Annotated in this window: 35 protein-coding genes and 1 pseudogene; 17 read left to right on the top strand and 19 right to left on the bottom strand. The window is 67.5% G+C overall.

Going from position 1 to position 44,152, the window contains the following annotated elements; all coding sequences use genetic code 11:
• Both GM672_RS16945 and GM672_RS16950 read right to left on the bottom strand, forming a co-directional pair.
• Window positions 1-428 (bottom strand): annotated as a pseudogene (locus GM672_RS16945) (DUF3108 domain-containing protein); the annotation flags it as partial.
• 73 nt (window positions 429-501) lie between these two features.
• Window positions 502-1,635 (bottom strand): sensor histidine kinase, encoded by a 1,134-nt coding sequence (locus GM672_RS16950; protein WP_308807446.1) that lies wholly within the window; start codon window positions 1,633-1,635, stop codon window positions 502-504.
• Window positions 1,636-2,120: 485 nt separating this feature from the next.
• Here GM672_RS16950 and GM672_RS16955 point away from each other — a divergent pair, with 485 nt between their 5' ends.
• On the top strand, window positions 2,121-2,840 hold the full coding sequence (locus tag GM672_RS16955; RefSeq protein ID WP_155471720.1) for a PhaM family polyhydroxyalkanoate granule multifunctional regulatory protein: 720 nt from the start codon (window positions 2,121-2,123) through the stop codon (window positions 2,838-2,840).
• A gap of 32 nt (window positions 2,841-2,872) precedes the next feature.
• Complete coding sequence (locus GM672_RS16960; RefSeq protein WP_155471721.1) at window positions 2,873-3,532, top strand: glutathione S-transferase family protein; 660 nt, start codon at window positions 2,873-2,875, stop codon at window positions 3,530-3,532.
• A 25-nt stretch (window positions 3,533-3,557) separates the two neighbouring features.
• Here the strand turns inward: GM672_RS16960 and GM672_RS16965 are convergent, their stop codons facing one another.
• Window positions 3,558-3,980: a cupin domain-containing protein gene (locus tag GM672_RS16965; protein WP_155471722.1), complete on the bottom strand. Its 423-nt coding sequence runs from the start codon at window positions 3,978-3,980 to the stop codon at window positions 3,558-3,560.
• 131 nt (window positions 3,981-4,111) lie between these two features.
• On the opposite strand from GM672_RS16965, the gene GM672_RS29975 reads away from it, so the two are divergent.
• Window positions 4,112-4,756 carry a response regulator transcription factor gene (locus GM672_RS29975; protein WP_229427723.1) on the top strand — a complete coding sequence of 215 codons (645 nt, stop codon included), beginning with the start codon at window positions 4,112-4,114 and terminating at the stop codon, window positions 4,754-4,756.
• Window positions 4,757-4,771: 15 nt separating this feature from the next.
• Here GM672_RS29975 and GM672_RS16975 read toward each other — a convergent pair whose 3' ends face one another.
• From GM672_RS16975 to GM672_RS17000, 6 genes are all read right to left on the bottom strand, one after another.
• Window positions 4,772-5,722 (bottom strand): alpha/beta fold hydrolase, encoded by a 951-nt coding sequence (locus tag GM672_RS16975; RefSeq protein ID WP_155471723.1) that lies wholly within the window; start codon window positions 5,720-5,722, stop codon window positions 4,772-4,774.
• Between the two features lie 124 nt (window positions 5,723-5,846).
• Window positions 5,847-8,909 (bottom strand): sensor histidine kinase, encoded by a 3,063-nt coding sequence (locus GM672_RS16980; protein ID WP_155471724.1) that lies wholly within the window; start codon window positions 8,907-8,909, stop codon window positions 5,847-5,849.
• 137 nt (window positions 8,910-9,046) lie between these two features.
• The gene (locus GM672_RS16985; protein WP_155471725.1) at window positions 9,047-10,771 is read right to left on the bottom strand and encodes a tetratricopeptide repeat-containing response regulator; all 1,725 of its coding nucleotides are present in this window, start codon (window positions 10,769-10,771) and stop codon (window positions 9,047-9,049) included.
• A complete protein-coding gene (locus tag GM672_RS16990) occupies window positions 10,768-11,469 on the bottom strand; it encodes a sensor histidine kinase (protein WP_155471726.1) in 702 nt (233 codons plus the stop codon). The genes GM672_RS16985 and GM672_RS16990 overlap by 4 nt, the downstream gene beginning before the upstream one ends.
• Before the next feature lie 91 nt (window positions 11,470-11,560).
• A complete protein-coding gene (gene mnmC1, locus GM672_RS16995; RefSeq protein ID WP_229417788.1) occupies window positions 11,561-13,255 on the bottom strand; it encodes an FAD-dependent 5-carboxymethylaminomethyl-2-thiouridine(34) oxidoreductase MnmC1 in 1,695 nt (564 codons plus the stop codon).
• Window positions 13,248-13,841: a DNA-3-methyladenine glycosylase I gene (locus GM672_RS17000; protein WP_155471728.1), complete on the bottom strand. Its 594-nt coding sequence runs from the start codon at window positions 13,839-13,841 to the stop codon at window positions 13,248-13,250. Before GM672_RS17000 ends, mnmC1 begins: the two co-directional genes overlap by 8 nt.
• Before the next feature lie 87 nt (window positions 13,842-13,928).
• Here GM672_RS17000 and GM672_RS17005 point away from each other — a divergent pair, with 87 nt between their 5' ends.
• The 4 genes from GM672_RS17005 (at window position 13,929) to GM672_RS17020 (ending at window position 16,544) form a co-directional block, all read left to right on the top strand.
• Window positions 13,929-14,576, top strand: a complete 648-nt coding sequence (locus GM672_RS17005; protein ID WP_211517380.1) for a hypothetical protein — start codon at window positions 13,929-13,931, stop codon at window positions 14,574-14,576.
• Between the two features lie 84 nt (window positions 14,577-14,660).
• Window positions 14,661-14,978: a hypothetical protein gene (locus GM672_RS17010; protein WP_155471729.1), complete on the top strand. Its 318-nt coding sequence runs from the start codon at window positions 14,661-14,663 to the stop codon at window positions 14,976-14,978.
• 66 nt (window positions 14,979-15,044) lie between these two features.
• Window positions 15,045-15,926: a protein phosphatase 2C domain-containing protein gene (locus GM672_RS17015; RefSeq protein ID WP_155471730.1), complete on the top strand. Its 882-nt coding sequence runs from the start codon at window positions 15,045-15,047 to the stop codon at window positions 15,924-15,926.
• Between the two features lie 114 nt (window positions 15,927-16,040).
• Entirely contained in the window at window positions 16,041-16,544 is a 504-nt protein-coding gene (locus tag GM672_RS17020) for an OsmC family protein (RefSeq protein ID WP_155471731.1), read from the top strand.
• 82 nt (window positions 16,545-16,626) lie between these two features.
• On the opposite strand, the gene GM672_RS17025 is transcribed toward GM672_RS17020, so the two are convergent.
• On the bottom strand, window positions 16,627-17,307 hold the full coding sequence (locus GM672_RS17025) for a DUF4142 domain-containing protein (protein ID WP_155471732.1): 681 nt from the start codon (window positions 17,305-17,307) through the stop codon (window positions 16,627-16,629).
• Window positions 17,308-17,520: 213 nt separating this feature from the next.
• The gene (locus tag GM672_RS17030) at window positions 17,521-18,012 is read right to left on the bottom strand and encodes a winged helix-turn-helix transcriptional regulator (RefSeq protein WP_155471733.1); all 492 of its coding nucleotides are present in this window, start codon (window positions 18,010-18,012) and stop codon (window positions 17,521-17,523) included.
• Between the two features lie 250 nt (window positions 18,013-18,262).
• Here GM672_RS17030 and GM672_RS17035 point away from each other — a divergent pair, with 250 nt between their 5' ends.
• From GM672_RS17035 to GM672_RS17050, 4 genes are all read left to right on the top strand, one after another.
• Window positions 18,263-19,036, top strand: coding sequence for a response regulator transcription factor (locus GM672_RS17035; protein WP_155471734.1), 774 nt, complete (start codon window positions 18,263-18,265; stop codon window positions 19,034-19,036).
• Between the two features lie 111 nt (window positions 19,037-19,147).
• Window positions 19,148-19,540, top strand: a complete 393-nt coding sequence (locus GM672_RS17040; RefSeq protein ID WP_155471735.1) for a BlaI/MecI/CopY family transcriptional regulator — start codon at window positions 19,148-19,150, stop codon at window positions 19,538-19,540.
• An 18-nt stretch (window positions 19,541-19,558) separates the two neighbouring features.
• Entirely contained in the window at window positions 19,559-20,821 is a 1,263-nt protein-coding gene (locus GM672_RS17045) for a M56 family metallopeptidase (protein ID WP_155471736.1), read from the top strand.
• Window positions 20,818-21,549, top strand: a complete 732-nt coding sequence (locus GM672_RS17050) for an SIMPL domain-containing protein (RefSeq protein ID WP_155471737.1) — start codon at window positions 20,818-20,820, stop codon at window positions 21,547-21,549. The genes GM672_RS17045 and GM672_RS17050 overlap by 4 nt, the downstream gene beginning before the upstream one ends.
• Before the next feature lie 15 nt (window positions 21,550-21,564).
• Here the strand turns inward: GM672_RS17050 and pnuC are convergent, their stop codons facing one another.
• Complete coding sequence (gene pnuC / locus GM672_RS17055; RefSeq protein ID WP_170300104.1) at window positions 21,565-22,125, bottom strand: nicotinamide riboside transporter PnuC; 561 nt, start codon at window positions 22,123-22,125, stop codon at window positions 21,565-21,567.
• Between the two features lie 130 nt (window positions 22,126-22,255).
• Between pnuC and GM672_RS17060 the strand changes: the two genes are divergently transcribed.
• The gene (locus tag GM672_RS17060) at window positions 22,256-23,857 is read left to right on the top strand and encodes a glycoside hydrolase family 43 protein (RefSeq protein WP_155471738.1); all 1,602 of its coding nucleotides are present in this window, start codon (window positions 22,256-22,258) and stop codon (window positions 23,855-23,857) included.
• A gap of 2 nt (window positions 23,858-23,859) precedes the next feature.
• On the opposite strand, the gene GM672_RS17065 is transcribed toward GM672_RS17060, so the two are convergent.
• Window positions 23,860-25,278, bottom strand: a complete 1,419-nt coding sequence (locus GM672_RS17065) for a tetratricopeptide repeat protein (RefSeq protein ID WP_155471739.1) — start codon at window positions 25,276-25,278, stop codon at window positions 23,860-23,862.
• 345 nt (window positions 25,279-25,623) lie between these two features.
• Here GM672_RS17065 and GM672_RS17070 point away from each other — a divergent pair, with 345 nt between their 5' ends.
• Window positions 25,624-26,802 carry a S8 family peptidase gene (locus tag GM672_RS17070; protein ID WP_155471740.1) on the top strand — a complete coding sequence of 393 codons (1,179 nt, stop codon included), beginning with the start codon at window positions 25,624-25,626 and terminating at the stop codon, window positions 26,800-26,802.
• 10 nt (window positions 26,803-26,812) lie between these two features.
• Here the strand turns inward: GM672_RS17070 and GM672_RS17075 are convergent, their stop codons facing one another.
• Window positions 26,813-27,583, bottom strand: coding sequence for a UTRA domain-containing protein (locus GM672_RS17075; RefSeq protein ID WP_155471741.1), 771 nt, complete (start codon window positions 27,581-27,583; stop codon window positions 26,813-26,815).
• A 224-nt stretch (window positions 27,584-27,807) separates the two neighbouring features.
• On the opposite strand from GM672_RS17075, the gene GM672_RS17080 reads away from it, so the two are divergent.
• Complete coding sequence (locus GM672_RS17080) at window positions 27,808-28,692, top strand: RMD1 family protein (RefSeq protein ID WP_170300105.1); 885 nt, start codon at window positions 27,808-27,810, stop codon at window positions 28,690-28,692.
• A 157-nt stretch (window positions 28,693-28,849) separates the two neighbouring features.
• Window positions 28,850-30,490: a DUF4394 domain-containing protein gene (locus GM672_RS17085; protein WP_155471743.1), complete on the top strand. Its 1,641-nt coding sequence runs from the start codon at window positions 28,850-28,852 to the stop codon at window positions 30,488-30,490.
• A gap of 9 nt (window positions 30,491-30,499) precedes the next feature.
• Here GM672_RS17085 and GM672_RS17090 read toward each other — a convergent pair whose 3' ends face one another.
• The 3 genes from GM672_RS17090 to GM672_RS17100 all read right to left on the bottom strand — a co-directional run bounded on the left by GM672_RS17090 (window position 30,500) and on the right by GM672_RS17100 (window position 38,652).
• Entirely contained in the window at window positions 30,500-31,189 is a 690-nt protein-coding gene (locus GM672_RS17090) for an anti-sigma factor (protein WP_155471744.1), read from the bottom strand.
• Entirely contained in the window at window positions 31,186-31,746 is a 561-nt protein-coding gene (locus GM672_RS17095; RefSeq protein ID WP_170300106.1) for a sigma-70 family RNA polymerase sigma factor, read from the bottom strand. The genes GM672_RS17090 and GM672_RS17095 overlap by 4 nt, the downstream gene beginning before the upstream one ends.
• 72 nt (window positions 31,747-31,818) lie before the next feature.
• Window positions 31,819-38,652 carry a porin gene (locus GM672_RS17100; RefSeq protein WP_155471745.1) on the bottom strand — a complete coding sequence of 2,278 codons (6,834 nt, stop codon included), beginning with the start codon at window positions 38,650-38,652 and terminating at the stop codon, window positions 31,819-31,821.
• A 94-nt stretch (window positions 38,653-38,746) separates the two neighbouring features.
• Here GM672_RS17100 and GM672_RS17105 point away from each other — a divergent pair, with 94 nt between their 5' ends.
• The gene (locus tag GM672_RS17105; protein WP_155471746.1) at window positions 38,747-39,247 is read left to right on the top strand and encodes a hypothetical protein; all 501 of its coding nucleotides are present in this window, start codon (window positions 38,747-38,749) and stop codon (window positions 39,245-39,247) included.
• Window positions 39,248-39,345: 98 nt separating this feature from the next.
• Complete coding sequence (locus tag GM672_RS17110; protein ID WP_155471747.1) at window positions 39,346-41,343, top strand: GAF domain-containing sensor histidine kinase; 1,998 nt, start codon at window positions 39,346-39,348, stop codon at window positions 41,341-41,343.
• Window positions 41,344-41,471: 128 nt separating this feature from the next.
• Here GM672_RS17110 and GM672_RS17115 read toward each other — a convergent pair whose 3' ends face one another.
• Both GM672_RS17115 and GM672_RS17120 read right to left on the bottom strand, forming a co-directional pair.
• Window positions 41,472-42,980, bottom strand: a complete 1,509-nt coding sequence (locus tag GM672_RS17115) for an HD domain-containing phosphohydrolase (protein WP_155471748.1) — start codon at window positions 42,978-42,980, stop codon at window positions 41,472-41,474.
• Between the two features lie 149 nt (window positions 42,981-43,129).
• The coding region (locus GM672_RS17120) for a DNA-formamidopyrimidine glycosylase family protein (RefSeq protein ID WP_308807447.1) at window positions 43,130-44,152 on the bottom strand (1,023 nt) is incomplete at its 5' end.

Here is a 44,152-nt window from a genome sequence, read left to right on the forward strand (position 1 = left end):
GGCACGGGCGGCGCAGCCGGGGGCGGCTCGGGCGATTGTAGCGCAGGGGCCGGTTCGGCCGCGCCGCCTTGCTCAGCAGCATCGCCATCGGCCGGGGGCATGGTGCCGCCGGATTCGGCCGGCGCGGCTGCCTGGTCGGACGACGCAGATGCCGGTTCGGGAGCGCTTTTCTTGCGCGGCGGCGGCACCGGTTCGCTCGCCCGCTCGGGCACGGGTTCAGGCTCCGCCTTGGGCGCCGGGGCCGGCACCTCGATGCGCTGGGGCAGCGCCAGCCGCAACTGCGCGCTGACGGTGGCGGGCGCCTGCGGCGCATCGAAGCGCATGCCGATGCGCGCCGCCAGCCAGTCGATCGTCAGGTAATGCAGGGCCACGGTGGCCGCGCCCAGCACCAGGACGCGGCGATAGCGGGACAGGAAGGAAGACGTCATGCTGCTAGTGTAACGTCTGTTGCCCCAGACTGCGCTCGCAGCCCGGGCTGGTGTGCCTGCTACCCGGCCAGGCTCAAGGCAGCAGGCGGCGTGGCAGGTCGATGGTAAACGCGCAGCCCACGCCCGGGAAGTTCTCGACGGTAAGGCGGCCGTCGTCGGCGCTGATGCTCTGCCGGGCAATTGCCAGTCCCAGGCCCAATCCCGACTTGTCCTCGCCGCGCTGGGTGAACGGCGAGAACATCTTCTCCGCATTGCCGCTTGGGAGCCCGCCGCAATGGTCCCGCACTTCGATCAGGATGCGCTCACCTGCTACACGGGTCGTCAACGAAACCCGCGTGTGCGGACGGGTGAACTTCAAGGCATTGTTCAACACGTTTGCCAGTGCGGCAAGCAGCGCGTCGCGGTTCCCTTCCAGGCCCAGTGCCGGGTCGACCGGTGGCACCGCCAGTTCATTGCCGCGCCGGTCTGCTTCCAGTTGCGCCGCTTCACGCGCTTCGTCGATAAAGGCCGCCAATGAGAATATCCGGTCCGGATCCTGCAACGTCCCCCTGCTGCGCACTTCGTCGAGCGAATCGGCGATGAGCCGCTTCATGGCCTCGTGGCTGCGTTTCAGCACGGCGCCGGTCGCGCCCGTCATTGACAGCGCGCCTGCTTCCATCGCCTTTGCCGCCATCATCGCGACGCTCAGCGAATTGCGCAGTTCATGCATCGTGAAGCCGAGGCGTTCGTTCACATCCGCCGACTGTTGCTTCGCGATAAACGCGTCGCGCTGGGCGCTGAATTCCGTGACGGCATCGGCGATGGCATCGTCCAGGCAACGGTTCAAGGTGCGGAATTCGTCAACGGTGAACGGCGCGTCCCGCTCGACCGCAAGGTCGGTGATGGCCTGGCAGAGATCGCCATAATCGTGTACCACCTGATCGACCGTGTAGTGCAGGGCCAGCAGTGCACTGCCATGAGCGGCCGCACTGACTCCCATTTCCGACAATTTGGCATGATCGCCTCCGGAGGCGCCGGATATCGCCACGCCCGCGCCGGACCCCGCATCCTGTTCCGCTTCCAGTGTCCGGGTCAGTTGAGAAAGAAACATCGGGATGCCATTGCGCAACTGGCTTTCGGTGGCATTGCGCCGGGGTCGTTTTGCCACTTTGGCGGTACAACGTTTGATCAGCTCATCGGCATTATTTGCCAAGAAGTCGTGCATCATAGGGAGCCTCACAAGAAGGTAATCAGGAACCAGGCTAACGAGATGGAGACGCGACGATGGCTTGCCACGACGGAAAGGGGCATCAGCCATACAGGGCGGCATCGGGCGCACCCGGAACCACGGTGCGCTTCCTTGCCGCATCCGTCAACCGGTATCGGCGGGCTGGTGCGGCGGTTGCCCCACCGCCAGGCCAGGCCGATGGCGGGCACAGCCCTAAAGGTGCCCGGCGACGGCCCGAAACTCCCCACGGTTCGGCAAGCCCGACACGCCGGTTGCGGTCCCGGTCAGGGGACAAGGCACTCAGGGCAACAAATGTTGCGTCGAGTGGCGGAATCCTGATGTTCCATGACAACGAACCATCGGTGAGGAACCGGGCCGTTCGCTGCACCTTGAACGAACTGACAACTTTTTCGCAGTGACGCCCGGAATCTGCTACGCTAAGCGTCGCCCCACCGCCTATCCCAGCGGGACGTTAGGAGACAATGATGAGCACACCGCAAATGCCGAATATCCCCGGCGCCGCCGCCATGACGGACACGCTGGACTTCGTGAAAAACCTGTGGGGCAGCATGGGCGTGCCCGGCATGTCGCTGCCCGGCCTGGCCACGCCCACGCTGTCCGTGGACGACCTGGACAAGAAGATCAGCGACCTGAAGGCCGTCGAATCGTGGCTGAACCTGAACGCGGCCATGCTGCGCAGCAGTATCCAGGCGCTGGAAGTGCAGCGCCACACGATCGCCACCTTGAAGACGATGGGCCAGACCATGGCCGAGGCGATGCAGCAGTCGGCGCGCCAGGACAAGTCCCTGTTCGAAGCCAATCCCTACGCCGCCGCCTTCTTCCCTCAATCCGACCCCAAGGCTGCCAAGCCGGAGGCGGCGAAAACGCCGGCACCGGCACCGAAGCCGGCCGAGGACGCGAAAGCCGCCAAGCCCGACGCGGCCGCCGCCGCCGCGGCCCAGATGGCCAACCCGGCCGCGTGGTGGAATATGCTGCAGGAGCAGTTCAAGCAGGCCGTGACGTCGGCCATGGTGGCCGACCCGGCCGGCAAGGTGTCGCCGACAGCGCCGGTGCCCACGAGCCAGGACAACACGGCCGGCCAGGCCGGCGGCACGCCGGACGCCGCACTCGATGGCGACAAGGGCATCGGCGCGGCACGCCGGGCTGCGGCGGCCAAGAAGGCCGGGCCGAAGCCGAAGGAATAAACCGCAACAGACACTCGCACGGGAGGTTCGCCATGGCGCTGCTGCTGTACGGCCATCCATTTTCCTCGTACACGCAGAAGGTGCTGGTCGCGCTGTACGAAAACGCCACGCCTCACGAATTTCGCAGCCTGGCACCGGAGTATCCGCAGCATGGGGCCGAATGGCTGCAACGCTGGCCGCTGCGCACGTTTCCCCTGCTGGTGGACGGCGGGCGCGATGTGGTGGAAGCGTCCATCATCATCGAATACCTGCAACTGACGGCGCCGGGCCCCGTGCGCCTGCTGCCGGCCGACCCGATGGCGGCACTCGACGTGCGTTTTCTCGACCGCTTCTTCGACCTGCACGTCATGGCGCCGATGCAGGAGGCGGTGGCCGGTGCGCTGACGCGCGATGCGGACAAGCAGCGCGAGGCCATGGCCTGCGCCGTCGAGAAACTGGACCGGGCCTACGCGTGGATCGACGGCCACCTGGCCGGGCGCGAATGGGCTGCCGGCGACGCTTTCACCCTGGCCGATTGTGCCGCCGCGCCGGCGCTGTTCTACGCCGACTGGACTCATCCCATCGCCGAACGGCATGCCGCCTTGCGCACCTACCGCGCCCGGCTGCTGGCAAGGCCGTCGTTCGCCCGCGCGGTCGATGAAGCACGGCCCTACCGCGAGCTGTTCCCGCTGGGGGCGCCCGACCGGGATTGACCGGGCGCGCGCTTACGACACCGGCTTACTTGTCGAGAATGACGATCGGCTGGTTCTTCTCCACCACGTAGGTTGCCAGTTCGGAGCAGACCTCCGCGCCCGTATTCTTCGCCGAGTGCACGGCACCGGCGGGAATGTAGAGCGATTCGCCGGCCTTCAGGCGGATGATCTTGCCGTCCATTTCATAGTCGATCGAACCATTGAGCACATAGGCGATTTCCGCGCCCGGGTGCGAGTGCTTCGGGAACGAGGCGCCCGGCTTGAAGTCGACGCGCACCTGGATGGCTTCGCGCTTGCTGTCGAATTCGCTGCGCACGGTTTCCGTGCGGGCGATGCCTTTCGCGTCGAATTTCGCGCGCGGCAAGGTGGCGGCCGATTGCGCCATGACGGGCACGGCGACGAATGCCAGCGACAGCGCGGCGGCGGTGATGCGAAGAGTGGATTTCATTGGTTTCTCCTGTGTTGGTGGCTCGATGCCAAAAGTCCTGCAAATATCGATAACGGACAACCGGTAGTGTCGATTGCGCCGCTTACTTCGTTTACACTGCGCGTTTTGCGTCCTACCCCGGAGTCCATGCCGTGAGCAGCACCGAACCGCCAAGCAGCAAGCCCATTCGCCTCCTCCTCGTCGACGACCATCCGATGATCCTGGCGGGCCTGGCCGATACCATTGCCAGCCAGCCCGGCATGGAGGTGGTTGGCGAGCTCGAAGACGGCGCCGGCGTTGCCGAAGCCTTTCGCACGCTGCGTCCGGACATCACGATCATGGACATCGCCATGCCCGTCGTGGACGGGCTGCAGGCGCTGGCGGCCCTGCGCCGGCTGGACGGCGAAGCGCGCGTGGTCATGCTGACGACCCTGCAGGGCGACCACCAGATGCGGCGCGCCATCGAACTGGGCGCGGCCGGCTTCCTGATGAAGCACAGCCTGCGCAAGGACCTGATCGATGCCATCCTCGCCGTGCATGCGGGGCGGCGATGGATTCCCGCCGACGTGGCCCGCACCCTGGTCGAGCACCTGGGCCAGCCCAGGCTGAGCGAGCGCGAGGTGGAGGTGCTGCGCAGCGCCGCCGCCGGCAACGGCAACAAGCAGATCGGCGTCCACCTGGGTATCGCCGAGGACACCGTCAAGGCCCATATCCGCACGATCCTGGCCAAGCTCGATGCCCAGGACCGCACCCACGCCGTTGCCATCGCGGCGAAGCGGGGCATCATCACGCTGTAACGCCGGCGGGCCGGATCAGCCCTTCAGGAACGCCAGCAGGTCGCTGTTGACGCGGTCCTTGTGGGTGTCCGTCAGGCCGTGCGGCGCGCCCGGATACACCAGCAGCCTGGCATGCTTGACGATGGCCGCGGCGGCGCGTCCGGAAGCGTCGATCGGCACGATCTGGTCGTCGTCGCCGTGGATGATCAGGGTCGGCTTGTCGAACTTCTTCAGGTCGGCGCGGAAGTCCGTTTCGGAAAACGCCTTGATCGAGTCGTAGGTGTTCTTGTGGCCGGCCATCATGCCCTGCATCCACCAGCCGTCGATCAGGCCCTGCGACACTTTCGCGCCGGGGCGGTTGAAACCGAAGAACGGGCCGGCCGCGATGTCCTTGTAGAGCTGCGAGCGGTTGGCGATCGAACCGGCGCGGATGCCGTCGAACACCTCGCGCGGCAGGCCGCCCGGGTTGTCCGCCGTCTTGAGCATCAGCGGCGGCACGGCCGACACCAGCACCAGGCCGGCCGTGCGTTTCGTGCCGTGGCGGCCGACATAGCGCGCCACTTCACCGCCGCCGGTGGAAAAGCCCACCAGGACCGCGTTCTTCAGGTCCAGCGCTTCGATCAGCTGGGCCAGATCGTCGGCGTAGTGGTCCATGTCGTTGCCGTCCCAGGGCTGGCTGGAGCGGCCATGGCCACGGCGGTCGTGGGCGATGCAGCGGTAGCCTTGGTCGGCCAGGAAGATCATCTGCGATTCCCAGCTGTCCGAATTCAGGGGCCAGCCATGGCTGAAGACGACCGGCTTGCCGTCGCGCGGCCCCCAGTCCTTGTAGTACAGGGTGACGCCGTCGCGCGTCGTCAGGTTGGCGATCGGACGTGCCGGGCGCGCTGACGCGGCGCCGGCGCCGAGCGGCACGGCGGCGGCGGCCACGGTGGCGGCGCCCAGCAGTACATTGCGGCGGCGCTGGTCCGGATTGCTGGCTTGGGTCATGCTTTCCTCGTCTAGGGTCAATGGCGTTCGTGTTGAACAGGTGGGCCACAGCGTAACGGGGAACGCCGTGGCCGCCATCGTCACGAGGAGTGCGGCGGTGCTAGCTCGTTCGAGCTAGGGGAAGCTATGCCGCTTCGGCATGGGGCCGGCGGCGCTGGCGCAGCCGCAGGAACAGGGCCGCCGTGCGGCGGCCGGGATAGGCCCGCTCGGCCGGAATATCGAGCTGCATGACCGTGCCCTGGCCGGGTGTCGAGAGCAGGGTGCAGGTCGCGCCGATGGCCCTGGCGCGCTCGCCGATGCCGACGATGCCGTAGTGCTTGCGCTGCTGTGCCTTGTCGCCGGCGGCCGCCATGCCGCAGCCGTCGTCGCGCACCAGCACGGCCAGGCCGTCGGGGCGGTAGTCGATCACCAGTTCCACCCGGCCCGCCCGCGCATGGCGCGCGGCGTTGAACAGCGCTTCGCGCGCGATGACCCGCACTTCGTCGCGCACGCGGGGGCACAGCAGGCGCGGCTTGCCGTTCACGGTGGCCGTGAAGCGCTGCTGCAGCAGCACGCTGCCGAACTGGCTGAGCGCCTCGCTCAGTTCCTCGGGCTCCTGGGCGGTGCGCAGGTCGGCGATGCAGTCGCGCCCTTCGGCCATCAGTTCGTCGGCCAGTTCCAGGGTCTGCTCGATCCTGTCCCGTTCCTCGGCACCGAGCGGCAGGCGGCGGGCCTGCTGCTCGAACAGCATGATCAGGCCCTGCACGCTTTGCAGCAGCGTGTCGTGCAGGCCGCGGGCGATGCGTTCGCGCTCGGCCAAGCGCTCCTTCATCCGGTCGCGCATATGCGCCGTCAGCCGCCGCACGCGCAGCAGGTACAGCGCGGCCAGCAGCACGCCACCGAGCAGCACGGCCAGGGCCGTGAACCATCCCGTCTCGACGAAACGCGGCGGCACCTCCAGCGCCATCGTGGCGCCCGATTCGTTCCACACGCCGTCCTCGTTGGCGGCGATGACGCGGAAGCGATAGGCGCCTGGAGGCAGGTTGGTGTACACCGCCTCGCGGCGCGTGCCGGCTTCCTGCCAGCGCTGGTCGAAGCCCTCAAGCCGGTAGCGAAAGCGCACTCGTTCGGGAATGGCCAGGCCGAGTGCCGTATAGGCGATACGCAGGTCGCGCTCGCCGATGGGCAGGCGCACGCTGGCCTGGGCGGGAAAATCGAGCTCGCCCGCATGCAGCGAAAGCACCTGCACGGGCGGCGCCAGGGCATTGCGCGACAAGGCAGCCGGATCGAGGCTGGCCACTTCGCTGGCGGTGGCGAACCACAAGCGCCCGTCGCTTCCCTGCGCCATCGACGGCAAGGGGCGCAACTGCTCGGCGCTGCCCACCAGGCCATCGAGAGCATCGAAGCGTTCCAGCGGCAGCTGCCATCCGGGCTCGCGCAGCAGGCGTTCGACATGCGCTGCATCGATGCGGCTGATGCCGTCTGAGCCGTACAGCCACAGCTCGCCCGTGCGGGTGCGGACCAGGCCGGAGATGCCGCGCAGGCGCTGCCCACCGGCCGCGCCGACGCCGTGCCAGCGGGCGCCGTCGTACCAGGCCAGCCCGTCCTGGCCACCGGCCCACAGGCGCGCGCCGTCCACCAGCAGTACCTGCACGTTGCCCAGGCGCAGACCGTCGGCCTCGCCGAAGACCCGTACGCGCCCGTCCCCGATCATGGCGATCCGGTTGCGATCGAAACCGCCCCACACCCGCCCGGCCGCATCCGTCGTCAGCGACAAGGCCAGGCCGTCCGGCATGCCGGGCAGGCCGCCATCCTTGTGCCACGTGCCATCCTCGATCCGGAACAAGCCGCGGCGCGAGATCGACGCCCACATGCGGCCCTTGCCGTCGATCGTCATGGCCTGCGCGGCATTGCCGGCCAGCTCCGGTGGGTGCGGCAGCCGGGTTACCCTGCCAGCTGCATTGCGGTGCCAGCGTTCGGTGGCGCCGGCCAGCCACAGGCCGCCGTCGGCGGCGCGGCAGGCGGCCGTGAGGTCCAGTCGACCCAGCGTCTGCCGCAGGCCTGCGCTATCGTATCTTCCCAGGGGCCGGCGCTGGTCGCCGATGATGACGCCTTCGTGGCCGTCGACCACGATACCGGGCCGGTCGAACGCGGTATCGACGGGCACCGCCTGCAGGCGCGTACGCCGCAGGCGGTCCAGGCCGGCCGACGTGCCGATCCACAGGTTGCCCTCGCGGTCCTCGAATGCCGTCTGCGGCAAGGGCCCGCTCATGCCGTGCGCCCGGGTCAGCTGCTGCGCGTTCGCGGCGCTGCCGGTGTACGGGGCCTGGCGGCGTTCCAGCGCGTCCAGCTTCAGGACCCACATGGTGCCGGTGCGATCGAACAGGGCGCCGTTGCCGCCCAGTTCCGCGCGCGGACGTGGGTTGCCGGCTGGCGCGGCGGGGAGCACACGGTATTGCTTGTCGATGCCGTCCGAGCCCCACAGCGTGCCATCCGGCGCTTCGGCCATCGCCATCAGGTCGATATGGGGCCAGGCACGCCGGTAGCGGGCCTGGCCGGGATCGCGAAAGTAGATGCCGCCCTGGACCGACACCCACTGGCGGCCGTCGCGGCCGAACAGGATCTGCCGCGTCGCCGTTTCCGGCAGCCCTTCGGCCTTGCCGATGCGGCGGAAGACCGTCGCGCCGGGGGCCAGGTAACCCAGGCCGGTACTGGTGGCCACCCACACGCCGCCGTCCGGCCCTTCCGTCATCGTCATCACGGAGCCCCGCGGCAGGCCGTCCGCTTCCGTGAACAGCTGCCTGCGCCCGGCCGAGAAGACACTGATGCCGCCGAAGCGCCCGCCCACCCACAGGCGCCCGTCGCGCGTGGTCAGCAGTCCCAGGGTATTGTTCGCGTGGAGGCGGTGGCCCTGCACGCTGTCCATGCGCTGAAAGTCGACGCCGTCGAAGCGGAACAGGCCGTGGGGAGAGCTGATCCACAGCCAGCCGTCCCGGGTTTGCGTGAACTGGACGACGTCGGCGGGCGCGCCGCGCTGGCCGTTCCACGAAGTATGGGCATAGCCGGACAGCGCGGGGGTGCCGGCAAGGGCCGTGAACGACAGCACCAGCATGAGCAGGGCGGCGCCGTGTCGCAGCAAGGCGGTTCCGCCGCCGGCGCAGCGGCGGCGCAGCGGCGCCGCGTGGTCTTGGTCGATTCTGGTGTCCATGAGACGTGCTTGGGCATCCGGCATGCCGGTGGTGCTTGCCCTGGGTTGGTGAAGGCGGCCATGGCTGGCGCCTGGCCCGTGGGGCGTGAGCTATTGCCAAGTATACATGAGCCCGGCATGGACGGGCAGGGATTGCCCTAGGCGTCCGCCTGTGCCGCCCCTTCGTCCACCGGTTCCACTGCTTCAGCCTCGCCTTCGGCCGGCACCCGCCCGGGAATCAGCACCTGCAGCTGCTCGACCAGCTGGGCGAAGCGCTGCTGCCCGGCGGCCAGTTCGTCCACGTGCATCAGTACCCCGTTTGCCTCGATCATCAGCGCTTCGTCGTAGCCGTGCAGCTGCATGTGGTTGATCAGCATCTGGGCGGAGTTGAACAGGATACGCATATTGTCCGGCAGCCGTTCGCGCGCCTCGCGCATCCATTCGACGGCTTCGGCCAGCTTGCCCGTCTTCCACAGCAGCACGCCCTTGTTCATCATCTCGGCGGCCTCGCGGCGCGCTTCGGCGATCAGCGCCATGCCTTCCTCGCCCATGCGCGCCTTGTCGAAGATCTTCTGCACTTCGTCCAGCAGCACGGGGTTGTCGTGGTTATTGCGGATAACGTGGCACAACAGCTCCACGGGTGCGTCCTTGACGCCGACGGCGAACAGCAGGGTCGCCATCTCGATGCAGGTCGCCGTCTGCGGGCGCTTGCGTTCCTTTTCCAGCATGGCTTCCAGTTCGTCGCCGGACTTGCGGGCGCGCCGGAAGTCACCACTCTCGTGGTACACCAGGCCTTCTGTGATCTTGCTGCGCAGGGCCACCAGCTCGCCGGGGAAGTCGCGCTGGGCCGTCGCCAGCAGGCGCAGGGCTTCCTTGATGTCGCCCTTCTGGCCGCACACGCGCGCCATGCCCAGGTAGGCGTCGACAGTGCGGTTGATGGAGTACTCGCCGATGGCGATGCACTTGCGGAAGGCGTGTTCGGCCTGGGGGATGTTCCCGATGCGCAGCGCCGTGTTGCCCAGGCTGCGCTGGCGCTGCACGGAGTTGGGCGACAGCTTGGCCGCCTTGGCCAGCACCTCGCAGGCATCTTCATGGCGGCCCAGCAGCCCGAGTGCGCCGGCCAGCTGGTCGTAGGCGTCGATGTAGTAGCGGTTTTCGCCGATCACGCCCTGGAACATCTGGCGTGCCGCCTCGTGGTCGCCATTGGCCAGGCGGATCTTGCCCAGGCCCGTGCGGGCCCAGTTGTATTCGCGCTCTTCCAGCAGCCGCTCGTAGACGGTGCGCGCCTTGTCCGGCTCACCGGCCTTCAGCAGCAACGTCGCCTTCATGCGCATCAGGTCGATCTCGTGCACCTTGTGGCGCGCCACCTGGGCGTCGCACAGCCGCGCCGCGCGCAGGTAGTCCTTCTCGATATAGGCCGCGTCGATCTCGCGGAACACCTGCTTCTTGTGCCACACGCGGTTCAGCCGCGTCAGCAGCACGCCTTCCGTGATGGGCTTGATGATGTAGGCGTCGGGCTGGTGCTCGGCCGCGCCCATGACGGATTCGACGCTTTTTTCCGCCGACACCATCAGCCAAACGCTGCTGGGGATCATCAGGTTGCGCACGCGCGCTTCCTCCAGCACCTGCTGGCCGTTCTTGCCTTCGCCCAGGTTGAAGTCGCACAGCACCACGTCGTAGTGGGTACGCAGCAGCAGGGTCATGGCTTCGCCGCCGGACGAGGCCTGATCGATATGGCGGGCGCCGATATTGCGCAGCGACTCGCGCAGCAGCTGGCGGATGCCGACGAAGTCGTCGACGATCAGGTAGCGCTTCTCGCCCCAGTCGACGTCGGCGATTTCCGCCGTCGGTGCGCCGCTGGCGGTGATGTAGGTGGTCGTCATGGCAGGGTCAGGACGAAGCGCCCGCCGCCCAGCGGGCCGCCGTTTTCCAGCCGGATGGTGCCGCCCACCTGCCGGCGCTTGTGCATGCGCGCCACTTCGCTGGCGAAGAACAGGCCCAGGCCACTGCTGTTGGTGAGGAAGTTGACGCCCTGCCCCACCAGTGCGCCCGCCTCCAGCATCGACGGCGGAAAGCCCATGCCGTTGTCGGCCACGGACAGTTCCAGCATGCCGTCACGCTCGGCGATGGCAAGGCGGATGCGGTCGCGCGTGTAGCGCACGGCGTTGTTGACGGCATGGGCCAGCACGCCGATGACGAGGTCCTCATCGAAGGTCCACAGCAGTTCGGGCGGTGCTTCCACCTCCAGCGTGATCTGCTTCGATTCAAGCAGGATGCGCACCTGGCTGACCACCTGCTGCACCAGGTCGCGCACGGGTACCGTGTTCGGCTCGAACGGGTAGGTGGGCTTGCCCACTTCCTTGTACAGCGCCAGCAGCTGCATCAGGTTGTCCGACAGGCGCCGGGTCTGGTACAGCATGTGCGCCATCTGCGGGTAGGCCGGGTCGGCCTGCTGTTCCGGCCTGGCCTGGTCGAGCAGGTTCTCCAGCGTGCCGCCCAGGACGCTGATGGAGTTCTTCATGTCATGGACGGTCGAAGCCAGAAACATGAACAGCTCGGGGGAGCCGGTGTGATCGTCCATCCTGGAATTCTCCAACGCGGTTTCAGTGGAGCAGATTATATTAGATGCCGTACGGCAACAACCGACTGAATGCCGTCTACCCCCTGCAAAATCAAGGTTTTGGCAGGATTGCGACAGTCTGGGCGCGATTTCGTTTGCGCTCTTTCAACAAAAACCGGGCCGGGTCCAGGGCCGCCACCAGGCTCGCTTCCAGGGGTGGCGCTTCGTCTTCCAGCTGGCAGGCCAGCAATTCGGCCGCCAGCGGCGCCCAGATCAGCCCGCGCGACGCATACCCCAGCAGCGCGTGCAGGTTCGGCTGGCGATCGACGTCGCGCAGCCGTTCCGGCTGACCGGCCGCGTCGAAGTCCGGCAAGGGCCCTACCAGCGGCAGCCGGTCCGGCGCCATGCAGCGCAGACCGACGCGCCCTTCCAGCGGCAGGCCGGCCGGCACCCGCGCCTCGCCCAGGATTTCCACTGCCCGCGCCAGGTTTTCCTGCTGGCTGGCGGCGCGCAGGGCACGGTCGGCATCCTTGTCGTAGGTGGCGCCGACGCTGACGATGCCGTCCACCGGCGGCGTCATGTAGGCCTCGCGGCAGACCACCAGCGGCAGCGCCGCGAAGCGCTGCGCCGCCACGTGGGTGACCTGGCCGCGCATCGTGTACAGGGGCAGCGGCGCCGTCTGCGGCAGGTGCAGCGCGCCGGCGCCGTTGGCGACGATGACACGGGCCGCGCTGGCCAAGGTGCGCCCGTTCGCATCGAGCGCATGCCAGGCGTCGCCGCGTCGCTCCAGCCGCAGCGCCTCGGCATGGAACACACGGTGCAGCCGGGTACCGCAGGCGTCCAGCGAGGCGCGGCAGATCGAGGCCGGATTGGCCCAGCCGCCCTGCCCGAACAGCCAGGCGCCGTGCGGCGTGCTGGAACCCAGCAGGTTCGCGGCGGCTGCGGCGTCGATCCAGCGCACGAACTCCTCGGGATAGCGCCACTGGGCCGCCACCTCCTGCTGCAAGGCGGCGTGTTCGGCATCGCGCGCCAGTTGCAGCACGCCGCACTGCGCGCCCAGCATCGGCACGCCACCCGGCGACAGCCCGCCCAAGCGCTGCCAATGGCGCAGCGCGTACAGGTACGCCGCGCGGGTCAGCCGCGTGGGAATATTGTCGTCGCGCGACAGCAGCGGCATGAAGATGCCGGCGCGGTTGCCGGAAGCCTCCGAGGCCGCTTCGGCGTGCCGCTCGATCACCGTCACTTGCCAACCCCGCGCGCACAGGCGCTCGCAGGCCGCGCTGCCGGCCAGGCCGGCGCCGATGACGATGGCGCTGCGCACGGGTGGCGCGGGACGGGGCGGCTGCGGCTTGCGGCTGGTGTAGCGGGCCTGCAGCCAGCCATTTTGCGCCGCCGTGTCGTCCCACGAAAAGCCGGCGGCGCGCAGGGCCCGGCGCCAGGCATCGTCGCCATCCACGGCCGTCAGCCGCGCATCGGGCACGGCCAGCCTGGCCAGCGCGCGCAGCGACGATACCGGCGCCGGCACGAAGAAGGCGTCGACCCGCGCCGCCAGCTCGCCGATGCCCGCATCGACGTCGCCCAGCAGGATGTCGAACGTGGTGCGCCCGCCATCGAGCACGAGGCGGTGCAGGCCCGGCACGGCCGTCGGCCACGCAGCGCGCAGGCCGGCGTCCTCGATGGCTTCGGCCGGCGGCAAGGTCGCCAGCACGGCGATGTAATGCAAGGTGCGGCCCCCGGCACGCGCCGCGGCCAGGCGCTCGCCGCGACCGAAACCGGTGTCGAGGATGACGTGACGCGAATCAGGCAAGGCGCGCGCACTCCTGCTGGCGGAAGCACGCGGCATCGTGGTCGTTGACCAGGCCGACGCCCTGCATGTAGGCGTAGATGATGGTGGAGCCGACGAACTTGAAGCCCCGCCTGGCCAGGTCCTTCGACAGCCGGTCCGACAGGGCGGTCCTGGCCGGCCGGTCGCCCGGCGCGGCGATATGGTTGCACAGGGGCTTGCCGTCCACATAGGCCCACAGGAAGCTGTCCAGGGTCTGGCCTTCGCCCCTCAGGCGCAGGTAGGCCTGGGCATTGGTGATGGCGGCCGCCACCTTCAGGCGATTGCGCACGATGCCGGGATCGGCCAGCAGCGCGGCCACCTTGTCCGGGCCGTAGGCGGCGATTGTCCCCGCATCCCAGCGGTCGAAGGCGGCGCGGTAGGTCTCACGCTTGTTCAGGACGGTCTCCCAAGAAAGGCCGGCCTGGGCGCCTTCCAGGTTCAACATCTCGAACAGGCGCAGCTCGTCGTGGCAGGGCACGCCCCATTCCTCGTCGTGGTAGGCGATATAGCGGGGATTGGCCGGATTGGCCCAGCTGCAGCGGCAAGGTGGCGAGGGCGTGGTGGGCATGGTCGTGCGCGGCGTTCGGGAATTTCGCAGTATAAGTGAAGCCACGGCGTGCGGCCATCGCGACGCCGAAAACCGGAGCACAAGCGCATGACCAACCCCGATTTCCCTGACAACGGCACCGACACGCCCTGCACGCCCGAGGCGCCTGACCACGCGCCCGCCACACGCGAGCCCAGCGGCGCCGCGTGGGTGCACCGCATCCCCGGCAGCCGCGCCACCCAGGACCTGGCGCCGTCGTTTCGCACGGCCGTGGAAGCCTTCCTGGCCGCGATGGCGGCCGCCACCATCCGCGTGCGCATCGCCGCCACCCTGCGCTCCCGCGAGCGCGCCTACCTGATGCACTGGAGCTGGAAGATCGCCCGCGGCAAGGTCGAGCCGGAAGACGTGCCGCCGATGACAGGCGTGCCGATCGACTGGGTCCATCCGGCGCCGAAAGACAGCATCCGGGCGGCGCAGGCAATGGTGGCGGCCTTCGGCATGAGCGGCCTGCGCGCCGCGCCGTCGCTGGACTCGCTGCACCAGGACGGCCGTGCCATCGACATGACGATCTCGTGGCGCGGCGTCGCCACCATCCGCGACGCGGCCGGCAAGGAAGTCGTGCTGGACCGCCTGCCCCGCACGGGCATGAACCCGCAACTGATCGGCGTCGGGGCCACCTACGGCGTCATCAAGTCCGTCGGGGGCAGCAACGACAAACTCCATTGGTCGGCGACGGGGCGCAAGACGCGGGGGTGAGGCCGGGCTGACCCCGTCCGACATGGTTCGATATTCACAGGTCGAAACTGTCGAGCCGCCGGCTGAGCAGCTTGGGAGCGTAATATGAGGCATCTGCTTGCACTACTCGCTTCGACCTTCATGACGACCACCGCGCTGGCTGCGCCGCCGCTGCCCCGCGAGGTGCGTGACTTCATCAAGCATGCCGATCTCTGCGAGCGCCTTGCGGGCAAGTGGGACAGTTCCCTGCCGCCGGAGCGCCGGCGCTCCATCGAACGGGGTGTCGACCGCCATTGCGCGACCGCACAGCGCCAGCATGGAAAGCTGGCGCGCAAGTATGCCGGTAACGCGCGCGTACGAAAAATCATCGAGCAGCACGCATACGATGCTGTCCGCCACTTCGACCCCGATCCCGTGCGCTGACAGGTCAGTTTTTACCCATGGACGAGTGCTAGAATCGGCCGGTCAGCAACCCGCCGCCGGCTCCCCATGACCACCCCACCCCGCCCCCTCGCCATCGACCATATCTCCGCCGGCGCCGACGCCTTTCACAACGAAGACATGATCGCCGTCTTCGAGCACGATGGCGTGACCGATATCGTGGTGCTCGATGGTGCCACCTCGGTTGCGGAGCACAACTATATCGATGCGGCGGCTGGCGACGTGGTGTGGTTTGTCAGGCAGTTCTGCCGCCGGCTGGAACCGCTGCTGCACCGCGAGCGCAGCCAGGCCGACAGCGTCAAGGCGGCACTGGCCGACCTGCGACGGGCTTTCGTGGAGCGCACCGGCGGCGGCGACGTTCCCCTCCATGCCTGGCCCATCGCCGCAATGAGCTGGCTGCGCATCGTCGCCACCGGCCCCGCGCTTGCCTTGCAGGCCTACTGTGTGGGCGACTGCAAGACACTGCTGTACCGCGAAGGCAGCGGCGTGGTGGACCTGGACCCGTACGTGAATCCCCAGGAAGGCATCCTGCTGGCCGAAATCGAGCGCCTGACGCAGGCTGGCGTGGACGCCACCGCGCGCAAGGCCCACCTGCTGCCGATGCTGCGCGCGCGCCGCGAGCAGCAGAACACGATGGTGGCGCCGGCCATCCTGTGCCTCGACCCGCGCGGTGACCTGGCTGCGCGCACGTTCGCGCTGGCGCTGGGCCCAGGCGATGTCGTCCTCGGCATGACGGACGGTTTCTACCGCATCGTCGATCCCTACCGCTTGCAGTCGGCCGGTGCCATGGCGCGGCGCTGCATCACCGAAGGCGTGGCCGCCGTGCTGGCCGACCTGCGCCATTTCGAGGCGGACCGGCAGCGTGCCGACAGCGGCGCCGTCAAGCGGGCCGACGATGCGTCGGCCGTGGTGTGCAAGGTATTGGGCTGAGCAGCAGCTGAGCAGCAGCAGCGCAGTTGGTGAGCAGAATTTGGGCGGAAGCGCGCAGGCCGCGCGGCGCCAGTTGCGCTACCATGGACGTCCCCACTTCGCAGGAGAGCTCCCATGCAATTCGAAGCAAAACTGGAATGGCAGCGTAATGGCCAGGCCTTCCTCGACCAGAAATACAGCCGCGCCCACGAATGGATCTTCGATGGCGGCCTGCGCGTGCCGGCATCGTCGTCGCCGCTGTCGGTGCCGCTGCCGATGTCGGTGGCCGACAATATCGATCCGGAAGAAGCGCTGGTAGCGGCCGCATCGAGCTGCCATATGCTGTTTTTCCTGTCGCTGGCGGCAAAACGGGGCCATACGGTGGAAAGCTATTCCGACAGTGCAGTCGGCCTGCTGGGCAAGAATGCCGACGGGCGCATGGCGTTGACCAATATCACGCTGCGTCCGCAGATCGTCTTCGGTGGCGAGCGTTGGCCGGACGAGGACGAAATCGCCGCCATCCACCACGAGGCGCACGAGAAGTGCTACGTCGCCAATTCGCTGAAGACGGAAATCACGATCGAACCGGCCATCGAACCGGACGGCAGCGAGGAATTGCCGGAGCAATCGCTAGGCTGACGAAGAGAAAAAGCGGGCGACGAAAAAAAGCCGGGCAAGGTGCCCGGCGAGGTCGTCGATGGCTTGCGCCGTGGCGCCAGCCTTATTTGACCGGTTTATTGGCCGGATTGGCCGGATCGCTCGGCGCGTCCGTATTGCCGCTGGTTTCCTGGGCCTTCTTCACCTTGTCCTTCGATTCCGGCATCATGGCGCTGCTGCCGGTCTTGCCCGTGCTGCTGGCGCCGGCTGCCGTCGTGCCGCCTTTCAGGCTCGCTTCCAGTTGCTGCACATGGCCCATGTGCTGGTCGATGGTCGGCTGCAGTTTCGCGGCCAGGCCCTTGACGTCCGCGTCCTTCGCATTCGACTGCGCCTTCGTTACGATGGTCTTGGCTTCCTTGTGGCTTTTCACGCCGGCCTGCTGCAGGTACGCCATATCGAATTTCTCACCGGACATACCTTCCAGCTTCTTCGCCATGGCCTTGTGCTTCGCGTCCAGCTCAGCCGGCAGTGCCACGCCCTTGGCCTGTGCCACGGCCTTCACTTCGTCCAGGCCCTTGGTGTGATCGTCGACCATTTGCTGCGCGAAGGTCTTGACCTGGGCATTCTGCGATTTTTGCAATGCCAGCTTGCCCGCTTCGACTTCGGCCATATTGGCCATCGCCATGTCCTTCAACGATTTCTCATCGGCTTTCGCCAGCGACTGTGCATGAGCCGAACCGATGCTCATCAGGACCGCCAGCAGCGGCACGCCCAGAAAACTCTTCCACATCTTTGCCTTGTTCATCTGATTCTCCTGTGGGTTATCTACCGAAAAGGCCGCTTTCAGGAACCGTTATTTTGTTTTCATGGTTGGAAATGCATTTTACGTTGTATACAACGTAAGAGACGCACTCCACGCGCACGCGGCGGCAGGATTGCAACAGGCACCGGGTGGCACCATGAAAAACGGCCCCCGGCCAGCCTTGGCGGCTGTCCGGGGGCCGTAGCGGCGACACACTTACAGCTGCTTGCCGGCCTGCGCCAGGCGCATGCGCATGACGTCGTTGGCGGCCGGGCCCGGCGCGAACATATAGTCCTCGTCGCTGATGGCACGGCCACTGTTGGCATCGATCAGGATCTGCGTGGCCGGCTCGCCCGTTTCACGGTTCACCACCAGCAGGCTGGCACCTTCCGGCGCCAGGTGTTCATTACCCCAGGCTATAAATGCCAGCAGCACCGGCTTGAAGGCGCGGCCTTCCGCCGTCAGCAGGTATTCATAGCGGGGTGGCCGTGCGCTGTACTGGCGCTTTTCCATCAGGCCACTGGCCACCAGCCCCGCCAGGCGCCGGGTCAGCATATTCGGCGCAATCTTCAGGCTCTTCTCGAACTCGTCGAAACGGGTCAGACCATAGAATGCGTCGCGCAGGATCAGGATGCTCCACCATTCGCCAACCTTGCCGAGGCTGCGCGCGATCGGGCAAGGCATCAGGCCAAAATCGGTATGTTTCATTCTTCCTCCTGTTGTTGCATATCAGTAAATCAGGTAGCTGACAATAAAGTCAGGTTATAACCTGAAAAGAGTCGTCGAAAACTCTCGAATAGTCACGATTCGATTGGATTGCATCGTGTCTGTATTATGTTGCAGTGCCAGATCGCGTGCTTTTGCCGGAGGCGACAGGGGTTTTGCCGGAGGCGAAAATAGATAAATATTTTTAAATGCGGGCATAATAGACAGCAAATTCATATGCAGCCGTACCGCCATGTACCTGACCAGCGACGCAACCGTGCGCAATATCCTGATCGTCGACGACTCTGCATTCGAGCAGCGCATGCTGGTCGACCTGCTGAGCGAACTGCCGTATCGCGTATCGGTGGCGTTCAACGGCGAGCAGGGCTACCAGCTGGCACTGTCGCAGCGCCCCGACCTGATCCTGCTGGACGTGCGCATGCCGAATATGGACGGCTATGCCTGCTGCCGCCTGCTCAAGGCCAATCCGGCCACGCGCGACATTCCCATCATCTTCGTCAGCGGCATCGACTCGGCCGAGGACCGCATCACGGGCCTGTCCATCGGCGGCGTCGACTTCGTCTCCAAGCCGTTCACGCCGGGCGAACTGGCAGCACGCATCCACGTGCACCTGAACCTGATGCGGCGCGACCCGGCGCCATCCATCGATGCGGCCGGGCCGGCCGATCCGGAACTGGTCACCGTGCAGGCAGCCATGCGCCTGATCGCCGATAACCTGGGCGCCCTGCCCACCCTGGCCGAAATCGCCCGCAGCGTCGGCACGTACCGCGAAAAACTGAGCCAGCTGTTCCGCGCCCATACGGGCAAGACCGTGTTCGCCTTCATCCGCGAGGAGCGCATCGCGCGCGGCCTGCAGCTGCTGCGCGAAACGGAGATGGATATCCAGGACATCGCCCTGCTGCTGGGCTTCAAGAGCGCCGGTAACTTCGCCACGGCGTTTCGTGAAAAAATGGGCATCACGCCCAGTGCCTACCGCCATTCGCAGCCGGAAGACAGTAATTCATAGACCTTCAGGTCTAGAAAAAATCGCCGCAGATAAAGGCCACGGCCACTTGTTTCGAAAATAAGTATACATCTTGGTCTAGTTTGCTTATGCTGTCCAAAACACGAGGACAGCATGAGCAATCGAACCGACACGCCAAAACCGACCAGCGCCGAGCTGGAACTGCTGCAGGCCCTGTGGCCGCTGGGTGCCGCCACGGCGCGCCAGCTGCACGAAACCCTGCGCGAAACCCGGCCCGACCTGGCCTACGGCGCCGTGCTGCGCCTGATGCAGGTCATGCACGGCAAGGGCCTGTTGATCCGCGACGACAGTCAGCGCTCCCACATCTATGCACCGGCCCATCCGCGAGACGCGCTGCAGACCAACCTCCTGCAGGACCTGCTGCACCGCGCTTTCGCCGGCTCGGCCAAGGCGCTCGTGCTGGCGGCGCTGAAGACGGGCATCTCGCGCAAGGAGCGCGAGGAAATCGAGCGGATGCTCAGGGAGAGCGACGATGACCGGCACTAAACGGCGGGAGGCACGGGCATGAACGCATGGGTCGAAGCGGTGGGCTGGACACTGGTGCACTTCCTGTGGCAGGGCGCCCTGGTCGGGGCCGTCACGGCCGCCGTGCTGCAGTCGATGCGGGGCGCGCGGCCGCGGCAGCGTTACCTGGTGGCCTGTGCCGGCCTGCTGGTGTGCGCCCTGTGGCCGGCGCTGCAATTGTTCGAGCGGATGCACGAACTGGGACCCGTGTATGCCACGCCAAGCGCGGCGGCACTCCGGGAGGCGCCCATGTCGCACGCGCTGGCACTGGGACAGTACCTGGACTGGATCGTCGCCGCATGGCTGCTGGGCGCCGCCGCCCTGGCCCTGCGCACCGTGACCGGCCTTGCCTGGATCAGCCGGGCCGCGCGCGATGGCCGGCGCGATGCCGCCTGGCAGGCGCGCCTGGAGGAACTGGCGCGGGCGATGGGCATCGTGCGCACGGTGCGGCTGCGCATCGTCGACGGCATCGCCGGCCCGGTCACGGCACTGTGGTGGCGACCCGTCGTGCTGGTTCCGGCCGCGCTGGTGTCGGGCATGCCGCCGGATCTGCTGCAAGCGCTGCTGGCGCACGAACTGGCCCATATCCGGCGGCACGACTATCTCGTCAACCTGCTGCAGGCCACCGTCGAGACGCTGCTGTTCTACCACCCGGCCGTGTGGTGGATTTCACGCCGCATCCGCCACGAACGCGAGCTGATCGCCGACGATATCGCCGCGCACCACGCGGGCGGCCCGCGCCGGCTGGCACGCGCCCTTTCCGAGCTGGAGAAACGCCAGTTCACCCACCCCGAACCGGCCCTTGCGGCCAATGGAGGAGACACGATGGAACGCATTACCCGACTGCTGCGCCCCACCCCTCGCCCTGGCCTGCGCGCCAGCCTTGCCGCGGCACTGCCCGCCCTGGCCCTGGCCGGCGCCTGCCTGGCCGGGCTGGCCCACGCGAATGGCGCCGCGCCCAACCTCGACGGGGCGGTGGAAAAGCCGGACAAGCGCGCCGTGGTCGACTTCGGCTCCTGCAAGAAGCCGGTCTGGCCCCAAGCCTCGCTGGCGGCGCAGAACACGGGCACCGTCACCCTGCGCTTCCTGGTCGACAAGGACGGTGCCGTGGCCGATTCGCGCGTGCACAAGTCGAGCGGCCATCCGGCGCTGGACGAGGCAGCCCGCGAAGGCATCGCCAAGTGCCACTTCAAGCCCGCCGTGGCGAAGAATCAGCCCGTCAAGTCCTGGGTCATGATGCAGTACGTCTGGATGCTCGAATGAAGCGCGGACCGCTGTTGCTGACCAATGCCCTGCTCTCCGTGCTGGCGCTGCTGGGCGCCGCCACGGCCCACGCGGCGGACCTGCCGGCCTACCCCTTCGTTTCCACGTCCGGCAAGGCGCAGGCCTGGCTGCCGCCCGATATCGGCGAGCTGCGCTTCGAGACGGGCGCCCAGCACACGGATGCCGGCGTGGCCGGCGCCACGCTGGCCGAGCTGTCGGCCGCCATTGCGCAGGTACTGGCGGAACACGGCATCCCGGACGCGGACATCGACAGTTCCGACCTGGCCATGAAGACGGTGGAGCTGAGCAAGCCAGCCGCGGACGGCGCCATCCGTGCCCACGCGGTGGCGCGCCACTACGCGGTGCGGGTGCGCGACCTGGCCCGCTGGCCCGGCCTCGTGGCGGCGATGCTGGCGCGCGATCACGTCGACAGCATCAGCGCCTCGTTCGACCGCACCAACAGCGCCCAGCTGGACCGCGACCTGATGGCGCAGGCGGCGCAGGATGCCCGCGCCAACGGCGCCTTGCTGGCGCAGTCGTTCGGGCGCCAGCTGGGACCGGCCACGGCGATCGCGCGCGGTCCGCTGGAGCGGGTATCGGCACCCTTCGTGGCAACACAGCCCGGCCATTCGCGCTCAGCCCAGGCCGCACCGGCAGCGGGCAGCTATGCGGTGCCGCCCTCGATTCCGTTCGCCCAGTCGGTGACTGCGATCTTCCGGCTGCAGTAGGTCACCGCAGCTTCTTCAGGCGGCGGCGCGCATCTGCCGCCCCCACCACCACCACGACACCACGGCATTGACCCAATACGCCGCATACAGCACGGCCGTCAGGTGCAGCCCCCGGCTGGCATACAGCGGCACCGAAATCGTATTCACCAGCAGCCAGACCGGCCACGTCTCGATGCGCCGCGCCATCAGCAGGAACTGGGCGATGACGGAAAAGGCCAGTACGGCCGAGTCGATGAACGGGGCGTAGGCGTCCGTGAACTGGCGCAGCATCAGGCCGTAGGCGACGGTGGCAGCAATGCCGGCGGCGGCCATCGCCAGCAGCGAGCGCACGCTGGCCGACGTGATCGGCAGCGGCTTGCCACCGGCGCCGCGCAGCCACTGCACCCAGCCGGTGATGCAGGTGAGGATGAAGAAGACCTGCAGGGCGACGTCCGCATACAGGCGCACTTCGTAGAACAGCACGGCGAACAGGGCGCAGCCGATGATGCCGAGCCACCAGGAGTGGACGTTGTTGCGCCCCGCAAGCACGATCGACACGGCCATGATGGCGTTGGCGGCAATTTCCAGTGGCGTCACGGGGGCGTCCTAGTGAGGTGGGACCGCCATTGTCACGGATGGGCGGGCAACTGGCAATCAAGTGGATGATTGCGCGATCATTTATGCGAATGCCAATGGTATAGTGGATTTTTCACGTCCGCGACCTGCCATGTCCCTGCGCCTCCCGTTGTCCATTCTCGCGCTGGCCGCCTTGTCAGGCTGCCAGGTCGCTCCCCAGGCACCGTGGCAGCCCGACCGGGGCGACGGCAGCTACCGCAATCCCATCCTGCATGCGGATTACTCCGACCCCGATGCGATCCGCGTGGGCGAGCGTTACTACATGACGGCGTCGAGCTTCAATTACGTGCCCGGCCTGCCGCTGCTGGAGTCGACCGACATGGTCAACTGGAAGCTGGTCGGCCATGCCCTGCCGCGGCTCGTGCCCGAGGCGGCGTTCGCAGCGCCCGAGTACGGCAAGGGCGTGTGGGCGCCCTGCCTGCGCTGGCACGACGGCAAATTCTGGATCTTCTATCCCGACCCGGACCACGGTGTCTACGTCATCACGGCCGAAAAATTCGCCGGTCCGTGGAGCGTACCGCACCTGCTTTTGCCCGGCAAGGGCATCATCGACCCGACCCCGCTGTGGGACGACGACGGCAATGCGTATCTGCTGCACGCGTGGGCAAAGAGCCGGGCCGGCATCAACAATATCCTCACCCTGCGCAAGATGGCCCCAAGCGGGGGCACCCTGCTCGACACGAAGGGCACGGACATCATCGACGGCAACCGCCTGCCCGGCTACAGGACCCTGGAAGGGCCGAAGTTTTACAAGTCCAATGGCTGGTACTACGTGTTCGCGCCCGCCGGCGGCGTGGCCGAGGGCTGGCAGAGCGTGTTCCGATCCCGCGCGATCACGGGGCCGTACGAGGAACGCATCGTGATGGACCAGGGCGGCAGCGCCGTCAACGGCCCGCACCAGGGCGCGTGGGTGCAGGCGCCGGACGGCAAGGACTGGTTCTTCCACTTCCAGGACAAGAAGGCCTATGGGCGCATCGTCCACCTGCAGCCGATGCGCTGGACCGACGGCTGGCCCGTCATCGGTGCCGACGGCGTCCGCCCCGGCGTCGGCCAGCCGGTCGCGTCGCATGCGAAGCCGGTCGCGGGCGGCACCATTGCCGCGCCACCGGCGGGCGACGAATTCGACGCCCTCACCCTCGGCCTGCAGTGGCAATGGAATGTCAATCCGAAGCCGGAATGGGCGTCGCTGGCGGCGCGCCCCGGCGTGCTGCGGCTGGCGACGCAGGCCGTGCCCGCCGCGCGCGACTATGTGCGGGCGGCACCCATCCTGTCGCAGAAAGTGCCGGCGCCCGCGTTCACGGTACAGACCCACGTCGCCCTGGACGGGGCCCGGGACGGCGACCGTGCCGGCCTGATCGTCGACGGCATGCAGTATGCGTGGCTTGGCCTGCGCAAAAGCGGGACGGCGATGCAACTGGTCTACACGGAGTGCGCGCCGTTCGTGATGCGCTGCACCGAATCGGGCGAGGTGCTGCTGGCCGACAGCCCGTCGGCCATGCACCTGCGGCTGGACTGGAAGGATGGCGCGGCCGTGCAGTTTTCGTACAGCGTGGACGGCAGGACGTTCACGCCGGCGCCGCGCGTATTTCAAGCGACGCAAGGACGCTGGGTGGGGGCCACGCTTGGCTTGTTCAGCGTCGGGGAACGCGCCGGCGGCTACGCCGATATCGACTACTTCCGAATTACGCCCTAGGGTTACGCCGTAGGCGCCAGGCACTGCAGCACCGCCAGCAACCCGCCGATATCGGCGCCGCTGTCCTGTCGCAAGGTGCACGGTGCCAGCTCCCGTACCGCGAAGTCATGCCGCACCGCCAGCGCGCGCACGTAAGCGGGCGTGTGCGCATAGCGTCCCGACTCGCGCAGCGCGAATCCGGTCGATCCCTCCTTCAGCGCCTCCACCGAAAACACGAACAGCCCGCCAGCGCGCAAGGCGTCGCGGGCGGCACCGAACACGCCATCGAGTTCGCCCACATACACCAGCACGTCGGCCGCCGCCAGCACATCCCATTGCGCGCGCGCCGGTTGCAGGAAGGCCGTCAGCTCGGCGCAATGGAGCTCATCGTAGACACCCGGCTCGCGCGCCTGCGCCAGCATCGCGGCCGACAGGTCGACGCCTTCCAGCCGCCGCGCCAGGGGCCGCAGCAGCGGTCCACACAGGCCCGTGCCGCAGCCCAGGTCGAGGATGTCGAGCGCGGCGTCGCCGGCCGGGAGGTGCCGCGCCAGCGCGTCCACCAGCAGCGCCGGCGTGCGGTACCGCAGCACGTCGACCAGGTGGCGGTCGAACTTGTGCGCGTACTGGTCGAACAGCGCTGCGACATAACCAGGCGGGGACGCCTGCGGGGCCGGCGCGGCACCGAGCGCGGCCAGCATATAGTCCACCGTCTCCCCATCCGCACCGAACTCGCGCGCCAACCGGTAAGCGTGCACGGCTTCTTCCTTGCGGCCCAGGGCGCGCAAGGTGTTCGCCATGCCCAGCTGGGCGCGGGCGTAGCCGGGACGGGCCGCCAGCGCCCGGTCGTAGCTGGCCACTGCCGCGTCGAACTCGCGCAGCCGCAGCAGCAGGCCGCCACGGCCGCACCACGCTTCGGCATGGCCTGGCTTCAGGCGCACGGTACGCTCGAACGCCTCCAGCGCGTCGTCGACCTGGCCCAGCGCCTGCAATGCCAGCGCCGCGCCATACAGGGCTTCCGGGTAAGCCGGTACCAGCGCCAGCGCGCGACCGTAGCTGTCCAGCGCATCGGCGGGCCGATCGAGCCGGCGCAGCGCATTGCCCCGGTTGCACCAGGCCATGGCGTAGTCCGGCTGCAGCGCCAGCGCCCGTTCATAGCTGGCCAGCGCATCCGTTTCCCGGCCCAGGTCCTGCAGCACCGCGCCCAGGTTGCAGTGGGCGATGGCCTTGCCGGGGTCGACGGCGATGGCGCGCCCGATCAGGTCGAGCGCGGCCTTGGGCGCCTTGCCCTGGCGCGCCGCCACGCCGGACAGGTGCAGCGCATCGAAATTGACGGGGTCCAGCCGCAGCACGGCGGCGTACAGCGCATCGGCCTGGGCCAGCTCGCCGCGCTGGTGGTGCGCGACGGCCTGCCGCAACAGGCCGGGAATATCGGGAACGGTCATGGCGCGTATTGGATCACATATCTGTCACATGCTGGTAAACGGCCTGTCATATTGGATGGGCACAATACGTCTCGCTCAGTGGAGAGGGCAACACCTGGCGGCGCAAGCTGCCACTACCGGCGCCGGCGGTCGGGAAATATACCGGCACCAAATTCCCCTTCTTATCGTCGCGTGCGCTGCCGGATTTGTAACGGCAGGCGCACAGGCGGCGACAATTCGTGACTTTTACCCTGATACGCGGTGCTAAACTTTACGAAGCATCAAACACGTGCGCCGGGCCAATGGCGCTCTTTTGTGTAATCCGGCTTGCTCATTCGCGTAGCGGATCGATGAAGGAGGAAAACCATGAAGAATTATGTTGTCCTGAGAAGCAGCCCCGACGCCAGCCGTGGCGTCCAGCCCGGCCACGCCGGCACGAGATTGCTGGAAACCCTGCGACCGGCGGCCAAGCCGGAAATCACGGTCGAACGCATGTCCGAGCGCGAGCTGGCCGAAGTGCGGGCCGAGCCGGAAGTTCGCCTCGTCGCGCCGGCGATGCCGACCCGCCTGATCCAGCCCTTCGACAGCAGCGCCGGCCCGGCTGCGGCGGACAGCTGGGGCGTGTCCGCCGTCGGCGCCGACAGGAGCCGTTTCAGCGGCGCGGGCGTGACGGTCTGCGTGCTCGACACGGGCATCGACGCCACCCATGCCGCCTTCAACGGCATGAACCTGGTGACACAGGACTTCAGCGGCGACGGCATCGACGACGTCGTCGGCCACGGCACCCACTGCGCCGGCACCATCTTCGGGCGCGACGTGGGCCAGCGCATCGGCATCGCGCGTGGCGTGCAGAAGGCACTGATCGGCAAGGTGCTGGGCAATGACGGCAGCGGCAGTTCCGACATGCTCTTCAACGGCATGACGTGGGCCCTGCAGCAGAAGGCCGACATCATCTCGATGTCGCTGGGCTTCGATTTCCCCGGCATGGTCGAACAGCTGGTGGGCGGCGGCATGCCCGTCGCGCTGGCGACGTCGCAGGCGCTGGAAGCCTACCGGGGCAACCTGCGCATGTTCGACGCCATCATGGCAATGCTGGACGCGCAGGGCGCCATGGGCATCGAGCCGCTGGTGGTGGCGGCGGCCGGCAACGAAAGCCGGCGCGACGAAAACCCGGACTTCCGCATCGCCGTCTCGCTGCCGGCGGCGGCCAACGACGTCGTCTCCGTTGCCGCCATCGGCCGCAGGAACAACAAGCTGTTCGTGGCCGACTTTTCCAACAATATGGCCCGCATCAGCGCCCCGGGCGTGGATATCACGTCGGCCTTCCCCGGCGGCGGCCTGCGCACCTGGAGCGGCACCAGCATGGCCTGCCCGCACGTGGCCGGCGTGGCGGCCCTTTGGTGGGAAGCGCTGCAGAGCGAAGGCCAGCAGGCCGACGCACGCACCGTGGCGGCACGCCTGTCGGCCAGCGCGCGCCGCGACGTGTTCGGCCCGGACATCGAGGCCATCGATATCGGCGACGGCTTCCTGACGTCGCCGGAATAGCCGGTATCGGTCAGGCCAGGGCGGCGTCCATTCCAGTGGGCGCCGCCAGTCCCGCCTGCAGTACGAACGGATAGATGCCGCGCCGGTGGCCGTCGTCGAAGCCCAGGCTGACGGCGTAATGGCCGACCGGCTCGATTGCCGTCAGCCGCGTCGTGGTGGCGGCGGCCACATCGCCTCCCGACCGCCGCAACGCCCCGCAGCCGGCGCTGATGGCGCCGATCTGCACGTCGGCGTGGCCCAGCGTGATGCCGTAGTCGCTCTCCAGGATCAGGAAGGTGTCACGCCCGGCCAGGTCCTCGCCGCGCAGGCGCTCGCCCACCTGGGGCGGCAGGTAGGTCACTTCGAACGATACGGGCGCGTTGTCGAGGTAGCGCACGCGCCGGATCTCGCTGACCTGGGCGCCCGCCTCTAGGCCCAGCCGCTCGGCTACCTGGGCCGCGGCAGGCAGCAGCACGTGGCTGACGACCTGGTTGACGATGCGGTGGCCGCCCCGCGCCATCGCTTCGCCGAAGCCCTCCAGCCGCGCCAGCTCCTGGCTGGGCCGGGCGCCGGCGACGAACGTGCCCTTGCCCGCCACCTTGACGATCAGGCCCTCGTTGCGCAGATCATCCAGCGCCTGGCGCACGGTGATGCGGCTGACGGCGAAGATGGCGCCGATCTCGCTTTCGGCCGGCAGCCGCGCCGCCGGGGCGTAGGTGCCGTCATTGATGCGCTCGCGCAGGCGTTCGCGCACCTGGGAGTACAGCGGTATTGCAGAGTGTTCGAGGGCGCGGAAGGTCATGTGGTGTCCTGGCATGTCCTGTCATGACAAGCCATGACGTTGCAAGGATGGTATCGACGCGGCCCCGGCCTTGGAACGAATGGTTTTGTGCCTGCTGATGCGCGCGGCACCTGATGCGGCGCGCGCATATCGATATGCGCGAAGGAGAAAACGCCGGCGGGGCGGCTTCGTTTATGATGGCGTCCTCGCAGCTCCGGCCCGAACGCCACGCAAACGGAAATACCATGGAAAGCCACACCGACAGGAAGAAAATACGCTGGACCCCGCGGCCCCGCGCCCGCCCGGGCTTGCACGTGAAGACGGAGAAGCTGCCGTTCCAGCGTCCCGTCATCCCCCACGCCGAATTCACGGCCAGCGCCATCATGGCGGCCGAGCGCATCGACGTGCGGGCCATCTCGGCCTTCGAGATCATCGCCAAGTCGCCGTTCACGGTAAAGCTGGGCCAGGGCGGCATCGCCGCCATCTTCCGCTACGGCGCCGTGGTGCTGTTCAACGCCTCGCCGCAGGAAAAGGCCCGGCTGCTCGACACCCTCGCCGCCCATGCCTCGGGCGCGGGCGATATCAATGCCGAGGAAGTGTCGACGATCCAGGTCAGCCCGGACGAGGAAGAAGGACCGTCCGGCCCGTGCATCAAGATCAAGAACGCCGACCGCCTGCGCCTGCAGCTGATCGCCGAGGTGATGGCGAAAGCCACCATGCTGTCGTTCCAGGAACGGCGCGCCGCGCGCGACTTCGACCTGAGCGAACCGCTGGCGCGCGACCTGGCCGAAGACGGCCGCTTTTCCGCCAAGCCGGCCGAGCTGCTCAAGGCGGTGGGCAATATGCTGCTGGCGGAGAACCGCTTGAATGGCCGTGCCGGCGTGCTCGATCGCCCCGACCTGCTGTGGGATAACCCCGGCCTGTCCGGCCTGTACGCCCGCCTGGAAGGCGATTACGAACTGCACGACCGCGCCGCGGCGCTGGACCGCAAGCTGACCACGCTGTCGCACACGTCGGAAACCCTGGTGGAGACGATGCGCTACCACAGTTCCCATCGGCTGGAAGTGGCCATCCTGCTGCTGATCTTTACTGAGCTGTGCCTCGGCCTGTACGGCCACTTCGGGCACTGACTCGTCACTGAGCCGCCACTGCAGGGCGGTGTCGAAAATATATTTTTCGTCTGCTGCATCCAAAGCCGGTGCCCCGGCGTAGTGATCGTATCAACGTTGCGCCGGCAGCATCGGCGCCGCTGTTGAGCAATCACTCAACCATTCAGGAGGCACCACCATGACCGTTTCCAAGCTGATCCTTTCCCTGCCCGTCACCCTGGCACTGGCCGCCTGCGGCGGTAGCAACAACCACCATGACGATATCGTGCAGGTGCCGACGCCGGTACCCACCACGCCGGCCGTCACGCCGGGCGACGTGTTCGTGCTGACGGCCGGCGGCAAGCTGGTGTCCTTCGACCGCGCCACGCCGGGCACCCTGCGCACCAGCGTCGCCATCACGGGACTGCAGGGCGGCGACAGCCTGGTGGGCATCGATTTCCGCCCGGCCGACGGCATGCTGTACGGCGTGGGCAGCGGCGGGCGGCTCTACACGATCGACATGACGACGGGCGCGGCGACGTTGAAATCGACCCTGACGGCCGACACGGCCGACACCACCCAGCCCTTCACGGCGCTGGCCGGCACGGACTTCGGCGTCGACTTCAACCCCGTGGCGGACCGGCTGCGCATCGTCGGCAACACGGGCCAGAGCCTGCGCATCAACGTCGACACGGGCCTGGTGACCACGGACGGCGCCATCAACGGCGGTGCCGCCAACAGCGCCATCACGGCGTCGGCCTATACCAACTCCTTCGCCGGCACGGGCAGCACGACCCTGTACGGCATCGATACCGTCAATGACACGCTGTATACCCAGAACCCGCCGAACAACGGCACGCTGGCCACGCCGGTGGCGCTGGGCATCGATGCCGGCAGCGCCAACGGCTTCGATATCGACGGCCGCAGCAATGCCGCCTACCTGCTGGCGACCGCTGGCGGCGTGCGCAATCTCTACACGGTGAACCTGGCGGCGACATCTGGCGCGGCCACCCTGGTCGGCGCCCTGGGCGTGACGGAGGACGTGCGCGGCCTGGCCCTGCGCCCCGGCGCGGCGCCGATGGTGTATGGCCTGACGGACGACGCCCGCCTGGTCGCGTTCAAGGCGACGACGCCGAACACCCTGGCCAGCACGGTCGCCATCACGGGCCTGAACAGCGGCGAGACACTGCTGGGCATCGACTTCCGGCCGAAGGACGGGATGATGTATGGCCTGACGTCGGCCGCACGGATCGTCACGATCGACGCCGCCACCGGCGCGGCCACGGCCAAGGCGACCTTGATGGCCGATGCGGCCGATACCAGCGCGCCTTACACGGCCATTACCGGCACGGCATTTGCCGTCGATTTCAACCCCGTGGCGGACCGCCTGCGCGTGATCGGCAACATGGGCCAGAGCCTGCGCATCAATGTCGACACGGGTGCGACGACGACGGACGGCGCCATCAACCGTGCCGGCGGCACCGCGCCGATGGTGGCGGCCGCGGCCTACACCAACAGCGTGACGGGTGCGACGGCGACGATGCTGTTCGACCTGGATAGTGCGTCGGATGTGCTGGCCCTGCAGAATCCGCCGAACGACGGCACCTTGACCAACGTGGGCGCCCTGGGCCTGGACAGCGCCGGCGATGGCGGCTTCGATATCGCGGGCGGCGCCAACGGCTTGGTGCTGGCGGCCCTGCGCACGGCCGCGGGCGGTGCCAGCACCCTGTACCGGATCGACCTGGCCACGGGCGCGGCGACGCCGGTCAACGGCGCGGCCGACCCGAAACTGTCGGCCATCGGCAGCGGCACCGCGCTGCGCGACATCGCCATCAAGTAAGCAGGCAAGCTAAATTGTCTTGACGGCCCGGCCGATGAACAGGATCGGGCCCGTCGGCCGGCCGATCGGCGAACCCTGTTCGGGCTCCAAGGTGATCTCGAACAGCTGGTTCGGCTGCAGCGGCGGCAGCTTGTCCAGCTTCACCTCGAACGGCCGGCCCGGCGTGACGAGGCCCAGCGACACGGGCCCCTTCCAGCCGTCCGCCTTGGTCCACAGCTGCAGGGCCTTTTGCGGCGGCACGGCCGTCTGCACCAGCTGCTCCAGGCGCAGGGTACGGCTGTCGCTGACCTTGACGATCCAGCCCGGCGCCATGCTTTGCGGCTGGGCCAGCACCACCATATAGGTAGGCGGCGCATCCACGCGCACGCCTATCACCACGGCCATGATGGCGGCGGCGGTCAGGCCGCCGGCAGCCAGGGCGCGCCACAAATTCAGTCCATTCCACCACGGCGTCGCCGGGCGCGCGGGCGGTGCCGTGCTGCGTTCGATGCGGGCCCACAGCGCCGCCGAAGGCGTCACGGGTTCGGCCAGGCCGGCCAGCGGCAGCAGCCGTTCTTCCCAATAGCGCACGGCGGCGCGCAGCGCCTCGTCGTGCACCAGGGCCTGTTCGACTTCGCGGCGGCGCGCGGCGGACAGGGTGCCCAACACATACTCGCCGGCCAGTTCGTGGGGATCGTGGGGATCGCGGATCGGGTTCATACCATGCACTCCCGCAGCGCCGTCAGGCCCCGCTTGATCCAGGCCTTGACGGTGCCCAGCGGCGACTTCAGGCGCTCGGCGATTTCGGAATGGCTGCAGCCGTCGACATAGGCATACAGGATGCTGTTGCGCTTGGCCGCGTCGAGCTGGGTCAGGCAGTCATGCAGCCGGCCCAGGTTGTCGCGCAGCTCGAAGGCGTCCGCCATTGGCTGCTGCAGCGCCGCTTCGGCGTCGATGGCGTCCAGTGCATCCTCGCTGGCATGGACCTGGCGCGCGCCATTGCGGACCGCGTCGAGGGCGCCATGCCGCACGATGCTGTAGATCCAGCCGCGGCCTGCGCCGCGCGCGGCGTCAAAACTGCCGGCGCGGGTCCAGATGTTGACGAAGGCATCATGCACCACGTCCTCGGCGGCCTGCCGCTCGCGCACGATGCGCAGCGCCACGCCCAGCAAACGCGGGCTTTCCTGCAGATACAGCGACTGCAGGGCATGCCGGTCGCCGCGCGCACAGGCGCGCAGCGCGGCTTCGTAGTCGAATGGGTCGGTAGCAGTCGTCACGGGCAGCGCGTTGGGTGGAGGGCCGGTACCATGTCCCGGGCGTGCCACCGATTATATAGACCAATCGCCTTCCTAGGACGTCACCGTGTAATTGACGATCACCAGCAGCTCGCGCAGTGCCGGCGCCAGGGCCGTGCCGAGAGTGACCGGCGTATCGAGCGCGAAGCCGGCCGCCGTGGAAGCGAGCAGGCCGGCCAGCTCCGGTTCGGCGGCGGGATTGAGCGTCACCGGCGTGCCGGCCACCGTGATCACGTGGTTCGCTGGAGCGCCGTCGACCTTGGCGATCAGGCGCACCGCGCTCAAGGCCAGCGCATGGCCGGCCGTGAAGTACGGCAGGTCCTGGGCCGACAGGGTCAGGTCGGCGCTGCCCACCGTTGTCAGGCGATGCCACACGTCGGGGCGGTCGCGCCGCAGGTCGAAGGCCTGGAACAGGCCGGTGCGCCCCGTCTTCAGGGCCAGCGTGTTCAGGCGAACGCGCAAGGTATTCGCCGCCAGCGTGCGCAGGCTTCCGCCGCCGTCGCGCGCCGTGTACTGGAAGCCCAGCACGACGTCGGAGATGGTGCCGTAGTCGAACGGACGCAAGGTCGGGGGCAGTTCCAGCACGTATGTGCCGATCACGCCGCTGCCCTCGAACGGCAGGTAGCGGTCGTCGTCGAAGTTGAGCCCGAACAGGCCACTGTCCTCCTGGCCCCGGCTGGTGGCGATCGACTGGATGGCGCCCACGTTATAGCGGAATCGGCTGTCACCGGCCGGGTCTTCCGAATAGGCCGTGACGTCGTCCGCCGCGCCCGCACGCCGGCCCGTCTCGACGCGGATGCGGTTCGACGTCTGCGTCACTTTCAGCGGCACGCCCGTGTACGGCCCGGCCACGCAAGGCACCGTGACCTGCAGCGCCTTGATGCGGCGGAAGTAGTGGCCAGGATGCTCCAGGTCGAACACGGCTTCCGGCACCTGGATGGTGCAGCGTCCCGACATGCGCAACTCCGTCAGCGCGGTGGGATCGAGCCGCGCCAGCGACAACTGCGAGACCAGTTCCCGTTCGCGTACATTGCGCGCCAGCCAGGCGGCGCTCATGCGCCGCAGGTCGGCATTGAGCTGGTCCGCAGCCAGCAGCCCCTGGCGCGCATCGTTCCACTGGCCGGGGCGGATGAACACATCGATGCTTCCCAGCTCGAACTGGAAGCAGCGCTCGGCCGCGCGCGCCGCCTCGAAGGCCAGGTTGTACATCTGCCTGGACAGGCCGCGCAACTGGCCGGCACTCCAGTCGAACAGTTCGCGGCTGGTGAACTTGGCGCGCAGGTAGGCTTCCTCGGCGGCGCCTTGCTGGCGGCGCACGCCATGCACCCGCAGTTGTTCGACGGCGATGTCGCGGCGGATATTGGCCAGCCTGATTTCGATGTCGGCCCGCTCCATTTCACGCTGGGCCGCGCGCGCCGAATTCTGCCAGTCCTCGTGGCGCACCTGGTAGCTGCCCTGGTGGTCCAGCATGGCGCCGGCCTTTTCCAGTGTCGCGCCCAGCGCGCCCACCGCGCCGACGACGAAGTCGCGCGCGCTGGACGAATAATCGCGTCCGCCCGTCTGCGCGTTGACGGTGGGCGAGCCGCCGAAACCGGCCGCCCCCAGCATGAAGCTGGGCACCAGCGACAGGCCGCCAGCCGCGGCGTAACCGATCGCCACCACGGCCTGCAGTGCCGTGGCAATGCCGTACGAGACCACCGCCGCCGTTTCCCAGCCGTTCATGTACGGACGGCCAAAGTAGAAGGCCTGGTTCTCCGCATGGCCCTGGCGCGCCTTCTGCGCGCTGGCGATGGTCTCGATTGCCGCATCGCGTTCCAGCTCCAGCGCGCGTACCTGTTCGGCCAGCAGCCGGCCTTCGTGTTCCGCCTTCAGCCGCTGCAGCCCCTCGTTGTCGCGCGCCGCCAGGGCCTGCTCCAGCCGGCCCGCGAACGACGCCGCCACGTCGGCCAGCTCGATGGCCTGGCGCAGCATGACGCGGAAGCGATACGGCGGACGCGGCGCGCTCAGCGCATCCAGGATGGCCGAGATCGACAGGCCGGAGGCAGCCGCCTGCAGCAGCGCTTCCACCGACAGCGGTGGTGCGAACAGCGACAGCTCCCGCTCGACGCCGTCGATATTGCGGCTGTTGCGCAGGTTGAACTGGCGCTCCGCCAGCGTGTCCCACAGTTCGAACAGCTTGTCGCTGGGGGGAATGCAGAAGTACAGGCTTTCCAGGCTGAGCGGCAGCGGCGGCAGTTCGGCGCCGCCGTGCGGCAGCACGGACGGATCGGGCAGCAGGTTTTCCAGCTTCGCCAGGGCATTGCCGAACAGGTCGAGCCGTTCCGCCAGCTGGTTGTAATTCTCGGGCGGCACGGGGACGGCCGGCGGCACCACGCGGGGCCGGGCTCCCAGCAGCCGTTCCGCGCGCGAATAGTCGAGCGAGGCCATGACCAGGTCTTCCAGCTGGTCGCGCCGGAAGTAGGCGTCGCCACGGCGGATGAACAGGCGTGCCGTCAGCTCGACGATGGCCTGCTGGAACGCCACGGTGCGCGAGCGCGCCACAAGGTAGGGCTTGAACGGCGCACGCCGCCATTCCAGTACCGCATTGGCCAGTTCCGTTTCGATGACGCCGTTCGGATCGTGGGCAATCCGGCCAAGGATGGTATCGATCAGCTGCAGGCCGTACTCCGCGGCGCCGCGCTGGAAGAAGGGCTTGGTGTTCCAGTAGCGCTGCGGGGCCGGATCGTTCGACGAACCGCGTGGATCGAAGATATAGCGCAGCCACGTCTCGGCGGCGTCGTAGCCTTCCACGTCGTCGGCCTCCATCATGCGCGTTGCGATCAGGTGCGGCGCATGATAGGTCAGCTCCCAGTTGATGTCCGAGTATGCGCTGGCGCGGTCGAACTCCAGTTCCTCGCGCGGGAACGGCGGCAGGATCACCGGCGCCGGCGCGTGGCCATTCAGCGCGTCCTCGAACACGAAGCCACCCTGGTGCAGCTGCGTGCTGCGCGCCAGCAGGGCCGGTATGCCGCCCCGGAAGAACTGCTGGCGCAAGTGGCAGGCCAGTGGATGATGGAAGTTGCGTACCACGATGCCGTAGCGGGTACCCCGGTAGCTGTTGAACTCCTGGACGATGCGCTTGTACTCCGGATCGTCCAGCAGGTCGGCAATGACGGCATCCTTGTCGGCCTGGGTGGGCGCGGCCGCCAGCAGCTGCAGGTACTTGATCGTCAGCAGGAAGACGTCGACCACCAGCTGGCGCACGTCGGAAAAGGTCTTGGCGGTGGTGCGCTCGCCTGTCTCGGGATCGAGCTCGCCGTAGAAACCGGGAATCAGGATGAAGCCGCGCCGGTTGTCCTCGTAGAAGAAGGGCATCAGGGTGCCGAAGATCAGGATGGTGAAGTCGCGCGAGTGCTTGCCCGTGGCGCCGGCCAGCAGGGCCGACAGCAGCCGGTCCAGCTCCGAAGCCTGGTACGGATAGGTGACGCGGAACGCGGCCGGCGTCTGGCCGACGGTGCGGCCGAACAGCAGCTGGAAGCCGCTGCCCCCGAACACGCTGGCGTAGGCCAGTTCGTCGTCCGCATCGAGTTCCTGTTCCTGCAGGCGCTGGCCGCGCGGCGCCGTATCCTTGAACAGCGGCAGAAGGCGGATCAGGTCCCCCGTGCCGGCGCGCGCTTCCGGATAGCCCTTGCAGCCGGTCAGCAGGAAGCTGCCGACGTGACGCAGGTAGGGCCAGATGTCGGCGTGGTAGACGCTGACGGAGAACCGTTCGGGGTCGGGCGAGACGCCCAGCACGATGGTCTTGCGGTCGAGCGGCGTGACGTCCTTGGGGGTCGGAATGGGCGTGTCGGCGACGCGGCGCGGCAGCCACTTCTTGCCCGTGTACTCGCTGACGGCCAGGCTGATTTCCGTCCAGCGCAGCGGTCTTGGCAAGGGCTGCGTGGCGGCGCCGCTGGGCTGCGGGAACGGCAGGCTCTGGGTTTCGTCGCCCTTCTCCGTGAACGTGGCCCAGGCCAGGTACAGCCGGTTGTTGCGGAAGAAGGCAATCAGGTGCTCGCCCGTGATATCGAGGTCGATCTTGCGCCACGGCGTCCAGCTGCGTTCGCGCTGCAGCATGCGGTGGTAGTAGCCGCGCGGGTCGCCGCCCTTGGTGGCCGCGAACACGTGCAGGTTCTGCAGGTCGAAGTCGTAGCACGTCGCCAGTACGTCGAGGAAGGCGATGTCGTCCAGCCGGTCCAGGTAGCCCTCGAACGCTGCCTCGACGTTTTCCTCGGTGACGTCGTTTTCCATCAGGTGCCGTTCGAAATCGGCGAAGGCTTCCGTCTTGTCGTCGCGCCATTCGGGGCGCAGGTAGTACTGGGCATCGACGAAGACCTTGCGGCCCACCTCCCACACGCGGTAGTTCTTCATCGAGTCCCACCAGCGCCAGTCGGGATCGTTGTCCAGGTCGGCGACGGCGGCCGGCTCCAGTCCTTCGATGCAGCGGCGCAGGAACAGCTGCACCGTGCCGTGCGCGTGCACCAGCCGCGACGACGGCATCCTGGCGGACCACTCGGTATCGGTCAGCAGGTAATCGTACAGGTCGGCCTTCGTCGGCAGTGCCGGATGGGTCGTCAGCACCTGCGTGACCAGCGCGTCGCGCTTGCGTTCACGCAGCGGGTCCATCAGCGTCTTGAGCACGCCGAACCAGTCGGCCGGATCGTGGCGGGTGCGCAGCACGCGGCGCGCGGCGGCGGCATCGGTGGGGCCAAGATTCTCGGCGCAGAAGGTGAAGGCCTCGGTCACGTCCGTGCCCAGCGCATGCACGGCCAGCAGCGCCCTTTCGTCGGCAAGCCAGGTGCCGGGATGCCGGTAGTCGGCCAGCGTGCGGCCGAAGTGGGCCGACACATCGCCCAGCAGGCCGCGCGGCCAGCCCGTCAGGATGGCCAGCCGGTCCAGCAGCGGCGCCGGCGCGGGCCCCGCGCCCAGCGCCAGGTCGAATACGGCCGCCACCGTGACGGTCACGCCTGGCTGGCCGGGCATGTCCACCGCGGGGAAGCGCCGTGCCAGCGCGAACACGTCCACCAGGTCGAGCCAGCTGTCGAGGGCAATGACGGCGCCGCCCGTCTCGAACGGCAAGGTGTCGAGGGCCAGCCAGCCCAATCCCGGCCCCTTCGCCAGCAGGAACGCCAGCAGTTCCGGCACCGGATCGAAAGGGGTAGCCAGCCCGGCCACGGCATGCGCCAGCCGCAGCGCGCGGTACAGGTTCGGCGTGCCTGCCGGCGTGATGGCGACGGCCGGGTTGGCGATGTCGCCCGTCGTCAGCAGGCCCGTCAGCGCTGTCGGCACAGCGGCGATGGCCAGGCGCACGCCGGCGAGCAGCACGTCGGCCAGCGCCCGCTCGGTGGCCGTCACGGCTTGCAGCGCCACGGCCGCGGCATCCAGTGCAGCTGCCATGCGGGCGTGATCGGCCAGGCCCTGCATCAGTTGCTGCAGCAATGCCTGGCGTTGCGGCTCGGCGCCCAACGCGGCCACCAGAGCGTCGATGGCGGCCTTGATGGCAGCGGCGTTGGGCAGGGCCGCCAGCAGGTCGTCGATCACGTTCTTGGCCGCCGCGCCCATGGCGGCGGTGGGCGGCTCGGCCCGGACCAGGTCCGTCAGCCGGGCCATGGCGCCGGCATCGAGCGCGGGCCAGCGTTGCAGCAGCAGCTCCAGCGCGGGAATCTGCTCCAGCGCCGTGACGCCGGCGTCGTACGGCGACGCATGCTCCGCCTGGGCCTGCGTCAGCGCGGTGCGCAGCGCCAGCAGCGCGGTCGTGATGGCGCTGTCGGCCAGGTCCCATTCGGCCAGGTTGGCGGCGCGCCGGGCCAGCCGGTATTCCAGTTCGACCAGCGGCACGGCCGCCGCATCCACGCGCCGCGCCGTCTCCACCAGCGCGGCCAGTTCCGCCGCGCCGGCCAGCGGGTCGGCCCCGGACAGCCGTTCCAGCATCAGGTAATCCGGCATGCCCAGTCCCAGCGCGCGCGCCAGGCCGATCCGGCCGAAAGCAGCGGCCAGCGCCGCGGCGCTCAGCACCGGATCGGGGCCCAGCAGCGCGGCCGTGCCGAGGTGCGCCACCAGCAGGTCCATGTCGGACGTGCCGACGCCGAAGGCCAAGGCCAGGTCCTCGGCCACGGCCGCCAGCCGCAGCGCGGGGCCGCCGGCCTTGCCGAAGTCGTACGCCAGCGCCGCCTTGCTGCCGGTATCCGTCAGCCCCGCGCCCTGGTACTCATGGTGGCGCTCCTGGGTCAGCACGGCGTACCACGGCCCTCCCTCGTACAGCGCTGCCACCGACAGCAGGGCAGGGCGGGCGCCGCCGGCGGGGCGTTCCTCGTTCATGCCGCGAGTGGCGCGCAGCGACCAGCCGTGCCAGCGCGGCGTCCACAGGTGCACGCTGTTGGCCTGGCGCCGGTCGAACGAGGCCACGTCGCTCACATTGTCCGCGCTGGAGGCGGCGCCATTGCCCAGGATACTCATGTAGCCGGCCGTGGTGGGGTAGAACGGATCGAGCGCCGACGTGGCCCCGTTGTAGGCCGTCGTCCAATGGCCGGCGAACAGGGTGCCCCAGCGGCTTTCCAGGCCGACGCGCGTGTCGCGCTGTGCGATGGCGCCGGCGCCCGTGTCCAGCGCCAGCGTGCCCTCTACCTGGAACAGCGCCTTGACGCCGTCACCCAGGTCCTCGCTGCCCTTGAACCCGATCACGGAGCGGTTGTTCGACAGGCGGGCGAGGGAGCCCGCCGGGCCGTGGACAGTTTCGGCTGATGCGTTCAGGCGGCCGTAGAGCTGGACCTGCGCGTGGGCGCCGGCGGTGGTTGCCAGCAGTAGCGCGGCGCACAGGGGAATGGTGGTCTTCATGCCGATAGTGTGCGCGGCGCGGGGCCTGGCCGGCATCCCCCATCCGTGGGCGCCCGCGGTCTCGCGGCGGCGGGGCGCGGCCGGGGCTTAGCTGATATCATGCTGGCCTTTTCCAGCAAAGACAGCGGCCATGGACGAATCGAACGAACACCACGAAGAACACGAGGGCGAGGATGCCCTGATCCAGGAAGCCCGCGTCTGGCAGGGCCAGGGCTGGACGGCAAGAGTCATCAAGAACGAGGATGACGAAGGCTGGGCCGTTGCCATGATCAAGGACGGCGAGCCGGAACCGGCGCTGGTCGGTCCCTGGACCATGGGCCGCGACAAGAAGAACCCGAAGCCGCTCGATATCTCGGCCTTCCACACCCTCGTCAAGACGGCCAACGAAGTGCTGCGCCGCCATGAGCAGCAACTGCACGCGCGCCTGCACAAATCGCTGCGGGTCAACACGAACGACGGCGCCGTCACTGTCAAGCTCGACATCGTGCCGGACGAAGACGATGCCTACGCCATCCTGACTGCCGTCGACCAGTTCGGCGAAGAGCTGGCCTCGGTACGGGTGCGGCCCGACTTCAAGCTCACGCCCGGCAGCGCTGAAAGCTGGATCGAAGGCGGCTTCAGGAAGCCCTAGATTTACGGCGGACCACTGTTGCATTTCGGTTCCCCGCGCTGGCTTGTGCCGGTGTAGCCTGATATATTGCCCGGATGCATTAATTTCAGGGAATATCGATGGAAGTCCGTCTCCGCCGTCTCGAAGCTGTCCAGTCCATGCTGCTGGAAATCGGGCAGCTTTCCACCAGCTGTACCGATATCGGCCAGTTCCTGCGTGCCGTGCACGGGGCGCTGGGCCGCATCATGTACGCGGCCAATTTCTACGTGGCGCTCAACGAATTGGACGGCGATCCGCACGAGGTGCGTTTCGTGTACTACGTCGACGAGATGGACGAGTCGCCGGACCCGGACGAAGTGAGCCTGCTCGCTTCGCCGGACGAGTCGCCCACGGCCTGGGTCATCATGAACCGGCAGCAGCTGGTGATGACGGCCGCCGAGCACCATTCGCGCCAGCGCGACGGTGACCTGATCGGCCAGGGCACGGTCGCCGAACACTGGATGGGCTGTCCGCTGCTGGACCAGGACGGCCAGGCGCTGGGCGCCATTGCCATCCAGACCTATGACACCGGCCACACCTTCAGCGAAGAAGACCAGGCCCTGTTCGCCCTGATCGCCAACCACGTTTCGTCCGCCCTGCAAGGCTTGCAGAGCATGGACCGGCTGGAACGGGCCGTGCGCGAGCGCACGCTGCGCCTGGAGCACGAAGTGGCCGAACGCAGCCGCGCCGAGAAGCTGCAGCGGGCGCTGTACGAAATCGCCAGCCTGTCCGCGTCGGCCTCCGACACGGGCGTGCTGCCGGGGCGCCTGCACGAAATCATCAGTGGCCTGATCACGGCCCGTAACTTCCTGCTGGCGCTGTATCACCCGGACACGGACGAAATCAGCATCCCGTATTTTGTCGACGAAAAGCATGCCGAGGCGCCCGTCAAGCGCTTCCGCTACGGCCTGGGCATGAGCTCCTACGTGCTGCGCCACAAGCGCGCCGAGCTGCTCGACGCAACACGTTACGCCGCGCTGGCCGGCGCCGGCGAGATCGACGAGCCGCTGGGCAGCGAGGACATCGCCAGCTGGATGGGCGCGCCGATGCTGCTGGGCGAGCAGGCCTATGGCGTCATCATCGTGCAAAGTTACGACGACTCCGTGCTGTACACCCAGGCCGACCTGGATATCCTGGCCTTCATGGCCAGCCATGTTGCCGTGGCGCTGGCGCGCATGCAGTCGGACCGCGCCATCCACCGCGCCAAGGCCTCGCTGGAAGAGCAGAACGCGGCCCTGAACAGCGCGCTCACGCGGCTGCAGGAAGCGCAGACGGAACTGGTGCGGCAGGAAAAGCTGGCGTCGCTGGGCCGGCTCGTGGCGGGCGTCGCGCACGAAATCAATACGCCGCTGGGCATCTGCGTGACGGCCACCAGCCACCTGGTGCAGGAACTGAAGCTGGTCAAGGAAGACCTGGCCGCCGGCCAGCTGGACGAAGAGGGCCTGAACGGTTTCTTCGACACCATCGACCAGTCGCTGCGCATCATGACTACCAATACGCAGCGGGCGGCCGCACTGGTGCGCAGCTTCAAGCAGGTGGCGGTGGACCAGTCCTCGGACAATATCCGCAACTTCAACCTGGCCAAGTACGTGGCCGAAGTGCTGCTGTCGCTGCAGCCGAAACTGAAGGGCAAGCCGATCAGGATCGACGTCAACTGCCCGAACGATATCCAGATGGAGAGCTTCCCCGGCGCCGTGTCGCAGATCGTCACGAACATGGTGGTGAACTCGCTGGTGCACGGCTTCGACGAAGACCAGGGCGGCACCATCCGCATCACGGGCAGGCTCGAAGGCGAGCATGTGCTGTTCGACTACAGCGACGACGGCATCGGCATGGACCAGGAAACCCTGGGCCAGCTGTTCGATCCCTTCTTCACGACGAAGCGGGGCAGCGGCGGCAGCGGCCTGGGCGCGCACATCCTGTACAACCTCGTCACCGGCCCGCTGGGCGGCACCATCAAGGTCAACAGCGCGCCCGGCATGGGCCTGCACTACCAGCTGCGCTTCCCGCGCGACCAGCGCAAAGGTAAGGAAAAAGCAGAGGAAAAAGCACAGGAAAAGGCAGACGTGCAGGCGTGAGCTACGGCCATCCGCGGGGCGGATGGCCGGTCAATCCTCAGTCACGCGGGAGAAGGTGAAACGCGAAGCTGCACCGAGCGGGACGCCGGTGGTGCCGGACAGCGCGTCCGCCGGCGGCCCATGCCGACTTAGTCCGGGAAGCGCTCGTTGATCGCCAGGGCCTGGTCGATGTTCTGGATCAGGAGTTCGACGAATTGCGGATCGAGGTGGTGGCCCGCCACTTCGCGCAGGTGTTCCGTGACCTGTTCGACGGGCCAGGCGTCCTTGTAGCAGCGCTTGTGCATCAACGCGTCGAAGACGTCGGCGACGGCGACGATGCGGGCATACAGGTGGATGTCCTCGCCCTTCAGGCCTTGCGGATAGCCGCTGCCGTCGTACTTCTCGTGGTGCTGGTGGGCGATGACGGCGGCCGCCTTCAGGATCGGGCGCTGCGAGCCGTCCAGGATCGACAGGCCGACGGCCGGGTGCTGCTTCATGATTTCCCATTCTGCCGCATCGAGCTTGCCGGGCTTGAGCAGCACGGAATCGGGGGTGGCGATCTTGCCGATATCGTGCATCGGCGCGGCGTGCTTGAGTACCGCCGTTTCGTCGTCCGGCAGGCCGGCCGCCTTGGCCAGGATGTGGCACACCTCGGCCATGCGGCGCACGTGGTTGCCCGCCTCGTTCGAGCGCGATTCGACGACGTCGCCCAGGCGCAGGATCAATTCGGCCTGGGTGTCCGTGATTTCCTGGTTCAGCAGGATATTGTCGAAGGCGATGGCCACGCCGCTGCAGAAGATCTCCAGCAGCTTGGTGTCGATCTCGTTGATTTCCTCGACGCCCTTGAGCACCAGCAGCGAGGCCTTGCCGCTGTTATTGTTCGGGAAGTAGCCCACGTAGGTATCGCCTTCCAGCCGCGAGATGCGGTTGCTCTTGGCCGCGTCCAGCTGGGCCAGCAGCGAAGGCGTCAGCAGCGAATCCTCGTCCTCGCCGATCTGGGCCAGCACTTCGTACGCGCTTTCGCCCGTGATGGCCGTGGCCGCGCGCAGGCGCAGCAGCATGCTCGTTTCCAGCCGCAGTAGCGCTACCACCTGCTGCAGCAGGCCGTTGGCGAAATCCTTCAGGTTGCGTTGCTGGAACAGGTGGGCGGACGCGGCGATGACCCGTTCCAGGCCCTCGCGGTAATGCATCTGCTGCTGGCGCGCTTCCTCGACCTTCATGATGTCGCGGTAGGCGCGCAGCGCGGCAAAGGTGGTGGTGAACAGCTTGGTGCGGTCCAGCTCCGTCTTTTCCTTGTAGTCGTTGATGTCGTAGTTGACGATCACCCGTTCCTCCGGCGCCTGGCCGGGCTGGCCCGTGCGCAGCACGATGCGGGTGAACTGGTTGTTCAGGTCCTCGCGCATCCACCGTGCCACTTCCAGGCCGCTGTCCTCGCGCTCCATCACCACGTCCAGGAAGACCAGGGCGATGTCCTTTTCGCGCGCCAGCACTTCCTTCGCTTCGGCGCCGCTGTACGCGTGCACGAAGGTCAGGGCGCGGCCATCCAGGCGGAAACGGTTCAAGGTCAGCTTGGTGATATCGTGGATATCGGGCTCGTCGTCGACCAGCAGGACTTTCCAGGGAGGCAGCTTGGGCGAGGCTGAAGACAAAAAAGACATAAGGGCTAATTCCGCAAATTGACGCGATCGGGGCTGCAATGGCTTATTTTTGCCGCGCATTTTCCAGGCGCGGTATTTTTTGATTGTAGCCCCGCATTCCCTTATTAACAACGGGCAATAAGAGTTTCGCCACGGCTTTACAACACTCTTCAGTACCGTTTTTGGCAGCGCTCGCACCAGAATGTGCGCCGCTTCGTCTTGCCCAGGTGGGCCTTGTGGAAGGCAATATTGCAGCGCGGGCAAATCCGCTTCGTGTGCGCCAGCCAGTGCTGCTTCAGCACATAGGCTTTTTTCCATTCGAGGAATTGGAAGCTGTATTGCCGGGCTTCCTTGACCAGTTCCCGCAATTTGGTGGCCGGCAGGGCGCCGACGGTCGATTCGGGATGCACCCTTATTCGGAACAGCACTTCATTCTTGATAATGTTGCCGACGCCGGAAAACACGGTCTGGTCCAGCAAGGCATCGCACACGAGCGTATCGGGCATGGCCCGCAGCTTCTTCAGCGCGGCGGCCGGTTTCCACTCGTCGGCCATCACATCGGCCTGCCACTCGTAGGCGTCGTCCAGTTCGCCCTCGACGGGCTTGATCGAGCAGGTGTAGAAGTTGAGTTCGCCGCCTTCCTCGAAAGCGAGCGACATGCGCGGCGTCGCGCCGTCCTTGCGTTCGTCGATGCGATAACTGCCGAACATGAGGAAATGCACACGCAAGCTGAACAGGGGCAATTCGATCAGGAAATGCTTGCCCCACGTCCGTACGGACAGGATCGGCTGTCCGGGCAACTCGTCATACGGCACCGTCGAACTGTTGCCGTGTGCCTCGGCAATGGTACGGCCTTCGAACGGCTTGGCTAATTCCTTCAAGATAACGAGCGACGGACCTTCCGGCATACTGTGCTCCGCAATAATGACGATAAGACAGTCTGCCCGTGAACGGCCCTGGCGGGCAGTGCGCGCACGCACACAAAAAGTTGCTGTAAAACCGGTGCCGGACTCCAGTTTTACGGCGGATCGACCCGTTTCAAGGCAACCAACCGGGCGAAAAAAAAGGCGCTGTGCCCCGGTCGCAAGGAACTTGTTGGCTCGACCATTGTCATACCGTAAGTTGGCATGAACCAAGACGGAGGTGGGCATGGAAATCGACGAGTACCAGTGCGTACGGACGCAGTGCCTGGC

The organism is Pseudoduganella buxea, assembly GCF_009720835.1.
Lineage (GTDB): Bacteria > Pseudomonadota > Gammaproteobacteria > Burkholderiales > Burkholderiaceae_D > Rugamonas > Rugamonas buxea.

Bases quoted from the DNA above. Each gene is read 5' to 3' on its own strand.
- GM672_RS17090 (WP_155471744.1), bottom strand. From the start codon at position 31,189: ATGAACCCGATCCGCGATCCCCACGATCCCCACGAACTGGCCGGCGAG.
- GM672_RS17105 (WP_155471746.1), top strand. From the start codon at position 38,747: ATGGACGAATCGAACGAACACCACGAAGAACACGAGGGCGAGGATGCC.
- GM672_RS16950 (WP_308807446.1), bottom strand. From the start codon at position 1,635: ATGATGCACGACTTCTTGGCAAATAATGCCGATGAGCTGATCAAACGT.
- GM672_RS17040 (WP_155471735.1), top strand. From the start codon at position 19,148: ATGAGCAATCGAACCGACACGCCAAAACCGACCAGCGCCGAGCTGGAA.
- GM672_RS17085 (WP_155471743.1), top strand. From the start codon at position 28,850: ATGACCGTTTCCAAGCTGATCCTTTCCCTGCCCGTCACCCTGGCACTG.
- GM672_RS16975 (WP_155471723.1), bottom strand. From the start codon at position 5,722: ATGACCCAAGCCAGCAATCCGGACCAGCGCCGCCGCAATGTACTGCTG.
- GM672_RS17060 (WP_155471738.1), top strand. From the start codon at position 22,256: ATGTCCCTGCGCCTCCCGTTGTCCATTCTCGCGCTGGCCGCCTTGTCA.
- GM672_RS17080 (WP_170300105.1), top strand. From the start codon at position 27,808: ATGGAAAGCCACACCGACAGGAAGAAAATACGCTGGACCCCGCGGCCC.
- GM672_RS17030 (WP_155471733.1), bottom strand. From the start codon at position 18,012: ATGAAACATACCGATTTTGGCCTGATGCCTTGCCCGATCGCGCGCAGC.
- GM672_RS16960 (WP_155471721.1), top strand. From the start codon at position 2,873: ATGGCGCTGCTGCTGTACGGCCATCCATTTTCCTCGTACACGCAGAAG.
- GM672_RS17100 (WP_155471745.1), bottom strand. From the start codon at position 38,652: ATGCCGGCCAGGCCCCGCGCCGCGCACACTATCGGCATGAAGACCACC.
- GM672_RS17065 (WP_155471739.1), bottom strand. From the start codon at position 25,278: ATGACCGTTCCCGATATTCCCGGCCTGTTGCGGCAGGCCGTCGCGCAC.
- GM672_RS17020 (WP_155471731.1), top strand. From the start codon at position 16,041: ATGCAATTCGAAGCAAAACTGGAATGGCAGCGTAATGGCCAGGCCTTC.
- GM672_RS16980 (WP_155471724.1), bottom strand. From the start codon at position 8,909: ATGGACACCAGAATCGACCAAGACCACGCGGCGCCGCTGCGCCGCCGC.
- GM672_RS16985 (WP_155471725.1), bottom strand. From the start codon at position 10,771: ATGACGACCACCTACATCACCGCCAGCGGCGCACCGACGGCGGAAATC.
- GM672_RS17000 (WP_155471728.1), bottom strand. From the start codon at position 13,841: ATGCCCACCACGCCCTCGCCACCTTGCCGCTGCAGCTGGGCCAATCCG.
- GM672_RS16990 (WP_155471726.1), bottom strand. From the start codon at position 11,469: ATGGACGATCACACCGGCTCCCCCGAGCTGTTCATGTTTCTGGCTTCG.
- GM672_RS17050 (WP_155471737.1), top strand. From the start codon at position 20,818: ATGAAGCGCGGACCGCTGTTGCTGACCAATGCCCTGCTCTCCGTGCTG.
- GM672_RS17025 (WP_155471732.1), bottom strand. From the start codon at position 17,307: ATGAACAAGGCAAAGATGTGGAAGAGTTTTCTGGGCGTGCCGCTGCTG.
- GM672_RS17015 (WP_155471730.1), top strand. From the start codon at position 15,045: ATGACCACCCCACCCCGCCCCCTCGCCATCGACCATATCTCCGCCGGC.
- GM672_RS17035 (WP_155471734.1), top strand. From the start codon at position 18,263: ATGTACCTGACCAGCGACGCAACCGTGCGCAATATCCTGATCGTCGAC.
- GM672_RS17115 (WP_155471748.1), bottom strand. From the start codon at position 42,980: ATGTCTTTTTTGTCTTCAGCCTCGCCCAAGCTGCCTCCCTGGAAAGTC.
- GM672_RS17110 (WP_155471747.1), top strand. From the start codon at position 39,346: ATGGAAGTCCGTCTCCGCCGTCTCGAAGCTGTCCAGTCCATGCTGCTG.
- GM672_RS17005 (WP_211517380.1), top strand. From the start codon at position 13,929: ATGACCAACCCCGATTTCCCTGACAACGGCACCGACACGCCCTGCACG.
- GM672_RS16955 (WP_155471720.1), top strand. From the start codon at position 2,121: ATGAGCACACCGCAAATGCCGAATATCCCCGGCGCCGCCGCCATGACG.
- GM672_RS17070 (WP_155471740.1), top strand. From the start codon at position 25,624: ATGAAGAATTATGTTGTCCTGAGAAGCAGCCCCGACGCCAGCCGTGGC.
- GM672_RS17075 (WP_155471741.1), bottom strand. From the start codon at position 27,583: ATGACCTTCCGCGCCCTCGAACACTCTGCAATACCGCTGTACTCCCAG.
- GM672_RS16965 (WP_155471722.1), bottom strand. From the start codon at position 3,980: ATGAAATCCACTCTTCGCATCACCGCCGCCGCGCTGTCGCTGGCATTC.
- GM672_RS17045 (WP_155471736.1), top strand. From the start codon at position 19,559: ATGAACGCATGGGTCGAAGCGGTGGGCTGGACACTGGTGCACTTCCTG.
- GM672_RS17010 (WP_155471729.1), top strand. From the start codon at position 14,661: ATGAGGCATCTGCTTGCACTACTCGCTTCGACCTTCATGACGACCACC.